This window comes from Neisseria flava (assembly GCF_982712965.1).
Genome location: NZ_CEXQBZ010000111.1, coordinates 1 through 57671 on the forward strand (window position 1 = coordinate 1; position 57671 = coordinate 57671).

Here is a 57671-nt window from a genome sequence, read left to right on the forward strand (position 1 = left end):
CGGCAACGCCCGCCGTGTACGGGTAGTACATAAGGGCGTTGGCAACGCCGTATCATTGCAATTTTAATCCACTATAAAGTCTGAAAAGCTCAAGACAAGAAAGCACATTCTACGGCTGTTGCGGCATTTCTTTTTCAAAACGGAAGAAATATTCAAAGGCTTCATCTTGCCCCGCTGCTTGCGCTCTAGTGGTATCGGGGTGGTGCGGATTGAAAAACTCCACGATTTTAAAGCCACATTTATTGACGTAGAAATGGATATTGCGCTTCTCAAAATAAGGCGTATGCGTTTCCCAGACGCGTACTTCGGGGTGCAGCCGCTCTATCGCCCGCAACGCTTTCCCGCCCAAGCCGCTCCCGTGTTTCTGCGGGAACATAAACAGTAAATCCAACGACCCGCGCTTCGTTTCAGCATTGACGACAATTAGCGCGCCGCCTGCTTTTTCGCCGTCGGCAACAATGTGATAGCTCTCTGCTTTGGGTGCATTCATGGATTCTTCGATTTCTTCTCGGCTGATAACTTCTTCTCCGTCGTCCAAATCGTCTGCCATCGCCAATCTGAACGACTGCTGCAAGGCGCGTATAAACTCGTCTTTTTCGTGTTCTTGAACGGGGATAAGGGTAATGTCGGATATATGTTCTCTTGTATCTAATGTGTGAAGTTAACCAATCCTAGCGTGTCAGCAGGAAGCTGTCGTCTATCAGCCGCCACACATTTTCTGCGGGCGTTTGCGCCAATACGATGCTCAACCAGTGTTCTTTGTTCATGTGGTAGGCGGGCAGGATGCCTGCCGTCGCGCGCCATGAGCCGATGTGTTCGGGGCGGCATTTGACGTTGACGATTTCCGTCAGACCGCCCTCGCCCATATCGAGTTTTTCAGACGACCTCTACGATCCCCGGCAAACCCACCCCGTAGCGGTTTCATCAAAAGCCCCACTTATTCAGCCCGCGCCGCATCCACTGCCGAGAGCGCATGGATGGCGGTGCTGTCAAACATGGGCGGGAGGCTGTCGGTTTCGTTCACAGGCAGACACCTTTTTTGCTTTGAAAGATGCATCCAAAGTATTTTACTTCCTATGCTTGGTATGAATAAGCGCAGATAAATCATAGCCTTGCTCTTTTGCACGCTGCAAATACGCTTGATATACCGCTTCATCCATATTCGGTGTGCGTGACAATATCCACAAATATTTCCTATCGGGCTGTCCTACCATCGCATATTGGTAATTGCTGTCCAAAGCCATCACCCAATAAGGTGCCTTGCCTACAGGTAGCCATCGAATCGCTTTGGGCAGAAAAGTCACGCTCAACTTGGTGTTTTCGGCGTTCTGCACACGTGCCAGCCCTTCCGCCGACGACCAAGTTCCATCCGCCTTCAAACAACGGTTGGTCACGCTGATAGTGTCCTTGCTCTTAATCTTATAAAACGCCGTCACATCCGATACACAATGACTTTGGTAAGGCATAGGCAATCGCGCGATTTCGTACCACTGTCCTGCATAACGCTGCACATCTAATTTCGGAACGGTTTGAAGCGGAGGCAAACTTTCCGACTGTGCGTAAGCAGCAAAACACATAGCTCCTAATAATAACAATCCTTTGATTTTCATCTTGCACGCTCCTTTAAAAAAAAATCAGCATATATCATTTCGACAAAGACAACACGCCAATTTGAGTAAAAATATTGGAACACTTACCGGATAAACCGGAGGCTTATTGACAACAATGTTTGGCAAGCCATGTTCTGCGGCTTGGTGGCTTTTTTGATTGTTGCCGGTCGGTGCGGCAACGCCGGTCATTGATACGCGTACTTCTGCGCAGATTTAGTCAGTATTTATATGTGGATGTTCATCATCAGCCTGGACGACTTGCCGCGATTGGTTGAACAATATTCCAAACTGAAAGACTTCGGGCAGCGGGTGGCATTGACTCAAGAAGGAATAGTATAGACAGGGGTCGTCTGAAAAATTTTCAGACGACCTCTCACTTCTCCTGTTTCTTCAACAACACACACGCCAAAATCAGGCTGGTGGCGGCAAAGGCGGCGATGGCGGCGTATTCATGCAACAGGTCGGCAGTGTGCAGCCCTTTGGTAAAGCTGCCGACGCTGACGGTGTAGTACCACGACGACGGGAAGGTTTTGCCGATAACCAGTGCGCCGCCTTCCATGGTGGACAGCGGGTAGAGAAAGCCGGAATAGGTTTGCGCGGGAATCATGGTGATGATGGCGGTGGCGAAGATGGCGGCGAGCTGGGAGCGCACGAAGCAGGAAATCAAAAGTCCCAGCGCGGTACTGGCGGACACCATCAAGAGCGTGCCGACGGCGAGTCCGGCAAACGAGCCTTTGAGCGGCACGCCGAACAGGTAAATAATCATCAGCATCATGGCGGCGAAATTGACCATACCGACGGCGATATAGGGAAGCTGTTTGCCGATCAGATATTGCGCCACGGCAGCGGGCGATGCGTAGAAATTGGCGATAGAGCCGATTTCGCGTTCGCGCACCACGCCGACCGCCGACATCATGGCGGGTATCATCATCAACACCAGCATCATCACGCCCGGGGCGATGGCGTTGATGCTGTCGAAATCCTGATTGTACATAAAGCGCGGTTCGATGCCGGCGGGGGCTTTGAGCGAAACGGGCAGCCCGCTTTCGGCGATGCGGTCTTTAGTGTAGGCGGTGATCAGGCTGCCGATGTAGCCGCGGATGTTGGTGGCGTTAAACGGCATGGAGCCGTCCACATAGAACCCGACTTCAGGTTTGAGCCCGCGCGCCAAATCACGCCCGAAACCGCTCGGAATATCGATGACCAATATGGCGCCGGAGCTTTTGAGCACGGTGTCGATTTCGGCTTCGGACTGTATCGGCGGCTGTTGGAGGAAATAGCGCGAACCGTCGAAATATTCGACCAGCTCGCGGCTGGCGGCGGTTTGGTCGCGGTCGTAAACGGCGAATTTCAGGTTCCGCACGTCAAACGAAATCCCCCACGATACCGACGCCATGATAATCAACGGGCCGAACACGGCAAAAAACAGGCGGATTTTATCGCGCAGGAGCTCTTTGGCTTCGCGACGGGCGAAGGTCCAAATCATGGAGAAGCGGTATTTGAAGCTTTGGGTGTTTGGGTTGTCTCGTAGGGCGTATGAACTTTGTTCACGCACGCCGTTTTGGGTTTCAGACGACCCTATATCTTTTCCTTGAAGGTCGTCTGAAAATTCAGTAGCCGTATGTTGGGTCGAGACCCAACTTGCCGAATCCGAAAGCATTGTTGGGTCTTGACCCAACCTGTCCTGTTCGAAATGCACGCCGTCTGTATTTTGACGAAACTCGCTTTGCTCACTTTCAGACGACGTTTCGTTTTGCTCATACAGGTCGTCTGAAAAATCAGCCGCCGCAGCCGTAGGTTGGGTCGAGACCCAACTTATCGAATCCGAAAGCATTGTTGGGTCTTGACCCAACCTACCCTGTTCGAAATACACGCCGTCTGTATTTTGACGAAACTCGCTTTGCTCACTTTCAGACGACCTTGCGTTCTGTTCATACTGGTCGTCTGAAAAATCAGCCGCCGTAGCCGTAGGCTGGGTCGAGACCCACCTTGTCGAATCCGAAAGCATTGTTGGGTCTTGACCCAACCTACCTTGTTGGGAATACCCATTATCCGATTCCGCCTCAATCAGATACTGCACAAACGCTTCTTCCAAATCCGGCGCATTCTGCCTTGCCGCCAGTTCGGCGGGCGTGCCCACTGCCAACACGCGGCCTTTGTGCATAAAGGAAATGCGGTCGCAGCGGGCGGCTTCGTTCATAAAGTGGGTGGAAACGAAAATGGTGATTTTGTCTTCGCGGGAGAGTTTCAGAAGATGCCGCCAGAACATATCGCGGGCGGCGGGGTCGACCCCCGAAGTCGGTTCGTCCAAAATTAATACTTCGGGGTGGTGCAGGCAGGCGGCGGCAAGTTGCAGGCGTTGTCGGATGCCCAACGGCAGCGATGCGGGCGCGGTGTCGGCAACGTCCGCCAAATCAAACTGTTGCAGGGCCTCTTCCACCGCCGCCGCGCCTTTAGCACCCATTTGGTAGAGTCTGGCATGCAAATCCAGATTGCGGCGCACGCTCAGTTCCTCATACAGCGAAAACGCCTGCGACATATAGCCGACGCGCATTTTCGTATCCAAGCCGCCCGCGTCTATCGGCTTGCCCAATAGCGTGGCGTCGCCTTCGGTCGCTTCCAACAGGCCGGTCAGCATTTTCATGGTGGTGGACTTGCCGCAGCCGTTGCTGCCGAGAAAGCCGAAAATCTCGCCTTTTTGAATGGTGAAGCTGACATGGTCCACGGCGGTGAAATCGCCGAAACGCTTGGTCAGCCCGTGCGCTTCCATCGCAGGCGGCGCATCGGGATCGGGAACGAACGGCGTAATGTCCAAACCGCCCGAACCCTGCTGTTTCTCCGGCGGCAGCATTTTGACGTAGGCCTCTTCCAACACGTCGGTGCCGTAATCCGCCAGCACATCGGCAGTGGGCTTGTTTTCCAGCAGCCTGCCCGCGTCCATCGCCAGCAGCCGCTCGAAACGCTGCGCCTCTTCAATATAGGCGGTCGCCACAATCACGGTCATACCCGCGTGTTCCCGCCGCAAATCGTCCACCAACGCCCAAAACTGACGACGCGACAAAGGGTCCACGCCCGTGGTCGGTTCGTCCAAAATCAGCAAATCCGGACTATGTACCAGCGCGCAGCACAAACTCAGTTTCTGCTTCATCCCGCCCGATAGCTTGCCCGCCGCCCTGCCGGAAAACGGCGCAAGGCGGGTCGCCTCCATCAGCCGCGCAATCTGCCGCGTGCGTTCCTGCCCGTCCAAACCGAACAGCCGCGCGTGGAAATCGATATTCTCATACACCGACAACGTAGGATACAGGTTGCGCCCCAAACCCTGCGGCATAAAGGCGATGCGGTGCGACAAATCCCGCCGCACGTCCTTGTCCGCCATATCGCCGCCCAACACTTCCACCCGTCCGTCCTGAATCACCTTCACCCCCGCCATCAGCGAGAGCAGCGTCGATTTGCCCACCCCGTCCGGCCCGATCAAACCGACCGTCGCGCCTTTCGGGATGTCCAGCGACACATCGTCAAGCGCAAGGGTCTTGCCGTAGCGGTGGGAAAGGTTTTGGATGGAAACGGTGTTCATGATGCAGCCTTTTTTGCAGAAAACGGGATTTCAGACGACCTTAATTATTATTTAGTAAAAATCATTGCAAAACTGTCAGTGGAAACTCATCTCAACGATTTTCCCCATGCTTTTTAGGTTTATATTGAGACATAATTTCTTCTGCTTGAGATTCCAATTCCGGAAACAAAGTTTTTTTACTGATACCAAAAAATTTCAATTCTTCCATAATGGACTCTTTATTTTTGACAATAAATTGCTGACCATTTTTCGCTTTACGCTGCCATTCGTCTGGTATAGATGCAGGCCTCAACTTATTACTGCTAATACCAAATAGTAGGAAACAACCTTGCTGACGAGAAATGCGGGCATTATTCAATTTGGCACGGACACAGAGAACACGTTCAAAGTCAGAAAATTCAATAACTGGACGAAAGCTAGGTTTGTCTGTCCGTACATCGTGAATCAACGAGGCAATTTCTTTTTGCTCATTAAATGCAGTTTTGAAAGAATCACCGTATACCACTGTATCCATCTTATCCAACACTAACTGAATATTATTTCTAAATTTTTTAACTGACTCATTTCCCTCTGTTTCAATTGCTTTTATATAAGACCTAATTTGTTTTGCTTTAAAACCATCTTCAAAAACTTTTATGAACATAAGCACTTCAGAATTACCAACAATCTCTTTTAAATCAAAATCTTCAGACTGTAATGAAAGTGCCGACAAAACTGCTACCGTATCACTATCCCCATATTTCACTACCTCATCAGGAATATCTAAAATAATCAACTCCCCATCTTTATCATGATGCTCTTTATTCCATGCTGCAAAGTACAAGGCAACCAACGCATTGGCAGTTAAATCCAGTAAACGTGTCGCATATCCGTAATGCTGCAACTTTACTAATTTTTCAAATAAAGTATCGTCAGGGGAAAAGTCATCGGGGCAATTAGTAAACGTATCTTTAATAATTTTATGTTCATTTTCAATTAAATACTCGCAACCTTCCCGATAAATGCCCGGCAACATACGCCACCGTACATCCGCCTGCCCTCGGAAAAAACGGGTATGCCCCTGCTCAGGCTCTCCAATCTCTTTTAAAATTTCAAGCAAATCACTGACGCTGCTAATTTCATGACTACACATTTTTTCTACCCTTATTTGATCATCCACCTATTTCAAAACTTTCACATTCACCAACACTTCACCCACAAGCGTGTATCCGCTTCATCAGTTATCTTCTCAAGGTCGTCTGAAAAAGCGGATAACAGCCTGATCAAGGAAATTGAATATGTCTGAAAATTTCCCTATACCGTGAAACATATAAAAGGATACAACGAACAAAGGTCGTCTGAAAACCTTGTCCATAGGCTTTCAGACGACCTTTTCTTTATGCCCTATCTTACAAATGCGGGTTCATCAGGTTTTCGGGCGACAGGATGCGGTCGAGTTCCGCCTCGCTCAACAGGCCGCGTTCGAGTACGACTTCGCGCACGCCTTTGCCGGTTTGGGCGCAGATTTTGCCGACCAAATCGCCGTTGCCATGTCCGATATACGGGTTCAGATAAGTAACCAAACCAATGGAGTTGAACACATAGCGTTCGCAGATTTCGCGGTTGACGGTGATGCCTTTGACGCATTTTTCGGCAAGGTTTACGGCGGCGTTGCCCAAGAGGGAGATGGTTTCAAACATACATTGCGCGATGACCGGTTCCATCACGTTTAATTGCAACTGCCCCGCTTCGGCGGCGAAGGTAATGGTGGTGTCGTTACCGATGACTTTGAAGCAGACTTGATTCACCACTTCGGGAATCACGGGATTGACTTTGGCGGGCATGATCGACGAACCTGCCTGCATTTCCGGCAGGTTAATCTCTTTCAAACCGGCGCGCGGACCGGATGACAAAAGGCGCAAGTCGTTACAGATTTTCGATAATTTCACCGCCGTGCGTTTCAATGCGCCGTGTACCATCACATACGCGCCGCAATCTGAAGTCGCTTCAATCAGGTTTTCGGTCAGTTTGCATTCCAAGCCGCTGACTTCGGACAATTTTTTCACCGCCAAAGCCGCGTAGCCTTTCGGCGTGTTCACACCCGTGCCGATGGCGGTTGCGCCCAAGTTGACTTCCAACAGCAGGGCACGCGTGCGGTCCAGATTCACAATCTCTTCTTCCAGCAACACTTGGAAAGACTGAAACTCCTGCCCCGCCGTCATCGGCACGGCATCTTGAAGCTGGGTACGCCCCATTTTCAACACATCTTTAAATTCATCGGCTTTGGCGGCAAACGCGTCTTTCAGCAACGCCAGTTTTTCCAGCAACCCGCCGACGCTGTAATACACCGCCAGTCTGAAGCCGGTCGGATACGCATCGTTGGTGGATTGGCTGGCGTTCACATGATCCATCGGGTTAACAATGTCGTAGCGGCCTTTTTCGTAACCCAACACTTCCAAAGCAAGGTTGGCGATGACTTCATTAGTATTCATGTTGACCGACGTCCCCGCGCCGCCCTGATACACGTCGGACGGGAATTGGTCGAGGCAGCGACCTTTGAGCAACACTTCGTCGCAAGCCTTTTCAATGGCGGCGGCGATTTCGGGTTTTACCGCGCCCAGTTCGCCGTTTGCCTGCGCAGTCGCTTTTTTCACCATCACCATGCTGCGGACAAACTGCGGCACGTCGGAAATTTTTTGATTTGAAATTTTAAAGTTTTCCACCGCACGCAAAGTATGGATGCCCCAATACGCCTCGGCGGGGATTTCGCGTTCGCCCAGCAAATCGTGTTCGATACGGACAGTCATTTCTCTTACCTTCTCATTCGTTGGTTTATAAAGTAATGTGCATATGCAGGCGGAACATTAGACCGTTTTGCATGGGTTGTCTAGCTGCAAACGCGCCGTTGTTATCAAAGTATAGTGGATTAACTTTAAACCAGTACGGCGTTGCCTCGCCTTAGCTCAAAGAGAACGATTCTCTAAGGTGCTGAAGCACCAAGTAAATCGGTTCCGTACTATCTGTACTGTCTGCGGCTTCGTTGCCTTGTCCTGATTTTTGTTAATCCACTATAAGAAAAAACATTCTGTAAGACAAAAGGTCGTCTGAAACCTTTTTCAGACGACCTTTTACATATTTACATCCCGATAAACCCGCGTATCTGCGGCCAGTAGAACAAACAGGCGATGGCGCAGACGGCGACGCTGATGCCTGCGGCGTTGATACTGCTGATTTTTTCTTTAAACGCCATTGCGCCGACCAGCGTTCCCAAGACGATGACGCCGATGTTCATACCCGCGAAAACCAGCGTCGGGTTGTCTTTCATCATTTGGTGGGCAGTGATGTAGGTAACGATGTTGGCGAAATTCAATCCGCCCAAGACGATGCCGCCGATAATGCCTTCTTTCGTCCATTTGGTCGATTGGGAGAAAAGGTAGCCGAACATCAAAATGCCGGCGAGGCTGAAGGCGACCAAAAGATTGCCGGAAAACGCCGTGCCGCTTTTGGCGAGCTGTTTGAAGAGGATGTCGATGATGCCGTAGCCCGCCCAAACTCCTGTGAGCAACATGATTTGCGTGCCCAATCCACCTGATTTCTTGCCGCCGTCGGCTTTCCACAACAGGCAGAACAAAGCCACAAACGCCAAAGCGATGCCTATCAGCCGCCCTTCGGTCAACGCCTCGCCAAAAATGACGAACGCGGAAATAATCGGCAATATCAAAGACAAACGTTGCGCCGCATCAGACTTGACGATGCCCGCCGCATCAACCGCCTTGCCCATAATCACAAACACCGAAGGCAACAACACGCCCAGCGCACCAAACAGCCACCATGTCGGCAAAAAGGCTTTCGGATTACTCAAATCGGGTTTCAACACCCAAGCCGTCAACGCCACCGCGACGATGTAGTTCACCGCCACCGCCTGTGCGACGTCGATTTTGTTCTTACGCGCCAATTTGAGCAATACCGATACAGACACGCTGCACAGTATGCTTGCCAATAAATAAATCATGTTTTTCCTTTGATTGAGTGTGTCGGATGCGAGGACAAATTTTCAGACGACTTTCTTTGTGTCCTGTTTTGATATTTAGTTTCCCGCAAACGAGCCATACAAAAATTTCAGACGACCCCTAAATGCCAAGGTCGTCTGAAAGCAAAGCGGCAATTGCGCTTAGAACCAAGTATCCAAAGGCATACGCTTGTTATTCGTCAGCTTGATAAAACCTGCCGCCAGTCGGTAAGCAAACCAAACCGATACCAAAAACAGCAGCACGTAGCCGATGCCGATAAACGCGGTGATTTTGCTCAATATAAATCCCACCAGACCGCCCCAGAAGGTTTTAATCAGATAGTCTGCGTGGTTATTATAAACCGAGTCGCCCATGTCGCCTCGTTTTACATACGCCAAAATGATGCCGGCAACCGGCATGACGAAGGTGGCAAAACCTAACGCAAACAGGGCATACATCGCCATTACGTAAGTACGGTCGCCGTCTTGGCGCGGTGCTTCTGATGCATTACCGCTACCGGTCTGTTGGCTTGCAGTCTGCCCGTTTCTGCCGCTGAATTCACGGAGCGACTCGTCGTACCATGCACGACGTTCGGGATCGACCAGCGTATCGTAAGCCTGACGGATTTCCTTGAAACGCTCTTCCGCATCAGGATTACCGGGATTACGATCGGGATGGTATTTCATTGCCGAATCGCGATAGGCTTTTCTGATTTCTGCAATGTCCGCATCCGCCGAAATGCCGAGAATTTCATAAAAATTACGGTTTTCCATATTAGGGTGTGCCTCTTTGGTTTGTGTTTGCCAAAGCCCGATCCGTTAAGTCACGATAACAGGCTGTTTGGTAGAATAAAAACAGATATAAAATCAGGCATTGCATTCTTTTTATAAAACCTTCAAATCTGCCCGAATCTGCGTTTCCCGACTTAAAAACCGTTTTGCATCCCTTTAGACGGCGACCTGTACATCCTGAGGATTCAAAGCCCGCAAAGCCTGCGGACTGACACCGATGATAAATCCGCGCTTGCCGCCGTTGATATAAACCTTGTCCAAATCCCAAATACTTTTTTCAACATAAACAGGCAACTGGGTTTTCATACCGAAGGGCGTCGTCCCGCCCACCAGATAGCCCGTCCATTTGTTTGCCTGTTTCGGATCGGCAGGCTCGATGTGTTTCATACCCAAATCGCGCGCCAGATTGCGGGTGGAAATCTGCTTGTCGCCGTGCATCACGACAACCAACCCTTTCTTCGCTTCATTTTGCAGCACGATGGTTTTGACCACCTGATGCTCGTCCACGCCGAACAAATCCGCAAACTGCGCTGTCCCGCCATGTTCCTCATAAACATAAATATAAGGCTCAAAATCAATTTTATGTGTACGCAGGAAACGGACGGCAGAAGTAACCGGATAATCGGTATTTTTGCTCATGATGCAGTTCCAATATTATTCAGACGACCTAAACTTAATATGACAATGACGCGTAAAAATAGTTTCCGCATCTTTTCAAAAACAGCCCGCCTGCTGTGGCAGACAATCAAGCTGAATGTTACCATAAGCCCCTGCACAATACCCGTCATCTTGTTCCGACCCAATCGGCAAACCGAAATCCGATGACAGGACAAAATGCCCCATGCGCCTCAACCTCAAGGAATATCAAATGAATATCCGATACCTCGGTACGACCGAACGCTACTCCGAAGCCGTCTGCGCGGGAGGATTCGTCTTCCTCTCCGGCATGGTTCCCGAAAATCCCGAAGCCGATGCCAAAGCCCAAACCGAAAACGTCTTGGCGCAAATCGACCATTGGCTCGAAGAATGCGGTTCCGACAAGGCACACATCCTCGAAGCCACCATCTTCCTGACCGACATGAACGACTACGCCGCCATGAACGAAGCCTGGGATGCCTGGACAGCCCCCGGCCGCGCCCCTGCCCGCGCCTGTATCGAAGCCAAACTCGCCAAACCGGAATGGGCGGTCGAAATCAAAGTATCCGCCGTGTGCAAGTGATTGGATTGAGCAAGGGGTCGTCTGAAAACTGCAGTCGATTTTTCAGACGATTCTTTTCATAAAAAATGCAACGAAAGCAGAGTGATTGGATTGACGGTAAATCGGTTATCAATACAAAAAGGTCGTCTGAAAACCCAAGTTTTCAGACGACCTTTTACAATCAAACCCTTATGCGAACGGATGATGCAAAACGATGGTTTCTTCGCGGTCTGGACCGGTGGAGACGATGGCTACCGGTGCGCCGCAGACTTCTTCGATGCGTTTCAAATATGCTTTGGCATTGGCAGGCAATGCGTCATAGCTTTTCACGCCGAAAGTGGATTCGCTCCAGCCGGGCATGGTTTCGTAAATCGGTTTGCAGGTTTCTACCGCATCGGAACCGCAAGGCAGGATGTCAGTTTTGCTGCCGTCGGGCAATTCGTAGCCGACGCAGATATTGATGGTTTCAATGCCGTCCATTACGTCCAGCTTGGTGATACACATACCGGAAATGCCGTTGACTTGGATGGAGCGTTTCAACGCGGCGGCATCAAACCAACCGCAGCGGCGGGCGCGGCCGGTTACGGAGCCGAATTCGTGTCCGCGTTCTGCCAAACCTGCGCCAACTTCATCAAACAATTCAGTCGGGAACGGACCTGAGCCGACGCGCGTGGTATAGGCTTTGACAATACCCAAAACATAATCCAGCATTTGCGGACCTACGCCCGCGCCTGCGGAAGCGGCTCCAGCGAGACAGTTAGACGAAGTAACGAAGGGGTAAGTACCGTAGTCGATGTCCAACAGCGTGCCTTGTGCGCCTTCAAACAGCAGTTTTTCGCCGTTTTTGTTTTTCTCGTTCAACACGCGGGATACGTCGGTAATCATCGGCGTAATGCGCGGCGCGACTTTTTCGATAACCGCCATCACGTCGTCTGCTTTCACCGGCTCGGCATTGTGCAGATGTTGCAGTTGGACATTGTAATAGGCAAGGATGGCATCCAGTTTTTCACGCAGTTTTTCAGGATGCAGCAAATCGACGACGCGGATGGCGCGGCGTGCCACTTTGTCTTCGTAGGCAGGGCCGATGCCGCGGCCGGTCGTACCGATTTTGCCTTTGCCGCGCGATGCTTCGCGGGCTTGGTCAAGCGCGATGTGGTAAGGCAGGATCAGCGGGCAGGTCGGCGCGATTTTCAGGCGACCTTCGACGTTTTTCACGCCTGCTGCGTTCAACTCGTCGATTTCGCCCAACAATGCTTCAGGGGAAACGACAACGCCGGAACCGATGAAGCAATCTAAGTTTTCATGCAGGATGCCGCTCGGAATCAGGCGCAAAATGGTTTTCTTGCCGCCGACGACCAAAGTATGACCCGCATTGTGGCCGCCTTGGAAACGCACGACACCGCTGGTCTCTTCCGCCAGCCAGTCAACGATTTTACCTTTGCCTTCATCGCCCCACTGGGCGCCGATCACTACAACATTTTTAGCCATAGCCATATAACCTATTAATATTAAAAAATTATCGTGAATCAACTTCAAACCAAGACGGCTTTGCGCCCTGCCCTGATTTGCCTTTAATCCGCTATGAATGGGTATTTAAAGTTTCTCAACCTGCCAAACGCCGTCCGCCTTTTTCAGACGACCTGTAACCTCTTCCGAAGCGTTGTGTCCGATACCGTAGTCGATAACGATACACTGCCCTTGTTCACGCAAGGCTTCGACTGCTTCGCGCGCCGCTTCGGCATCGTCCGCATCAACCAAGACGACGGGCTGCCGCTCAATGGCGGGCAAACGTCCGATAAAGCTGCGCAAGTCGAAACTGAATCCCGTTGCCGGACGCGCACGGCCGAAATATTCGCCCAATCCGTCATAACGCCCGCCCCGAGCGACCGCGTCATGGAAATTGGAGCCGTATGCCGCATACAGCAAGCCCGTGTGGTAATTGTCGACACGCAGTTCAGATAAGTCGATATGGACTTTCTGATTCGGGAATGCGTCGCACACTGCCTGCAATTCGTCCAACGCGCTGCCGACCGCCGACAGATCAGGCAATCGTTCGCGCGCGGCAGACAACACTTCACGTCCGCCATACAGACGCGGCAGCAGCGAGAATGCTTTCGCCCACATACCGTCCAGTTTCCAAGCCTTAACCTGCGTTTCGACCGCCTCGGTATCTTTATCCTGCATCAACGCAAGCAGCGTTGCGGACTGCTCCGCATCCAAATGCGCCGCATCTGACAAAGCGCGGAATACGCCAATGTGCCCCAGCGACAGCAAAACCTCGCCCATATCGGCAATCTTCATGCTTTTGAGCATCAAGTCAATCAGCTCGATATCCGCCCGGATGTCGGCGAAACCATACATCTCCGCTCCCGCCTGCAAAGGTTCGCGCATATTGAGCAAACCTTCCGGCCGCGCGTGCAACACAGGACCTGCGTAACACAATCGGTTAATCCCTTGATTGGCGGACAAAAGATGCGCATCGATACGCGCCACTTGCGGCGTAATATCGGCGCGGATGCCCAACTGCCGACCGCTCAGCTGATCGACCACCAAAATGGTTTTCAAAGACAAACCCGCGTCAATATGCGTCAGCAGGGAATGGCTGTATTCCATCAGCGGAGGCTGTACCAGCTCGTAACCGTGCACTCGGAACAAAGTCAACAACTGCTCTCGCGCGCTTTCCAACTGTCGGGCGTTGGTCGGCAACACATCGGCAACATGTTCGGGAAGCTGCCAAGATTGCATGGGAATCTACCTTCTATCTGTTTTTGTAAACGCAAAGGGCTGCTTGAATTTAAAACCAGACGGACACACAGCCCGCTTCTCGAAATACGCTGCGCAAACGATGCAGCGTTTCCAACAAATCTGATTTTAAATTCAAACAGCCCCTGAATGACGGCTTTAAACCGCCGAGTTATTAAAAGCAGACTTTACCATACAAAACAGTTTTGTGCAGCCTGTTTTCATACAAAAGTCGTCTGAAAAAAGATGGGTAATACTCTATTCGCAATGGAGATTGCTTGTTTTCTCTTTAAAAGAATCCATCGCAATTTGGCACATACGTTGCCGTTGTCCCAAATCTGCCGCAGGCAGCGATTGAAATAAAAATTTTGTATTGTTGCGTTGAAAATCGGCTTTCTTGCCTGCCTTTTTATAACACTCGTCTGCGCGTGCGAAATATTGACGGCAGATTTCCGGCAATTCTTCCAACGATAAAGGTTTGTGCTTATGCATCCCATGCGCTGACACAGCCAGCGGAGAGATTGCCAAAATCGCTGCCGCAACAAATTTCAAACTTTTTTGAAACCAATAATTTTTCATAATAAAACCTTAAAATCTATATCTACATGATGATATTGCTTTTCGCAAAATCCACTACGTTTGTTTTCAGACGACCTCAAAGCCGACTCAACCAAGTTGCGCCAGTTGTCCACGCATCTCGGTAATTACTGTCTTATAGTCCGGCTTGCCAAAGATGGCGGAACCTGCCACAAAAGTATCGGCACCCGCTGCCGCGACGGCGGCGATATTGTCGGTTTTGATGCCGCCGTCCACCTCGATGGCGATGTGCCGTCCGCTTTGCGCTTCGTACTGATCCAACATCGCCCGCACTTGACGGATTTTTTCAAGGGTATGGGGGATGAAGCTTTGTCCGCCGAAACCGGGGTTGACCGACATCAACAATACCATGTCCAACCTGTCCAATACGTTTTCCAAAACGTAGGCGGGAGTGGCCGGATTCAACACTAATCCTGCCTGACAGCCCGCATCTTTAATCAGGCTGAGGCTGCGGTCGATATGGCGGCTGGCTTCGGGATGAAACGTGATAATCGACGCCCCTGCTTTGGCAAATGCCTGAATCAGATCGTCAACGGGTTCGACCATCAGATGCACATCAATCGGCACGGTGGCATAAGGCTTCAACGCCGCGCAGACCATAGGGCCGAAAGTCAGATTCGGCACATAATGATTGTCCATCACGTCGAAATGAATCAAATCGGCTCCCGCTTCGATAACTTTCGTTACTTCTTCGCCCAAACGGGCAAAATCGGCGGATAAGATGCTGGGCGCAATACGGAAATTGTGGTTCATAGAAATCCAGTCGGATGGTGTGGTTTGATAAACGGATAATTTTTCGTATTCTACCACCAACGCCTCACGCAACACTAACTATGCATTATTAATATTTAACAAAAGTAAGCATATGCATAAATAATTATAGGTTAAGGATATGTTTTGTCAGAAATAAAATAAAGATATGAAGTTAACAAAAGTTAACTGGAGGGATACTGCCTTTCACACGCTAATCGGGTATATTTGCGCGGTTACGGAAACTAGGAAAACGCTGTGTCTGTCGGATTCAAATCTTATTTACCCCTCTGTGCATTATCGGTTGCGCTGCTGACGGCTGTCGGTCAAGCGCACGCCGGCCCCCAATATATCAAGCTGGACGATTTTCAAGCCAATTGCGACATCCGCTCCCTTAATCTGACGCAAGACCAACACAATGCCTTGCGCCGTATCCGTAATGATTACAAACAGGCATCGGACAAGGCATACCGTAAACTCGTCCGCACAGACCGCAACCGCCGCCAAGTCATTATGAAAATCCTTGCGGCAGATAATTTCGATCAAAACAACGCCCGCGATTACGTCGAAACCCGCTACTTGTCGAGCATGGATTTCGCTGTGGAAGAATTGGAAATCCAACACCGCTTCTACCACCTGCTCAATCCGCGCCAACGCCAGCTTTGGCTTTCTTCCTGCCTTCGCTGACATATCGCTTTCCTGATTTATCCGTACAAAAAGGTCGTCTGAAATCCTGTTTCAGACGACCTTTTGAACGATATGGCGACTCAAAGCGATGCTGTTGGAAGAAATTGAACCGGAAAAAGCTTTACCTACCCTTATCCTCCCGCAGATTTCAGTACGGCAGGCGTATTTCTCGAAACCTCAATCCAAAATCCGTTGTTCCGGCAAACGTCCTGCCCAATCGCACGCAAACTGCCAAGCTGAGCGCCCCGAACGATTACCGCGCATTTGCGTCCATTGCAACGCCGCCTTGCATGCCGTTTCATCAAAATCTACGCCAAAATCATCCAACCAATTTTCAACCGCTTGGAGGTAGTCGTTTTGATCGAACGGATAAAAACTCAACCACAAGCCGAAGCGATCGGACAGGGAAATTTTTTCCTCAACGGCTTCTTTTTGATGGATTTCACCGCGTATGCCCGTCGTACCGCCGTTTTCATCCATATATTCAGGCATCAGGTGGCGCCGGTTGGACGTCGCGTATACCAACACGTTGCTGCATCTTTGCGACAAACCGCCGTCCAATGCGGTCTTCAGGGCTTTGTAGGTTTCATCGCCAGTTTCAAACGATAGGTCATCGCAGAATACGATGAATTTTTCAGGACGGTCTTTCAACAAGGAAAGCAGCGCGGGCAGGCTGACTAAATCGCTCTTATCAACTTCAATTAAGCGCAGCCCTTGTTCGGCATATTCGTGCAACAGGGCTTTGACAAGTGAGGATTTACCTGTTCCGCGCGAGCCGCTCATCAAAACATTGTTCGCGGATCGGCCTGCCAAAAACTGCTCGGTATTACGCTTGAGCTTTTCGGTTTGCACCCCGACGGCGGCAAGACGGTCAAGCGGGAATGTATGCGGGTTTGGCAGGCTCTCCAAAATCCCTTTTTTACCAACGCTGTGCCAACGGTATGCCAAAGCGTTCCAGTCGGTTTTGCCGGGTTCTTCGGGCAACACCAAATCAAGACGGTTCAAAACGGAATAGGCTTTTTGCAAAAAGACGGCAAGTTTCATATATATCCCTATTGTCCTGTTGTAGCAAGATTTTGCTGCGCCATCACGCGCATTACAGTATCGACAACGGCTTGGGTTTGCGGGTCGATTTCAATATTGATGACATCGCCCTCTTTCCGGCTGCCGAACAAGGTACGCGTCAAAGTTTCCGGAATCAGGTGGACATTGAACCCTGTTTCGGTAACGTCGCCTATGGTCAGGCTGCAACCGTCCAAACCGACAAAGCCTTTGCTCAAAATATAGGGCTTGAGTTCGGGCGGCAGTGCAAACCATACCGTGCGGTTAAACTCGCTGCGCTCTATCCGCGTAATCTGCGTAGTCGTCATGATATGCCCGCTCATGACGTGTCCGCCGATTTCATCGCCAAAACGGGCGGCACGTTCGAGATTGACGGCATCTCCCGTTTTCAGACGACCTAAATTGGTCTTTTCCAAGGTTTCTTTCATCAAATCAAAGCTGACCGTATCGCCGTCGATTTGAGTGATGGTCAGGCAGCAGCCGTTGTTGGCGACGGAAGCACCGATTTGCAGATGCTCGGTCATCCCTTCGGGCAGCTTGACGACATGGGTACGGAAATCGGCGGACGGTTCGCGGATAGCGATGATTTCGCCGATACCTTGGACGATACCTGTAAACATGGGATATTCTCCAGTCGATTTATTTGATGCGTTTGAAAACCAAATCCCAAACGCCGTGCCCCAAACGTTTGCCGCGGGCTTCAAATTTCGTTTCGGGACGATAGTCGGGCGTGGGCGCGTAATCGGCGGCGGTATTTTGCAAATTGTCAAAACCGCTCAACACTTCCAGCATCTGTTGCGCGTATTCTTCCCAGTCGGTCGCCAGATGGATATAGCCGCCGACTTTCAACTTGGGCAGCAGTTTCTGCACAAAAGGCGTTTGCACCAAGCGGCGTTTGTTATGGCGTTTTTTGTGCCAAGGGTCGGGAAAGAAAATGTGGATGCCGTCGAGCACGTCGTCTGAAAGCATATTTTCCACCACTTCGACCGCATCGTGCCGCATCACGCGGATATTGCCGATGTGTTCTTCTTCAATCAATTTCAAAATGTTGCCGACGCCGGGACCATGTACATCAATCGCCAAAAAGTCGGTATCAGGCAGGCGCTTGGCGATTTCAACAGTCGCCACGCCCATGCCGAAACCAATTTCCAACACCTTAGGACGGTCGCTGCCGAAACGCTGATTCAAGTCCAACACGGAATCTTGGTAATCGATGCCGAACTGCGGCCACATCGTATCAATGGCACGCTGCTGCGCCGCAGTCATATGCCCTTGACGCAACACAAAGCTGCGGATGGAGCGTTTGTGTTCATCAGGAACGGTGGAATCCGGAGTTATTTCGTTCATAAATTATTTCTTGTATCTGATAAGACTGGAGGAAAGTCGTCTGAAAATCTGCAATATGGTTTCAGACGACCTCTGAATGTATGGGGTCAACCTTGGAACGGTTTGTTTTTATAGCTGATGAATAAAAATGTGACAAGCAGTTGACAGTATCAATCCTACCGAACTTGTTTGCTTGCTGTTTTAATGCATTACTAAGTGACTCACTTGGAGCTTAGACACGCATTCTTGCTCATCCATTATATCGTTAGCGAAATCACTATCACTGACAATATGCTGTTTGACGAAAAGGTCGTCTGAAAGATTCAGACGACCTTTGACTGATAAATGCAATGTCAGCAGTTTAATTCAACTGACTGAATACACTTATTTTTTCTTTTGAGCAGGCAGGTCGGTACAAGTACCCAGCGCCACTTCGGCAGCCATACCGATGGATTCGCCCAAGGTCGGGTGAGGATGGATGGTTTTGCCGATATCTGCCGCGTCGCAACCCATTTCGATTGCCAAGCAGATTTCGCCAATCATATCGCCGCCGTTCGGACCGACGATACCGCCGCCGATAATACGGCCGGTTTCCGCATCAAAAATCAGCTTGGTGAAACCGTTATCGCAACCGTTGGCAATCGCGCGACCGGAAGCTGCCCACGGGAAGTTGGCTTTGGTGATTTTGCGACCGGATGCTTTGGCAGACAATTCGGTTTCGCCAACCCATGCGACTTCGGGAGCGGTATAAGCCACGCCCGGAATCACGCGGGCATCGAAATAAGCTTTGTGTCCGGCGCAGTTTTCAGCGGCAACGTGACCTTCATGAACAGCTTTGTGTGCCAGCATAGGTTGACCGACGATGTCACCGATGGCGTAGATGTGCGGCACATTGGTACGCATTTGTTTGTCAACTTCGATGAAACCGCGGTCGGTTACGGCAACACCTGCTTTTTCGGCGCTGATGAGTTTGCCATTAGGCGCACGGCCGGCGGCAACCAATACAGCATCGTAGCGTTGCGGCTCTTTCGGCGCGTTCGCACCTTCAAAAGTAACGTAAACACCATCTTCTTTCGGCTCGACTGCGACGGTTTTGGTATTGATCATGATGTTATCAAAACGGTATTCGTTTTGTTTTTGCCATACTTTCACCAAATCGCGGTCGGCACCTTGCATCAGACCGTCCATCATCTCAACAACGTCAAGGCGCGAACCCAGCGTGCTGTAAACCGTACCCATTTCGAGGCCGATGATACCGCCACCGATAATCAGCAGCTTGCCCGGTACTTCTTTCAGAGCCAAAGCGCCGCTGGAATCGATGATGCGCGGATCTTCAGGGATAAACGGCAGCTTGGTTACGCGGCTGCCCGCTGCGATGATACAGTTTTTGAACGCAACGATTTTTTTCTCACCGGTAGGCGTAGCTTGCTCGTACACATCGCCGGTAGTCAGCGACACTTCCAAGTGGTGCGGATCCAAGAATTGACCGTCGCCTTGGATAACGTCCACTTTACGGCCTTTAGCCATGCCTGCCAAACCGGTAGTCAGGCGGGAAACTACGCCTTCTTTGTAGCCGCGCAGCATGTCGATGTCGAGTTCAGGCTCGGGGTATTTGATGCCGTTGGCAGCCAAGTGGCGCACTTCGTCGATAACGGCAGCGTTGTGCAACAAGGCTTTGGAAGGGATACAGCCGACGTTCAAGCAAACGCCGCCCAAAGTTTTGTAACGTTCAACGATGGCAACTTTCAAACCTTCGTCAGCAGCGGCAAATGCAGCGGAGTAACCGCCAGGACCACCACCCAATACGACTACATCGTACTCAGCATCGGCAGAACCACCGAATTGCGCGGCTTGCGGTGCAGGGGCGGCAGCTTTGGGGGCTTCTTGCGCAGGGGCAGCAGGTGCTTCGGCTTTAGGAGCGGCAGCCGCGCCTTCTGCTTCAACGACTACAATCAAGCCGCCTTCGGAAATTTTGTCGCCGACTTTGACTTTGACTTCTTTGACCACACCCGCAACTTCGGCAGGTACATCCATCGTCGCTTTGTCGGTTTCCAAGGTAATCAGGGTATCGTCAACGGCGATGGTGTCGCCTACGTTCACTTCAACCGCGATAATATCTACATTTTCGTGTCCGCCAATGTCGGGCACTTTCAATTCAACTAAGCTCATGTCTAATCTTTCTGAATGATATTCGGACTTCTGTTTTCAGACGACCTGTCGAGTTGTTTGTCGAAGGGCGTCTGAAATACGCTCGGATTACAGGGTAATGCGGCGGAAGTCTTTCAACAGGTTCGCCAGGAATACGGTGAAGCGCATACCGGCGGCACCGTCGATGACGCGGTGGTCGAAGGACAGGCTCAACGGACACATCAGGCGAGGAGCGAACTCTTTGCCGTCCCAAACCGGTTTGATTTGGGATTTGCACACGCCCAAAATAGCAACTTCAGGTGCGTTCACAATCGGAGTGAAGCCTGTACCGCCGATGCCGCCCAAGCTGGAAATGGTAAAGCAGGCGCCTTGCATTTCTTGCGGTTTGAGCTTGCCTTCGCGGGCTTTTTTAGACAATTCGGTCAGCTCTTGGCTGATTTCTTTCAGACCTTTTTGATCCACATCTTTGATGACAGGAACAACCAGTCCGTTCGGCGTATCGGCTGCAAAACCGATGTTGAAGTAGTTTTTCAGCACCAGATTATCGCCATCCAAAGAAGCGTTGAATTCTGGGAAGGCTTTCAGCGCAGAAACGGAAGCTTTGATGATGAACGCCAACGGAGACAGTTTCACGCCTTCGCGTTCCCATTCTTTGTTCAGCTGTTTACGGAATTCTTCCAATTCGGTCATGTCCGCTTCTTCGTGAACGGTAACGTGCGGGATAACTACCCAGTTGCGGGACAGGTTTTGACCGGAAATTTTCTTAATGCGGGACAATTCTTTAACTTCGACATTACCGAATTTGGAGAAGTCCACTTTAGGCCACGGCAGCAAGTCCAGACCGCCGCCCAAAGATGCGCCGGCAGCAGCAGGTTTCGCCGCACCGCCTTGCATTACTGACTTCACAAAGGCTTTAATGTCGTCGCCCATGATACGGCCTTTCAAGCCGGTACCTTTGACTTGACCCAAATCTACGCCCAATTCGCGCGCCAGTTTGCGTGCGGATGGACCGGCGTGTGCTTTGGCAAAAGCGGCTTCGTCGATTTTGGCAGCGGTAGGTGCAGGAGCGGCAACAGGAGCCGGAGCCGCTGCAGGCGCGGCAGCCGGAGCGGGTGCAACTGCCGGTGCAGCGGTTTGAGCAGGCGCTGGAGCGGCGGCAGAACCGGCGGTTTCCACTTCGATAATGGCAGTACCTTCGGACACTTTGTCGCCGACTTTCAGGAATACGGCTTTAACGACACCTGCGGCAGTACAAGGTACGTCCATGGTCGCTTTGTCGGTTTCCAGAGTAATCAGCGTGTCGTCTTCGGCAACGGTGTCACCCACTTTGACTTCAACGGCGATTACATCTACATCAGTATGACCGCCAATGTCGGGAACGGCTACTTGAACGGTTGCGCCGCCTGCGGGAGCGGCAGCGGGTGCAGCGGCAGGCGCAGGTTGTGCTTCAGCGGCAGGAGCCGGAGCAGCTTCAGCAGCGGCAGCACCGGTTTCAACGGTCAGAATCACGCCGCCTTCGGAGATTTTGTCGCCGACTTTGACTTTCACTTCTTTGACAACACCTGCTGCATCGGCAGGTACGTCCATAGTGGCTTTGTCGGTTTCCAGTGTAATCAGGGTGTCGTCAACGGCGATGGTGTCGCCTGCTTTGACTTCTACTGCGATGATATCGACGTTTTCATGACCGCCGATATCAGGTACTTTGATTTCTACGATACTCATTTGAGTTCCTTTGATGATTTCGGTTTGAGGTCGTCTGAAAAACAGTTTCAGACGACATCACTTATGTTTTCCGGCACGGATAACCATTTCCAGAGCAGCTTTTCTGCGCTTCGAAGTTTTTGTACAACTTGCGCCCGCTGCTTGGTAACTCAAGGTCTATCCGTTATGCAAACCGTCAACGTATTCTTGATTCAGACGACCCCGCAAGCAAATTTACTTTGAGGTCGTCTGAAAACAGAATTAACGTTTCCAGCTTGGAGCCACGTCGGCATTGATGCCGTATTTTTCGATGGCTTGCTGAACGGTTTCTTTGCTGACTTTGCCTTGTTCTGCCAATGCGCTCAATGCTGCCACGGCAACGTTGTAGCGATCCACTTCGAAGAAGCGGCGCAGGTTGGCACGGCTGTCGGAGCGGCCGAAACCATCGGTACCCAAGACATGGTAGTCGTTCGGAATGTACGCGCGGATACGGTCGGCATAGCTGCGGATATAGTCAGTAGCGGCGATAACCGGACCGTCATGACCTTGCAGTTGTGAAGTAACGAAAGGCACTTTTTCAGCTTCCAGCGGATGCAGGCGGTTGAAACGTTCTGCCTCGATGGCATCACGGTGCAGCAGGTTGAAGGACGGGCAAGACCAAATGTCTGCCTCTACGCCGAAGTCAGCTTTCAACAATTCGGCACCGGCAATCACTTCTTGCAGGATGGTACCGGAACCCATCAATTGAACTTTCTTGTCGCCTTTGCCACCGGCTTTCAGCAAGTACATACCTTTCAGGATGTCTTGTTCCGCACCTTCAGGCATATCCGGATGAGCATAGTTCTCGTTCATCAAGGTGATGTAGTAGAACACGTCTTCGTTATTGGCATACATACGACGCAGACCGTCTTGTACGATAACGGCTACTTCGTATTGGAAGGTCGGATCGTAAGAAACGCAGTTCGGGATCAAATCGGCTTGAATGTGGCTGTGGCCGTCTTCGTGTTGCAGGCCTTCACCGTTCAAGGTTGTACGACCGGCAGTACCACCCAACAGGAAGCCGCGTGCGTGCATATCGCCAGCAGCCCATGCCAAGTCGCCAATACGTTGGAAACCAAACATGGAGTAGTAAATGTAGAAAGGAATCATCGCGAAGTTGCTGTTGGCATAGCTGGTTGCAGCTGCGATCCAGTCAGCCATCGCGCCTGGTTCGTTAATACCTTCTTGCAAGATTTGACCGTCAACGGATTCTTTGTAGAACATCAGTTGGTCTTTGTCTTGCGGGGTGTATTGCTGGCCTTTCGGGTTCCAAATACCGTATTGACGGAACATGCCTTCCATACCGAAGGTACGGCTTTCGTCTGGAACGATAGGTACGACGCGTTTGCCGATTTTTTTGTCTTTCAACAGAGTAGACAGAATGCGGACAAATGCCATAGTGGTCGAGAATTCACGATCCCCGCTGGATTTCAGTTGAGCATCGAATGCGGACAACTCAGGCACTTCCAATACCTCTTTTGTCGGATGACGTTGAGGCAGGTAACCACCCAAGGCTTCGCGGCGGGCGTGCAGGTATTTGTATTCTTCGCTGTCAGGAGCAAAAGTCAGGTAAGGCAGATCGCCGCTGTCGATTTGCTCGTCGGTAACAGGAATGTCAAAGCGGTCGCGGAATTGTTTCAGAGACGCTTTGTCCATTTTTTTGGCTTGGTGGGCAACGTTTTGACCTTCGCCGGATGCGCCCATACCATAACCTTTAATGGTTTTCGCCAAAATTACGGTAGGTTTGCCGTCCGCATGGTTAGCTGCGAGATCATAAGCGTTGTACACTTTTTGCGGGTCGTGACCGCCGCGGTTCAATGCCCAGATTTGCTCATCGGTCATATCGGCAACCAATGCTTTCAATTCAGGGGTATTGAAGAAGTGTTCGCGAACGTACGCACCATCTTTGGATTTGTAAGTTTGGTAGTCGCCGTCCAAACATTCTTCCATGCGTTTGCGCAGGATACCGTCTTTGTCTTTTGCCAAGAGGCGGTCCCAACGACGACCCCAGATGACTTTAACAACATTCCAGCCGGCACCGGCAAAGTTACCTTCCAATTCTTGGATAATTTTGCCGTTACCACGGACAGGACCGTCCAAGCGTTGCAGGTTACAGTTGATGACGAAAATCAGGTTGTCCAAACCTTCGCGTGCAGCAAGGGCAATCGCGCCTTGGCTTTCCGGTTCATCCATTTCGCCGTCACCACAGAATACCCATACTTTGCGGCCTTTGGTTTTTGCGAGACCACGGGATTCCAAGTATTTCAGGAAACGGGCTTGGTAAATCGCCATAATCGGACCCAAACCCATAGATACGGTCGGGAACTGCCAGAAGTCAGGCAGCAAGTGCGGGTGCGGGTAAGAAGGCAGACCTTTTCCGTCCACTTCTTGGCGGAAATTGTCCAGTTGGTCTTCAGTCAGACGACCTTCAACGAAAGCGCGGGCATAGATGCCTGGAGAAACGTGGCCTTGGAAAAATACCAAATCACCTTCTTCACCTTCGCCTTTAGCTTTCCAGAAGTGGTTGAAACCCACTTCGTACATGGTTGCTGCAGATTGGAAAGATGCGATATGGCCACCCAGCTCCAAATCTTTTTTACCGGCGCGCAATACGATGGCGGCGGCGTTCCAGCGCACGAATGCGCGGATGCGGTGTTCGATGTTTTGATCGCCCGGAATACCTTTTTCGTCTTCAACCGAAACGGTATTCAAATACGGAGTAGTCGTGCCGTGAGGCATACGAACGCCTTTGTCGCGGCTGTATTTAACCAGATGTTCCAATAGGTATTGTGCACGTTCGCTGCCTTCGTATTCCAAAACTGAGCTTAACGCGTCCAACCACTCTTGGGTTTCAATCGGGTCAACATCGTGTAATTGGGTGGACATAGTATCTATCCTTATGTTGAGTGTTATTTAATGACGGAGGGTTATACCCCTAATGTTTTCGTTTGCGAAAATTTATATACAAAAACGAAAAATTTCTAAAATCAAATCAAATAAAATTAGATAATCTAAATCTTTTCAATCAGTTAAAAACTGGATTAAAAACAAAAGACGCACTGGCGAATTTATTTGAATCTGCTTCGCTTCGAATCGTATCAGCAAACGGTATAACTAGCAAATTTCAATTTAATATATTCAAAAACAATCAAACTCTTCCTATTTAATTTTCTTTTTAGTACAAAAACGAAAATAAAATGAAAAAATCCGAAATAGCCTTTTCACCGTTTTTGAAATAGCTTTGCCGCTATATTTCAGACGACCCTATTACCGTTCCTCCGAATGTCGGCGTTTGATAAGGATGCGGACAGCGCCGTCATTACCCTCGCGAGGTTCGATATAGGCAAGGACATCCGGATGCTGCATCAGCCAACGTCGGGTCATATTTTTTAAAACAGGTTTATAGCCTGCCGAACCCAGTCCGCTGCCGTGGACAATTTCGGCACAAACGCCGCGCTTTTGGACAAACACGATAAATTCATTTAATACCTGTTGTGCTTCTTCTTGCGTATAGCCGTGCAAATCAACATCGGCAACGACGGGATAATGGCCGTTACGCAAGCGTTGCAGGTCGTTTTTACCTTGCCCGTTCTTACTGAACGAAGCAGGCGGCTCATCCCAACCGCCGCTGCCGATATAAAAATAATCTTTCTCATTTAATGAAGATACTTCTTTCGGACGCGGCTTTATCGGCGATTTATCACGCGGAGCAGAATAATATTGCGAAGTTTGTTTCAACGGGGTTACCGTCCCGACCATACTTGCAAAATCGGCATTCTCGGCTTCCTGCTTTTTAGCTGCCGCTTCTGCTACAGCCTTTTCTTCTGCTTCTTTTTTCGCCTGCTTGCCTAAGGCCTGAAGGGTAGATTGGAAATCTGTTTTCATAAATGGATACCTGAAACGCTAAACGATTTTCAGACGACCTCTTTTACAAACAAGGTCGTCTGAAAATGGGAAAATAATTTACGGTTCTATCTAACTAAAGATATTTCCGCATTAATTCACATTCGACTTTGACTTCCCGATTCAACTGCAACACCGCTGAACCCAAAGACTCATAACGGTTGATGCGGTAAAACGGAACGGAATTGAGCGAGGCATAAAGTTTTAAAAAACTCAATCCGGCATGGTGCGCCAACTCTTCGGCACGCCTCAGCAATGCCGTACCCAAACCTTGATTGTGGAAAATCGGATGCACATAAAGCGCGTCTAATTGCGCTTCCTTAAAATCGACTTGGAAAAATCCACGGATGGCCCCTTTGTATTCCACCACCCACAAAGCCTTATCCGGATCGTCGATGGTATGGCGGTAGCTTTCAGTGTCCAACAGCGCTTCCCATGCCTGAAGCACGTTCTCGTCGTAGCTTCGAATGCAGGCGAATTGGGCGGCATGAAGATGGGCATTATGGATGGCTTGGCAATCTTGTACTGTGGCGGGACGGAGTATGGTCAACAGGCTCATGATTCGGAACGTTATGTCTGGTTTTCAGACGACCTTGATTGATTCTGAGGTCGTCTGAACATTCTAAAAATTAGCAAATTATAAACTTTGATGCAGTTTCGCCGCCACTTCAAAAGCAGTATCGGCATCGGCGGACAAAACAGTGAAATGTCCCATTTTGCGGCCTTTCCGCGCGGCTTTTTTGCCGTATAGGTGCAGGTGTGCATTCGGATGGCTTTGCAACGGCAGCCAATTCGGTTCGCCGCCGTCTTCTTGCCAGACGTCGCCCAAAATATTCGCCATGCAGCATGAAGAAAGCAGCTTGGTGTCGGCGGGCGGCAGGTTGCACATAATGCGTACCTGCTGCTGAAACTGGTCTGCGGCGCAGGCATCCAGCGTATGATGGCCGGAATTGTGCGGGCGCGGGGCGATTTCGTTGACGACCAATTCATGTGTGTCGCCGACGACGAATATTTCCACCGCCAACACGCCGACATAATCCAATTCGTCCGCCAAGCGTTGCGCCATCTGCCGCGCCTGTTGCTGGACGTCGGCACTCAACCGCGCGGGGACGATGGAATAAGCAAGGATACCGTTTTCGTGGATGTTTTCGGCGGGGTCAAAGGTTTGCACGTTTTCATTGTTCAGACGGCATACGATAACTGAAATTTCGCCGCGCAAATCCACCATTTTTTCCAAAACGCAATCCACGCCGCCGTGTTCGGCAAACGCGGCTTTGAGTTCATCCACCGTTTTGACGCGGATTTGACCTTTGCCGTCGTAGCCCAACGTAGCCGTTTTCAGGATGCCGGGCAAAAATTGCGCACTTGCTTCGCTGATGTCGTCTGAACGACAAACCACTTGATACGGCGCGATTTGCAATCCCGCTTTGCGTATCCACGCTTTTTCCTGAATACGGTTTTGCGCGATGGCCACGCAGTCGCCGCTGGGGGAAACGTTGGTATGTTTTGCCAGAAAGCGCATCGCGTCGGCATTGACGTTTTCAAATTCAGTGGTAACTGCCGCGCATTTTGCCAACTCGTCCAAAGCGGCTTGGTCGTCAAACGGCGCGCACAAATGGCGGTCGGCAAATTCCGCCGCCGGCGCGTTCGGATCGGGGTCGAGAACGGTGACTTTGTAGCCCATGGTTTTGGCGGCAACGGTAAACATTCTGCCTAATTGGCCGCCGCCGAGAATGCCGAGAGTAGCAGGAGGGAGGATGGGGGAAGTGTTCATAGCAAGAAATATTAAAAATCTTTTCTGATAGTATCTAAGGAAATAACTTTTGAAAGTAAAAGAAGCCTTTCATGTTCAGGATGATCCGTAAATATTGTATTAATTTTATTAATAATTGTTGGAATATTAGAATCTTTTGGTACAAAAATGTATTTTATATCTGAAGGTTCAAATTTTAGTGAGGCAACTTTTTTCGTAACAATATTTGAATCCTGTAATTCTTCATTATTGGCTAAAAAATTTAGTAAAAAATTTGGGAAAAGATTGTTTTCATCTGAAGCAGGTGCATACCTCCACTCACATTCTTCATCAAAATTTTTCGTTACCTCCTTCCCATTTACTTTCATCTTTCCTTTCAATGGTTTCAAAAATTTCATAAGTCGAAGTGCAATGTTTGGACTCAATTCCCTACTGATTAACAAATTTATCGCATCCACCGGAATATTTTTTAAGATAAAATTTCGAATTAGATTGGGAATAATACTGTTGTCTGACAGATAGAAAATAGGATTTAATCCCTTTTTTATTCCCCACTCCTTCGTCATTCCAAGACCAAAGCCACCATAAAAATCTGTATGTGCTGTAATTTTGGATAGTGGAATATCACAAAAACAAGACATAGGGTAAGCTATTGAACTGATATTATATTTTATCAATTCTTTAGTACGAGTTTCCCAAAAGTTGTCTTCTTCCTGTTTCTCTAATTCATTTTTAAAATATTTTGGAATTAGCCATTCAATATCTTCAGAACAATATCTAGGCCAAAATCCATTTTCCAAAATATCTAATAGATATTCCTCTTTGGGAGTAAAGTGAAATAAAGAGTTTGATTTTATAGTTGCCATTTTGCAAAGTATTTACTTGAAGTTAAACATATTTCAATTTTTTCAGAATAATTTAGTGAACCTATCTATCCAACCCTTCCTGCACCATCTGCGCCGCCCTGACCACTGCTCGGGCTTTATTCTGCGTTTCCTGCCATTCGGAGGTCGGGTCGGAGTCGGCGACGATACCTGCGCCGCTTTGGACGTATAGCGTGTTGTTTTTCACCACGGCGGTGCGGATGGCAATCGCCAAATCCATGTCGTTGTTGAAACCCCATACGCCGACGGCGCCGCCGTAGATGCCGCGTTTGCTCGGTTCGACTTCTTCGATAATTTCCATGGCACGGACTTTTGGCGCACCGGAGAGTGTGCCGGCGGGGAACGTGGCGGCGAGGATGTCCATATTGGTAACGTCCTCTTTCAGACGACCTTCGACATTGGACACGATGTGCATTACATGGGAGTATTTTTCAATCACCATTTTGTCGGTTACTTTGACTTCGCCCGTTTTGCTGATGCGTCCGACGTCGTTGCGCCCTAAATCGATAAGCATGACGTGTTCGGCGATTTCTTTGGCGTCGCTTAATAAGTCCTGCTCGTTGGCAAGGTCTTCTGCGGGGGTTTTGCCGCGCAGGCGCGTGCCGGCGATGGGGCGGACGATGACGTCGTCGCGTTCGCGGCGGACGAGGATTTCAGGCGAGGAACCGACGATGTGGAAATCGCCGAAATCGTAGTAAAAGAGGTAAGGCGAAGGGTTGAGCGTACGCAGGGCGCGGTAGAGGGCAAGCGGGCTGTCGGTGAATTCCATGCTCATGCGCTGGCTGGGTACGACCTGCATACAGTCGCCTGCGAAGATGTAGTCTTTGATTTTGTCGACACAGGCTTTGAACGGCTCTTCGCCGAACTCGCTGATGGCTTCGGTGTGTTTGCTGCCGAGCGAGAGCGGGATGGCGCAGCTTTGGCGCAATTGGGTGCGGATGTCTTCGAGACGTTCGCGGGCGCGTTCGTAGCCGTCGGGCTGCGAGGGATCAGCGTAAACGATGAGGTGGATTTTGCCGCTCAAATTGTCGATAACCGCCAACTCTTGCGACAGCATCAGCAAAATATCGGGCGTACCGAGCGGGTCGGCTTTGGCGGTGTTTTTTAGGCGGTGGGCGAAGTGTTCGAAATTGTAGATGGTTTCGTAACCGAAGTAGCCGACCAGTCCGCCGGTAAAGCGCGGCAGGCTTGGGATTTCGGGCGTTTTGAAGCGGTTGTGGAAGGCCTCGATAAAGGGCAGCGGATTGCCGTCGTGTTGCTCGACGATTTCGCCGTTTTGATAAACATCGACGTGTTTTCCACTGACTTTGAGATAGTGGCTGCAAGGCAGGCCGATAAAGGAATAGCGGCCGAAACGTTCGCCGCCGACAACGGATTCGAGCAGGTAGGTATAGGGGCGGTTGGCGAGTTTGAGATAGAGGGAAAGCGGCGTATCCAAGTCGGCAAGGAGTTCTTGCACGAGCGGGATGCGGTTGTAGCCTTGGGCGGCTTGGGCTTGGTATTCTTGTTTGCTGATCATTTCGGTTCCGTTGTGCGGGTGTTTTCAGGCGACCTTGCGAACGTGTAAAAGTCTTTGAAAAAGCTCGGGACGACGTGCTTGGCGGGCAGAAAAAACAAGCCCGCGCCATCGTCGCAAAATTGCGGAAAAGTATAACATTTTATGCGGATTGTTGACAGTTTTGGTTTTTCAGACGCCCCCTCCCTGCCGTATAATGCCGTTTTCTGTTTCCGCTTCCCAAACGACCATCATGACCGAATCCATCCGCCTCCCCGCTGCCTCGCTCAAGCCCGCCACCGTCGCCCTGCCCGGCTCCAAAAGTATCAGCAACCGCACCCTGCTGCTCGCCGCCTTGTCTGACAACACTTGCGAAATCCATTCCCTGCTCAAATCCGACGATACCGACCGTATGTTGGAAGCCCTTGATAAACTCGGCGTTGAAATCGAATATCTTGCCGAAGGTCGTCTGAAAGTATACGGCACAGGAGGACGTTTCCCCAATCGGACTGCCGATTTGTTTTTAGGCAACGCGGGAACGGCGTTTCGTCCGCTGACCGCCGCGCTGGCCGTTTTGGGCGGCGATTATCATCTGCATGGCGTGCCGCGTATGCACGAACGCCCCATCGGCGACTTGGTCGATGCGCTGCGGATTGCCGGCGCCGATGTCGAATATCTCGGCAACGAACACTATCCGCCGCTTCATATCGGCGAGTGCCAAGACCGCGGCGAGCGCGTGATTCCGATTAAAGGCAATGTGTCCAGCCAGTTTCTGACCGCCCTTTTGATGGCACTGCCGCTGACCGGGCAGGCATTTGAAATCCGTATGGTCGGCGAGTTGATTTCCAAGCCCTATATCGACATCACCTTGAAACTGATGGCTCAATTCGGCGTACAGGTTGCCAATGAAGACTACCGCATCTTCAAAATTCCCGCAGATGCGCACTACCACGCGCCCGAACATCTGCACGTCGAAGGCGATGCCTCCAGCGCGTCCTACTTCCTCGCAGCAGGTTTGATTGCCGCCACGCCCGTCCGCGTTACCGGGATCGGCGCAAACAGCATACAGGGCGATGTCGCCTTTGCTCGCGAGCTGGAAAAAATCGGTGCGGATGTGGTGTGGGGTGAAAACTTCGTCGAAGTCTCTCGCCCGAAGGAACGCGCCGTCCAAGCCTTTGATTTGGATGCAAACCATATCCCCGATGCCGCCATGACCCTCGCCATCGTCGCGCTTGCCACAGGACAAACCTGCACGCTGCGCAACATCGGTTCATGGCGCGTCAAGGAAACCGACCGCATCGACGCGATGGCAAACGAGTTGCGCAAACTCGGTGCAAAAGTCGTCGAAGAAGCCGAAGCGATTCACATCACCCCGCCTGAAACGCTGACACCCGACGCCGTCATCGACACTTACGACGACCACCGCATGGCGATGTGTTTCTCGCTGGTTTCCCTGTTGGGCGTACCCGTCGTCATCAACGACCCGAAATGCACCCATAAAACCTTTCCGACTTATTTTGAAGTGTTCTCATCGCTGACCGACGCGGTTTAAAGCGGGAGAACGTTTGCCCAAACAAAAAGGTCGTCTGAAAATATCGTTCCGCAATCCAACGCCGAACCGTTTTCAGACGACCTTTTGCTATAATCCGTCCGTTTCCCCACGCCCCTTTTGATATGAACACCCCAAAAGCCTTTGCCATCCCCGGCCCGACTGCCGGCGGGAAAACCGCCCTTGCCTTGAAAATCGCCGAAGCCCTGCCGGTCGAAATCATCAGCCTCGATTCCGCGCTGGTGTACCGCGATATGGACATCGGCACGGCAAAGCCGACCGCCGCCGAGCTTGATGCCGTGCCGCACCACCTTATCGACATCATCCCGCCGACCAAGTCTTACAGCGCGGCGGAGTTTGTCGGCGACTGCGTGCGGCTGGCGGAGGAAATCCGTGCGCGCGGCAGGCTGCCTTTGATTGTTGGCGGAACGATGATGTATTTCCACGCACTGACCGAAGGCTTGAACGACCTGCCCGAAGCCGATCCCGCCGTGCGCGCCCAGTTGCAGGAAGAAAAACAACGATACGGCTTGGCGAATCTGTATCAAAGCCTGCAAACCATAGACCCTGAAACCGCAGGTCGTCTGAAACCAAACGACAGCCAACGTATCGAACGCGCTTTGGAAGTGTACCGCCTGACCGGCAAGCCCTTGAGTGTGCATTTTGCCGAAAAAGCCGACTACACCCCGCCGCTCGACCTCTGCACCACCGCCCTGATTCCCGAAAACCGCGCCTTGCTGCACGAAAACATCGCCCGCCGTTTTACACAAATGTTGGAACAAGGCTTCATCGACGAAATGCGCGCCCTGCGCCAAAAATATCCCGAACTGACCGCCGATATGCCTTCTATGCGCTGCGTCGGCTACCGGCAGGCATGGGATTACCTCGAAGGCTTGACCGATTACGACACCTTTGTCGAAAAAGGCATTGCCGCCACCCGCCAGCTTGCCAAACGCCAACTCACTTGGCTGCGCAAAATCCCATTGGCGCACAGCATCGACCCCTATACCGACGGCGACCACGTTCAGACGACCTTGGCACTCGTCCGCCGCCATTTCCAAATCTAAAACGCCATGCTGACCCTGTTGACCACACCGCCCGTCGCCCCGCAAACCTTAGCCGCCCTGCAATCGCTTGGCATCCGCAGTATAGAAGAGCTGCGCGACACGGGTTCTGTCCAAGCCTTCCTGTTGCTCAAGGCCGCCGGACTGACCGTTACCCGCAGCACGCTTTGGCAACTCGAAGCCCTGTTGCTCGGTATCAAACCGCAAGACCTGCCGCAAACACACAAAAACGCTTTGGAACAAGCCGTTAAAAACCATCCGCCCGTCTCCGTCTTCCCCACGTCGTCTGAAATGGAAACCTTCATGCGCGCCGCTTTGGTGCAGGCAGAACAATCCGCCCTCATCGGCGAAATCCCCGTCGGCGCGGTCGTTGTCTCCAACAATCAAATCATCGCCGCCGCCCACAACACCTGCGTCAACGACCACGACATCAGCCGCCACGCCGAAATCCGCGCCCTTGCCGCCGCAGGTGCCGCCTTTCAAAACTACCGCCTCGACGAGTGCGACCTCTACATCACGCTCGAACCCTGCGCCATGTGCGCCTCCGCCATCATCCAAGCCCGCGTCCGCCGCGTCATCTATGGCGCGGCAGAACCCAAAACCGGCGCGGCAGGCAGCGTAGTCAATCTGTTTGCCAACCCGCTGCTGAACAAACACACGGCAATCAAAGGCGGCATCTTGGAAGACGAATGCAAAGCCGTTTTGCAGGAGTTTTTTCAGACGAGGCGCAAACAAGGTTGAAAAACTAAAAAGGTCGTCTGAAAATCACCCAAACCATCCTATCCCTTACACCCACTGTTAATCTGCTAAAATCCCGCTTTTACAACCCATCTCGGCAGCCCGAAAAATTTTCCGGCTGCCGCAAGCCATTGTTCCTACGCCATGAACTACCCTATCCCCAAACCCCGTGAAAAATCCCGTTGGCTCAATCTTTCGCAAGGCTCGCTGCCGCTGGCTTTGGCGCGTTATCTGCCGCATAAGCGGCTCAAAGTCGTACTGACCCAAGATGCGGAACAGGCGTTGCGCCTTCAGACGGCATGGCGGTTTTTCCGTCCGCACGATACGGCTGTGTTCCTGCCGGACTGGGAAACGCTGCCTTACGAGCGTTTTTCGCCGCATCAGGATTTGGTGTCGGAGCGGCTGTCGGCGTTGTGGCAGATTAAGAGCGGCGCGGCGGACGTGTTGTTCGTGCCGGTTGCCACAGCGATGCAGAAGCTGCCGCCCGTGCCGTTTCTGGCGGGGCGCACGTTTTGGCTGAAAACGGGGCAGACTTTGGATATAGGCCGTCTGAAAACCGATTTGGTGAATGCGGGCTACAACCATGTTTCCCATGTTGTCGCGGCGGGCGAGTTTGCCGTGCGCGGCGGCATTGTCGATTTGTTCCCGATGGGCAGCGAAATGCCCTACCGCATTGATTTGTTCGACGATGAAATCGACAGCATCAAAACCTTTGACACGGACACACAGCGCACCATCTCCCCCGTTTCCGAAATCCGCCTGCTGCCGGCGCACGAATTCCCCACCGACAGCGAGGCGCAAAAAATCTTCCGCAGCCGCTTCCGCGAAGAAGTCGATGGCAATCCGAACGATGCCGCCGTGTACAAAGCCGTCAGCAACGGCCACTTCGGCGCAGGCGTGGAATATTATCTGCCGCTGTTTTTTGAAAACGAGCTGGAAACGCTGTTTGACTATATCGGCGAAGATGCGTTGTTTGTTTCATTGGGCGACGTTCACGCCGAAGCCAACCGCTTTTGGAGCGATGTCAAATCGCGTTACGCCATGGCGCAGGGCGACGAAACTTATCCGCCTTTGCTTCCACAGCATTTGTATCTCTCTGCCGATGTGTTCGCAGGCCGTCTGAAAAACTACGGACAAGTGCTGCCCGATGTTTCCGGCAAGGAACACACCCTGCCCGACCTTGCCGTCAACCGCCAATCCGACGAGCCGTTGCAGGCATTGAAGGATTTTCAGACGACCTTTGAAGGACGGATTTTGCTGTGTGCCGAAAGTCTGGGACGGCGCGAAACCATGCTCGGCTTCTTGCAGCAAAACGGTTTGAAAGCCAAACCTGTGTCCGACTGGCAGGGCTTTTTATCGGCGCACGAGCCACTGATGATTACGGTTGCGCCGTTGGCATACGGGTTCAAACTGGGCGGGCTGCACTCTCCGAGCCAACAGCAACCCACTCCTGCCTCTGAGGGAGAAGGCAAAGCGGTTACCGACCAAACCAAATTTCCCGCAGCCGCAACAAACCCTCTCCCTAGCCCTCTCCCGCAGGAGAGGGAACAAAGTGCCGCCGCCGTTTCAGACAACCTGAAAACCAAAAGCAGCCTGCATCCCGTCGCAAGTGATCTGCACGAGCAAATCCGACAGCAGCCTGCCCCCTCTCTCGTGGGGGAGGGTTGGGGAGAGGGCAAAGCAGTTGCCGCTCAAGGTGCCATCGCCGTCATCACTGAATCCGAGCTCTACCAATACGTCGCCCGTTCGCGCGTCCACAACCGCCGCAAGAAACATGCCGCCGTTTCAGACGGCCTGTTGCGCGACCTTGCCGAAATCAACATCGGCGATCCTGTCGTACACGAAGAACACGGCATCGGGCGCTATATGGGCTTGGTAACGATGGATTTGGGCGGCGAAACCAACGAAATGATGTTGCTCGAATACGCGGGCGAAGCGCAGCTTTATGTGCCTGTTTCGCAACTGCATTTAATCAGCCGCTACTCCGGCCAAGCGCATGAAAACGTCACCCTGCACAAGCTCGGCAGCGGCGCGTGGAACAAGGCTAAACGCAAAGCCGCCGAAAAAGCGCGCGACACCGCCGCCGAGTTGCTCAACCTCTACGCCCAACGCGCCGCCCAATCGGGACACAAGTTTGAAATCAACGAGATGGACTATCAGGCGTTTGCCGACGGCTTCGGCTACGAAGAAACCGAAGACCAGGCCGCCGCCATTGCCGCCGTGATTAAAGACCTGACGCAGGCGAAGCCGATGGACCGCCTTGTGTGCGGCGATGTCGGTTTCGGCAAAACCGAAGTTGCCCTGCGCGCCGCGTTTGTGGCGGTGATGGGCGGCAAACAGGTCGCCGTACTCGCTCCGACTACGCTTCTGGTCGAGCAGCACGCGCAAAATTTCGCCGACCGCTTCGCCGATTTTCCCGTGAAAGTCGCCAGCCTTTCGCGTTTTAACAACAGCAAAGCCACCAAAGCCGCGCTCGAAGGCATGGCGGACGGCACGGTCGATATCGTTATCGGCACGCACAAATTGGTGCAGGACGACATAAAATTCAAAAACTTAGGTTTAGTGATTATCGACGAAGAACACCGCTTCGGCGTGCGCCAAAAAGAGCAGCTCAAACGCCTGCGCGCCAATGTCGATATCCTCACCATGACCGCCACGCCGATTCCGCGCACCCTCAGCATGGCGCTCGAAGGTCTGCGCGACTTCTCGCTGATTACCACCGCGCCCAGCCGCCGCCTCGCCGTCAAAACCTTTGTCAAACCGTTCAGCGAAGGCAGCGTGCGCGAAGCCGTGTTGCGCGAACTCAAACGTGGCGGACAAGTGTTTTTCCTGCACAATGAAGTGGATACGATTGAGAATATGCGCGAGCGGTTGGAAACCCTGCTGCCTGAAGCCCGCATTGGCGTGGCGCACGGACAACTGCGCGAGCGCGAGCTGGAACAAGTCATGCGCGACTTTTTGCAGCAAAGATTCAACGTGTTGCTCTGCTCCACCATCATCGAAACCGGCATCGACATCCCCAACGCCAACACCATCATCATCAACCGCGCCGACAAATTCGGACTGGCGCAACTGCACCAGCTTCGCGGGCGCGTCGGCCGCAGCCACCACCAAGCCTACGCCTACCTGCTCACACCCGAATACATCACCAAAGACGCAGAAAAACGCCTCGACGCCATCGCGGTGGCAGACGAACTCGGCGCAGGCTTCACCCTCGCCATGCAGGATTTAGAAATCCGCGGCGCAGGCGAAATCCTCGGCGAAGGGCAATCCGGCGAAATGATACAGGTCGGCTTCACGCTCTACACCGAAATGCTCAAACAAGCCGTGCGCGACCTCAAAAAAGGCCGCCAGCCCGACCTCGACGCACCGTTGGGTATCACCACCGAAATCAAACTGCACAGCCCCGCCCTGCTGCCCGAAAGCTACTGCCCCGACATCCACGAACGGCTCGTCCTCTACAAACGCCTCGCCGTCTGCGAAACCGTGCAGCAAATCAACGCGATACACGAAGAACTCGTTGACCGCTTCGGCCTGCCCGAACAACCCGTCAAAACCCTCATCGAAAGCCACCACCTGCGGCTCGCCGCAAAAGAATTGGGCATAGACGCCATCGACGCCACCGGCGAAGCCGTCACCATTACCTTCGGCAAAAATCACCAAATCGACCCGACAGAAATCATCCTGCTGATTCAGACGGATAAAAAATACCGGCTGGCAGGGGCGGATAAGTTAAGATTTACAGCCGAGATGGAAAATATCGAAGTCAGGATTAACACCGTGAAGAATGTGTTGAAGACTTTGAAAGAAAGAGTGGTAGCAAAGTAGAGTTTGATAAAGAAAAGGTCGTCTGAAAAATTTTCAGACGACCTTTCCTTATCCAAAATTTGTAGGTCGGATACTTGTATCCGACAAAACCTTCCGCATAAAGCTGTCGGACACTTGTATCCGATCAAATCTCTCCCATGAAGCTGTCGGATTCGAGAATCCGACCTACGCCTGCTGAAACGATTTTCCAACTTTCAGACGACCTATTATCAAATGATGCGAAATATCACTTGTTGAACCTCGTGCGTGCCTCAGCCCCCACCTTCAGTTTTGGGCAGACTACGACTTGTATCATTTATTTATTTTTATAATTGCCGAAATTTCCAATAATCCCGTCCTTCGATTTTCCAATAACAAAATTCGTCCGGTATCAAATACCCAAAGTCCATCGCCTTAGAAAACCAACCATCATAGACATAATCTTCATGGCATCTGTCCCAATCCATATGAAGGTAAACTTCCGTATCAAAATTAATATAAAACAACGGCAGTCTCGAAGAAATCTGATTGATTTTTAAGAAATCACTTTGTTTGCTGGAATCCGAGATAGGTTTATTGTACGACAACTTATTTTCGACAACGGAATATAACCTTACCGCTTCATCAGAAGTAAACCCCTGAAACATCAGTTCCTTCAATTCATCCTTTTTTAATTCAATGACTGACTCTGATTGAAGATAGCTTTCGAAATTGTCCTTAGTTAATTGCCAGATGCCATTTCGGTAATAACAACTATTCATTTCATCCTGATATTGTTCTAACGTAATATTCCCGTTTTTAAAATCCAAATCTAAGTCTAATTTCATGTTTAATATGAAATTTTCTTTATAATCAATCAAATAATATATATTTCTCTTATAGACAAAAATGGATATACACTGGATGTACTCAAAGATGTTATCTAATAATTCAGATTTAAATTTCTCAATCTTTTCCATATTTGCCAAATTCCTTAATAACTTTATCTTCAGCAAGCCGTAGCCCGCATTAAACCTGTGCAGGTAAGGTGTGTGCGGTATACACGCGGGCTTTGAGTGTGATAAAAAAGATCGTCTGAAAAAAGTTTCCGGCTTTCAGACGACCTTTTGCCAAATATTATCGGCAGCAGCTCAATGCCAACCTTAAGCCTACACCAATTTCTTCAGGGCTGTTATCCAATGATAAAATTACATCGTCTGCATCAATGGCATCCCACGCTTCCAGCTTGACATGGCGGCTCGGGCTGATTTTCAGGCAGCCGTTGTGCAGCCAAATATCCCCGCTCATCATGTTTTTAAATAGGGCGCGTCTGGTTTTATAGCCCAAGTTCCCGCATAGGTTGGCAACCCAATCCTCATAACGTGGTTTAAAACTTTCCTGTTTTAAAAAATCAATACGTTCAGCTTCGTTGTCTAACGTCCTGCTGTTCGCCAATGCTTGTAAGACTGTCGTGCCTAAAGTTCCATTGTCGGTATCCAATGGCAGGATATGAGGGGGATATAGGTGGTCTGGAGCATATCGCCCAAATCCTGACCATGTTTGAATAATCAAGGCTCTTTCATTTGCCTTATAGCCAGCCCAATAATCTTGTTCTTGATTGAAAGTCATTTATTCGATCTCCGTAATTTTGACTGTAATGTTTTGACTTTTGCCATACTCTACCACACGGTGCAACTGCAATCTTTGCTCCGTATTGGTTTGTGCAGCAAGCACGCCGTAATCCGCATAAAACCTTAAGGCAGGTTGAGGAAGGCTTCATGAGCGAATAAAGAAGCAATGAAAAAATCGTCTGAAACCTTTTCAGACGACCTTTCAAATTACGGTAGAAGCAAATCAAAGATAAACGATTTCGCCGCTTCGCCCCCTGCTCTCTTCACTTGCCCACCAAACAAACTGGGGCAATACGTCTTCGTAGTTTTTACGTTCGCTCTTCGATTCGCCGGGATGGGATTTGATGCGTTGCGGCGAATTAATCGGACCGGGGACCAGAACATTGGCACGCAGGTTTTCAAAGCGTTCCCATTCGTCGGCGGCCACTTTACACAAATAATTCAATGCGGCTTTGGATGCACCGAAACCGCCCCAGTAAGCTTTCGGGGTTTCGCCGTGGCTCTCGCCTACGAAGATGACGGACGCGTCGGGCGACTGCTTCAGCAGCGGGAGTAGTGCGCGGGTCAGCCCCATCGGTGCAACGGTGTTGATACGGTATTGGTTGACCCATTCGGCGACGGTTTGGAAATCTAAAGGCGAGAGCGCGTAAAAATAGCTGGCGCAATGGACGATACCGTCGAGTTTGCCCTGAATCGCTTCGCCGATGGTCGCGGCAAATTGTTCGAATTCTTTTTCTTCCGCGCCGATTAGATCGAAACAAATGGCAAACGGCTCGGGACAGCCTGCTTCGACAATCGCATCATAAACTTTTTCCAGCTTTTTTTGATGGCGCGCAACTAAAATCACGGTCGCCCCCGCTTCGGCATAGGCTTTGGCCACCTGTTCGCCCAGGCCTTGCGATGCTCCGGTTACCAGAATCGTTTTATTTTGCAATGTCGGCATAATTCTTCCTTGATTGTGAAATTTAAGGGATTTAAGATATTTTAACGGTTTGCCGTGTCTTGTAAAGGCACTCGGAATAGGTCGTCTGAAACTCGGATTTAAGTTTCAGACGACCTTTATATTAATCCGAAATCTGCCAAACACCTTTCCGCCGCCATTAAACCTGACTGTACCGCCGCTTCCAACGTGGCCGGATAGTGCGGGTGCAGGTAGTCGCCTGCCAGATAGATGCGCCGTTGGTGCAACCAAGCAAAATCGGGGGGGCTGGAATCAGGCGTGCAGGCTGTGGTCGCCCGTTTTTCGGTGATAACACGGACGGCTTCGGGTTCGTCCAAATAAGGGCAGATGCGTTTTACGTCGGCATGGACTTTCTCCGCCCATTCTTGACTTTTGAACGCGCCTACATAATCGGAAACGCTGATGACGGAGGCGACTTCGTTTATCGGCAAACCGAGTGCGCCGCGATACACCAGCCATTGAGCCGTGCCATCGGCAAATCCGGTCAGCGGCGCGGGCAGATGGACGGGAACAGCATAGCGAAGATAAACGGTAGTAATCGAGTGGTAGCGGAGGTTTTGATAGGTCGTCTGAATATAGTCGGGAGTATCTTCAGGGAAAAGATGGACGGCATGATACGGCGCAGTCGCAACAATAACGGCATCAAAAGCCTCATCATTCACAACAATGCGTCCGTCAGGAAAGTTTTTCAGACGACCTACACGGGTTTCAAGACGGATGTCCGCCCCGAATTGCTTGAGTTTTGCCAACGCAGGCTCGGCGATAATTGCACCTAAATCGCGCTTGGGTAAAAGGTAATCGCTGCCTGGTTTGTCTGCCCACACGCCGTCAGACAACACATTGCATAGTATGCGCAGACTCGCGTGTTCCAACGGCGTATTGAGCGCACCCCACACCAGCGGCTGCCAAAACTCTGCAACCAGCCTGCGCGGAACATTGCGCTGCCGCAGCCATTGGGCAACAGCCAAATCAGCACGCTTGCCGCGTGCGTAACGCTGCAACGCCCCCATATCGGATAACAACCTAATTTTCAGCGAAAACGAAATGTTTTTAGCACGCAATATGCCGGTCAAAATATGCAGCGGCGAAGGAAGATTCGTACTTTGAAACTGCAAACCTTCGTACATATGCCATTGCAGGGGCAAACGGCAGAACGTGGCTTCTGGGTCAACACCGATGTGTTCCATCAGCGTCAATACGCCGTGATACGCACCGAGCAAAATATGCTGCCCATTGTCCAAAAAGCTGAATCCGTCAGCGTTTCCAACCAAAGTACGCGCCCTACCCCCAGCCTGCCGACCTGCTTCAAACACGGTAACATCAGCACGGCGCGCCAACGATATTGCGGCGGACAAACCTGCCCAGCCTGCACCGACGACGGCAATTTTCGGGCGAAGATGCGGAGTGTTCATGGCTTAAATCCGAATAACCAGGTTTTCAGGGCAATACGCTTTTTGCGCGGCGAAGGAATGGCAATTTTATAAGTCAAGACGTTTTGCGCGCCGTCGAGATCGATTTCGTTCAGCAACGCGTAATAAATCGCCGCCATCACCAACCCGACTTTTTGGGATTTTCTATCGGCAGCGGGCAAGAGCGACATCGCCTCACGATAAGTCTCGCGGGCGCGTGAAACTTGAAAGCGCATCAGTTCGGCAAAATTATCCGTCGGCTTACACTGCATAATCACGCTTGCAGGTACGTCAAACCGCTGCATTTCCTCCATCGGCAGGTAAATCCGACCGTTGCGCGCATCCTCGCCGACATCGCGGATAATGTTTGTCAGTTGCAGCGCAAGCCCCATCTTATCGGCGTATTCCAGCGTTCGGTCGTCTGAAAAACCCAAAATCCGTGCAATCAGGCAGCCGACTACGCCTGCGACACGGTAGCAATACAGTTTCAACTCTTCAAAACTGCCGTAACGCGCCTGAAGCAAATCCATCTGCATCCCGTCGATTAAGGCTTCCAATTCATATTTCGGCAGCTTGAAGGTTTCCTTTATCTGCCGCAAAGCCTGATTAACCGGATGCTCCGGCATCATCCCGCCGAATACCTTGTCCAAATCGCCGCGCCACCAGTTCAGCGTTGCCTGAGCCACATTTGGATCGGAGCAGTCATCGACCACATCGTCCAATTCGCGGCAAAAAGCATACAAAACCGTTATCGCATCCCGCTTTTCCTGCGACAGGAAACGGAAGCCCGATAAAAAACTGGAGCGGCTTTCTTCTGCCTTTTGACGGCAATAATCAAGTCCTTGCACGGCGTGTCCTAAAAATTATCATAATAGTAAAATCGAATTTTATCGGATTTGGCGCAGTAGGGAAATTTCAGACGACCTTTATAAATAAACGCAATCCGATTATCGCAATTCCCTACCAAACCGCTCAACTATCCGCCCGAAATCTGTTAAAATACCGACCTATCCTAATAAATACAGCATCAAAAGGCACACAATCATGGCTCTTTTGCAGATTTCCGAACCCGGCATGTCCGCCGCTCCGCATCAACACCGCCTCGCCGTCGGCATCGACTTGGGTACGACCAACAGCCTGGTTGCCACCGTCCGCAGCGGCAGCCCGGTTTGTCTGACCGATATTGACGGGCGCACCACCCTGCCCTCCGTCGTCCGCTATGGCGAAGGCGACGCCGTCGAAGTCGGCAAAACCGCCCTTTCCGCCCAAAAAACCGACCCGCTGAACACAGTCAGTTCCGCCAAACGCCTTATCGGCCGCACGCTTGCCGACCTCGCGCAGGACGCGCAATACCTGCCCTACCGGTTCACGCCCAACGAGCGCGTGGTCGAGCTGAACACCCGCCAAGGTGCCAAAACGCCTATCGAAGTGTCGTCTGAAATCCTCAAAGCCCTCAAAGCGCGTGCCGAAGAAACATTGGGCGGCGATTTGGTCGGCGCCGTCATTACCGTTCCCGCCTATTTCGACGATGCACAACGCCAAGCCACCAAAGATGCCGCGCGTTTGGCGGGCTTAAACGTATTGCGCCTGCTCAACGAGCCGACCGCCGCTGCGATTGCCTACGGGCTGGACAACGCCTCGGAAGGCACGTTTGTCGTTTACGACTTGGGTGGCGGCACATTCGACGTATCCGTATTGCAACTGACCAAAGGGCTGTTTGAAGTCAAAGCCACCGGCGGCAACAGCGCATTGGGCGGCGACGATTTCGACCACCGCCTGTTCTGCCACCTGCTCGAACAAAACGACCTTTCCAAACTCAACGAGCGCGACAGCCAGCTTCTGCTTTCCCTTGTCCGCACCGCCAAAGAACAACTGACCGGCCAAACCGAAGCCGTCGTCGAAGCCACGCTTTCAGACGGCCGCAAAATCCATACCGTCATTACCCGCCAAGAGTTTCACCACCTGACGCAAAACTTGGTGCAAAAAACCATAGAGCCGGTCAAACAGGCCCTGAAAGACGCGGGCGTGACGAAAGCCGACATCAAAGGCGTGATTATGGTCGGCGGTTCCACCCGTATGCTGCACGTCCAACAAGCGGTCGCCACCTTCTTCGGACAAACCCCGCTGAACAACCTCAACCCCGACGAAGTTGTCGCGCTCGGCGCCGCCATACAGGCAAACGTCCTTGCCGGCAACAAAACCGACGGCGAATGGCTGCTGCTGGACGTTACCCCCTTGTCGCTCGGTTTGGAAACCTACGGCGGACTCGCCGAAAAAATCATCCCGCGCAATTCCACCATCCCCACCGCGCGCGCGCAGGATTTCACCACCTTCAAAGACGGCCAGACCGCCATGACGATACACGTCGTACAAGGCGAGCGCGAACTTGTCTCCGACTGCCGCAGCCTTGCCAAATTCACCCTGCGCGGCATTCCGCCCATGACCGCGGGCGCGGCGCGTATCCGCGTTACCTTCCAAGTGGACGCCGACGGCTTGCTGTCCGTTTCCGCCCAAGAACAAAGCACCGGCGTACAGGCGCAAATCGAAGTCAAACCTTCCTACGGCTTGGACGACGACACTATCACCCAAATGCTCAAAGATAGCATGAGCAACGCCGCCGAAGACATGGCGGCACGCGCCCGCGCCGAAGCCGTGGTAGAAGCCGAAAGCCTGACCGACGCCGTCAACGCCGCCCTTGAGTTGGATAGCGATTTGCTTGATGCCGAAGAGCTTGCACAAATCCAGCAAGACATCGCCGATTTGCAAGGTCGTCTGAAAGACGGCAACGCCGAAGACATCCGCGCCGCCGTCGCCAAACTCAGCCGCAGCACTGACAACTTCGCCGCCAAACGCATGAACCGCAACATCCAACGTGCGTTGACTGGGCAAAGTGTCGATAATATTTGATGGTTAACCGGTTTCAGACGACCCCGAAAGACACAAAGGTCGTCTGAAAATCTAATATCCAATCTGAAACGATTTCTTCTATGAGACTCTGGCACCAAACCCTCATTCCCCTGCTTCCCCGCGGCCAGCTTCTAGGGCAACACCGCGAATGCGCCGCACTTCGCGGAGCAGGCTGGGGCAGACCGCACGCGACGGTGAATTACGTTTTCACCCATTCGCCTGACAAACTCTATCAGTATCACGCGCTGATTATGGAAGAAATGGAAAAACGCGGCTACAAACCCGACCCGCTGTGGAAAGACCCGCTGTATCGCGGCAAAGCGGTTACCCCTTATCCCGCACACGATATCCAAGCTGCCGATTCGCCGATTTACCCCGAACACGATGATGCGTATCTGGACGAATGTCTGGAAAATTTAAAAAGCAAAGGTATCATGTTATAAATGGTTTCAGACGACCCCTTCATCGCAAAAGGTCGTCTTAAAACGACTGACAAACCCTACCCACTCATTACAAGAGACAATAAAAATGCCCAAAATCACCGTACTCCCACACGCCGTATTATGTCCCGAAGGCGCAGTCATCAAAGACGCCCCCGAAGGCAAAACCGTCCTTGACGTGCTGCTCGACCACGACATCGAAGTCGATCACGCCTGCGAAAAATCCTGCGCCTGTACCACCTGCCACGTCATCATCCGCAAAGGCTTCGACAGCTTGGAAGAGCCGACCGAATTGGAAGAAGACCTGCTCGACCAGGCATGGGGCTTGGAAGCCGACTCGCGCCTGAGCTGTCAGGCGGTTGTCGCCGACGAAGATTTGGTGGTCGAAATCCCCAAATACACCATCAACCACGCGCGCGAAGATCATTGATGCAAAGAGGTCGTCTGAAACGGATACAGCAATTTTCAGACGACCTCTGCCAAATTTTAACCAAACAAAAGGTCGTCTGAAAACTGCCTTACCGACCGTTTTCAGACGACCTTCCGTTAAAGCTTTATTAAACCGTTAAACCATTCAACCGTTATTTGGAGCGGGAAACAACAAATTTCAAGTGAGAAATCTTCATTGACGAAGCAGCTTGGGCAACCGGGTAACGTTCCACCTCGCCTTTAACATTGAGCATACTGAGGCTACTGCCGCGGCGGGTAATAATGCTCTTAGGTTCGGGCTTCGGCGCAGGCTCGTTTTGCGCAGCGGCTGCCACGGATTTCGGCGGCTCGGGTACATAGCCCGCCAAGCCGAAGCGTTTGATGATTTCGTTTGCGGCATCTGTATAACGCTGTTTCGCTTCTTCGTTTTCCACCACCATGTCGTCAAGCGCGACAGACAAGTCGTTGCCGCAGCCGACGATGCGTTCCGCAATGCGCGAATACACCATCCAGCGTTTCAAACGCAAAGCGCCCGCATCTTCGCCAGGCGCGGCGGCATCCAAAGCAATCATGCCATAACGCTTGCCATAACGCAGGCGCAGCGAAAGCCGATTCAGCCCTTCGCTCTCGTCCAGCATCTGATAAAGCTCGCGGATAAGCAGCAGCAAGCGGTCGAACACGCCCGCTTTGGCAAGATAATTGGGGTCATCGGAAGCGAGCGCGTAAATAAGTTTGGATAATTTGGCATTGAGTGTGTTATTCATCAATTTCCTCTTATTCATACTGTAATGGATTACTTTAAGAACCATTCCATATGATTTGGTTGCATGACAAAATGTAAATTTTTCTAAGTGAAAGTCAGCAAAATGTTTTAAGCGTCTGAAATGAAAATATTACATAGGAAAATACCATGTGCGATTTCGGAAGCATTTGGCATTGCAGACAAGCGCTTACCCAAGCCGCCTATTACCCTGTATGCCTCATCATTGCCTAAAACGGCTGAACAAAAGCCTGCCGCTCGGTTTATAGAAGCATTAAAATACTCCTACAACTGAAACCTGAATCGAAAATTCGGACAATCCAAAAGGAACGACATCATGAAATGGACAGACACCCAACGCATCGCCGAAGAACTCTACGACCTGCACGGCGACAGCATCGACCCTAAAACCGTTCGCTTCACCCAGTTGCGCGACCTGATTATGGCGTTGCCTGACTTCGACGACGATCCCGCACGCTGCGGCGAACGCATCCTCGAAGCCGTACAACAGGCATGGATTGAAGAGGCTGAGTGAAGCTGTATCGTTTGCAAGCTAAAGACAAAGACGTCGTCTGAAAAATTTTCAGACGACGTTTTAACGGGCTTCGTGCAAATTCAAATGCGAAATATTCCGTCGATGCCGCTGCTCAAGTGAAATACCGGACATTGAAAGTTATTTAATTTCAAAACATCCCCACATCTCTGAATAGGTATTTTCTTCTCAGCCTGTCCTCATATAAATAGGAACAGGTTCAACGGTACCTACATTAAAATAATTCATAAACTTTCTGAAAATTTTGAATTTGACTCATACACAAGGCAAATTTATCATACCAGCCTGAAAACGTTTAAAAAAGACAACCGAGGTACGCAGCAAATGAGTTACGCAAAAGAAATCAATGCGTTAAATAACAGCCTTTCCGATTTGAAAGGCGACATCAACGTTTCGTTCGAATTTTTCCCGCCGAAAAACGAGCAAATGGAAACCATGCTGTGGGACTCCATCCATCGCCTGCAAACCCTGCATCCAAAATTCGTCTCCGTAACCTACGGCGCAAACTCCGGCGAACGCGACCGTACGCACAGCATCGTCAAACGCATCCAACAGGAAACCGGCTTGGAAGCCGCGCCGCACCTGACCGGCATCGACGCCTCTCCCGACGAATTGCGCCAAATCGCCAGAGACTATTGGGACAGCGGCATCCGCCGTATCGTCGCCCTGCGCGGCGACGAGCCGCCCGGTTATGAGAAAAAACCGTTTTACGCCGAAGACTTGGTCAAACTCCTGCGCTCCGTCGCCGACTTCGACATCTCCGTAGCGGCATACCCCGAAGTGCATCCCGAAGCGAAATCCGCACAAGCCGACCTGATTAATCTGAAGCGCAAAATCGATGCAGGTGCAAACCATGTCATCACCCAATTCTTCTTCGACGTAGAACGCTACCTGCGCTTCCGCGACCGCTGTGTGATGTTGGGCATCGACGTCGAAATCGTTCCCGGCATCCTGCCTGTTACCAACTTCAAGCAACTCGGCAAAATGGCGCAAGTAACCAACGTCAAAATCCCGAAATGGCTGTCGCAAATGTATGAAGGCTTGGACGACGACCAAGGCACGCGCAATCTGGTGGCGGCAAGTATCGCCATCGACATGGTCAAAGTCCTGTCCCGCGAAGGCGTGAAAGATTTCCACTTCTACACGCTCAACCGCAGCGAGCTGACTTACGCCATCTGCCATATTTTAGGCGTGCGTCCTTAAAGCCGAAAACGGTTTCAGACGACCTCAGAGGTCGTCTGAAAAATAAAACGCCGCCCCATCCGCCCTATTCTGATTTACAATACCGACCGATTCGGATTGAACCGGTCCTTACAAAATCCAACTGGAGAGTTCAACATGACAACATTACATTTCTCAGGCTTCCCGCGTGTCGGCGCCTTCCGTGAATTGAAATTCGCCCAAGAAAAATACTGGCGCAAAGAAATCAGCGAACAAGAGCTGCTTGACGTTGCCAGAGACCTGCGCGAGAAAAACTGGAAACACCAAGCCGCCGCCAACGCCGATTACGTTGCCGTAGGCGATTTCACTTTCTACGACCACATCCTCGACCTGCAAGTCGCTACCGGCGCGATTCCTGCCCGTTTCGGCTTCGACAGCCAAAACCTGTCTTTGGAACAATTCTTCCAACTGGCTCGCGGCAACAAAGACCAATTCGCCATCGAAATGACTAAATGGTTCGACACCAACTATCACTATCTGGTGCCTGAATTCCACGCCGATACCGAATTTAAAGCGAACGCCAATCACTACGTTCAACAACTGAAAGAAGCCCAAGCCCTCGGCCTGAAAGCCAAACCAACCATCGTCGGCCCGCTGACCTTCCTGTGGGTAGGTAAAGAAAAAGGCGCAGTCGAATTCGACCGCCTGAGCCTGTTGCAAAAACTGCTGCCCGTTTACGTTGAAATCCTGAACGCTTTGGTTGAAGCCGGTGCTGAATGGATTCAAATCGACGAGCCTGCATTGGCTGTTGACCTGCCTAAAGAATGGGTAGAAGCCTACAAAGACGTTTACGCTACTTTGAGCAAAGTAAACGCCAAAATCCTGTTGAGCACTTACTTCGGTTCCGTTGCCGAACACGCCGCATTGCTGAAAGCACTGCCTGTTGACGGCCTGCATATCGACTTGGTACGCGCTCCCGAACAACTGGACGCGTTCGCCGACTACGACAAAGTTCTGTCTGCCGGCATTATCGATGGCCGCAACATCTGGCGCGCCAACCTGAATAAAGTTTTGGAAACTGTCGAGCCTCTGAAAGCCAAACTGGGCGACCGCTTGTGGATTTCCAGCTCTTGCTCGCTGTTGCACACCCCATTTGACTTGTCAGTTGAAGAAAAACTGAAAGCCAACAAACCCGACCTGTACTCTTGGTTGGCATTTACCCTGCAAAAAACCCAAGAATTGCGCGTTCTGAAAGCCGCATTGAACGAAGGTCGTGATTCCGTTGCCGAAGAACTCGCTGCCAGCCAAGCTGCCGCCGATTCACGCGCCAACAGCAGCGAAATCCACCGCGCAGACGTTGCCAAACGCCTGACCGACCTGCCTGCCAACGCAGACCAACGCAAATCACCGTTTGCCGACCGTATCAAAGCGCAACAAGCATGGTTGAACCTGCCTCTGCTGCCGACTACCAACATCGGTTCTTTCCCGCAAACTACCGAAATCCGTCAAGCACGCGCAGCCTTCAAAAAAGGCGAACTGTCTGCCGCCGATTACGAAGCCGCGATGAAAAAAGAAATCGCCTTGGTGGTTGAAGAGCAAGAAAAACTGGACTTGGACGTATTGGTACACGGCGAAGCCGAGCGTAACGACATGGTCGAATACTTCGGCGAATTGTTGAGCGGTTTCGCGTTCACCCAATACGGCTGGGTACAAAGCTACGGCTCACGCTGCGTTAAACCACCGATCATCTTCGGTGACGTAAGCCGTCCTGAAGCCATGACTGTCGCTTGGTCCACTTACGCACAAAGCCTGACCAAACGCCCGATGAAAGGCATGTTGACCGGCCCCGTAACCATCCTGCAATGGTCTTTCGTCCGCAATGACATCCCACGTTCTACCGTGTGCAAACAAATCGCACTGGCCCTGAACGACGAAGTATTGGATCTGGAAAAAGCAGGCATCAAAGTCATCCAAATCGACGAACCTGCCATCCGCGAAGGTCTGCCTTTGAAACGTGCCGATTGGGATGCCTACCTGAACTGGGCCGGCGAATCCTTCCGCCTGTCCTCTACCGGTTGCGAAGACAGCACACAAATCCACACCCATATGTGCTACTCTGAGTTCAACGACATCCTGCCCGCCATCGCAGCTATGGACGCCGATGTGATTACCATCGAGACTTCGCGTTCCGACATGGAACTCTTGACCGCGTTCGGCGAGTTCAAATACCCGAACGACATCGGTCCGGGCGTTTACGACATCCACAGCCCACGCGTACCGACGGAAGCCGAAGTAGAACACCTGTTGCGTAAAGCCATCGAAGTCGTACCGGTTGAACGCCTGTGGGTGAACCCTGACTGCGGTCTGAAAACACGTGGTTGGAAAGAAACTCTGGAACAACTCCAAGTGATGATGAACGTTACCCACAAACTGCGTGCCGAATTGGCAAAATAAGTTTGAACTAGCGTAGTCAAAAGGTCGTCTGAAAATTTTCAGACGACCTTTTTATATGGTTTAAAGAATCAAGAGAAAAACATAGTGGATTAACTTTGAAGCAATACGGCATTGCCTCACCTAAGCTTCAGAAAGATGATTCCCAATGATGAGACAACAGATGAATCAGCTTCGTACTGCTTACGCTACCCACAGTTTCATTGCCATGTCCTGTATTTAAAGTCATTCCATAAAAGATGTTATTTACAAACCCGCAAGTAAGCGGCGGATTTTTTCAACGGCAAGCTCGGTTTCCAAGCCGCATTCCGCCCCTTCCGTCCCTCCGCTGAGGCAGCGGATGTCGGTGATGCCGCAGAAGTGGGCGTATTGGATGCCCAGTTCGCGGGCGAGGACGGCTTCGGGCATTCCGGTCATGCCCAATACGTCCACACCGTCGCGGCGGTAACGTTGGATTTCGGCGCGGGTCGGCCAGCGCGGTCCTTGCAAGCAGCCGTAAACGGCTTGGGTGTATAAAGGCATTTGGTGCTGTTGCGCGTGTTCGACGATTTTTTCGCGCAGCCCGGCAGTGTAGGGTTCGAGAAAATCGGTGTGTACGACCGGTTCTTCCTGTCCTTCAAAAAAGGTGTCTTTACGACCGTAGGTGTAGTCGATCAAGTCGTCGGGCAGGACGAGTGCGCCGTTTTCAAAGCGGTCGTTGATGCTGATGACGGAGGAAACGGCGACGATGTATTCCGCGCCTATGGAATGCAACGCCCAGATGTTTGCGCGGTAGTTGATTTCGTGCGGCGCGACGGTATGGCCGAAGCCGTGCCGCGCGAGGAAGATGATGTCCTGACTGCCCAGTTTGCCGCTTAAGACAGGGCTGCTGGTTAGTCCGTAGGGGGTGCGGACGATTTTGCGGTCGGTGATGCTCAGTTCGGGCAGCTTAGTCAGGCTGCTGCCGCCGATGATGGCTAACATATGGTCCTTTGTGTAAGTGATTTTAGGGATTGAGTGTCGGAAAGAAAAAGGTTTGCAAAACAGCCATGAAAATGGAAAACAGGATTAATACCTTCATTTTTTCTGGAAAGCTGTATCCGTCATCTACGGGAAGCACTTCCCATATCAACATCGACAGGAAACCAGATATAAACCAAAGTGCAAAATTGTTCAACATGGCTGTCGAAGAAAGGCAGGGAGATCGTCTGAAAACCCATATCTGATTTCAGACGACCTTTTTGTCCTTTTACTTGTGTTTGTAAAAACGGCTGTGAAAATAAGCATTCACACCTTCGCGCAGCAAGACTAAGGTTACGGCGGCAAGCGGCAGACCGGCGAGCATGCCGACGAAGCCCATGAGTTGTCCGAAAGCCATCAATGAGAAAATCACCCAGAACGGCGACAGGCCGATGCGGTCGCCGACGATTTTTGGGGTAACGATAAAACTCTCGAGGAATTGTCCGATAGCGAACACTACCCACACCATAATCAGACCGTTCCATGTGCCAAATTGCAGCAAAGCGGCGACGGTTGCCAGCAAAAGTCCGGTAAACGCGCCCAAATACGGGATAAACACCAAAATACCGGCAATCATACCGATAGCGAAACCGGAATCCAGTCCGACCAGCATCAGCCCGACCCCGTACACCAGCCCCATAATCAGCATCACCATCAACTGCCCGCGCAGGAACTCGCCCAAAATTTCATCCATATTGCTGGTGATACGCGTATAAGTGTCGATAAAGCGGCGCGGAACCAACGCGCTGATGCCGTAAGACCAGCGTTTCCAGTCCAAAAGGAAATAATACAGCAAGAGCGGCAACAGTATCAGGTTGCTCATGCCGCTGATGACGTTGCCGCTTTGGCGCATCAGCGTCGGCATCCAAGCCTTGAGCGTGTTGCTCAATTCGCCCGTATGCGACTGCAACCATTTGACTACCGAATCCTGATCGATATGCACATAATTGCCCGCCACATGATTCAGCCAAGGCAGCAGCCTGTTTTGCGTAAAATCGACAATTTGGGGAATGCGGCTGACCATATTGTTAAACTGGTTGATCAGCATAGGCACAATAATCAGCATCAGCGACAGCAGCAACAGCAAAGCGAATACCATCACCATCATGGACGCGGGACCGCGTTTAATCTTTTTCTTCTGCAACCATTCCACCAGCGGATTCAACACATAAGCCAACACCGCCGCCACAATAAACGGCGTCAGGATGTCGCCCAGCGCGTACAGCAGCCAGACAAAAGCCGCAATCACGCAGCCCATAATGATCCACGGCTTCATGCCGCGCGTTTTTTTCTGATACATAAAACCTTTCCATGTGTGTTTCAGCGGGAGCCGCCGCAATCGTTTTCAGACGACCCCTGACCGTCCAGTATAACAGAATAAACGGGGTCGTCTGAAACCTCAGATTGTTTACAAAATCACCGAAAAATCCAAGCCCGCGCCTGCAAAATAAGGTAAAATACGCCCCATCGTTTTTCCGTCCCAATCACGATAAGGAACCCATTCATGAGCACTCCACTCAGCTACCGCGACGCAGGCGTCGATATTGACGCAGGCGACCAACTGGTCGAAAACATCAAACCTTTTGCCAAACGCACCATGCGTCCCGAAGTGTTGGGTGATTTGGGCGGCTTCGGCGCATTGGTCGAAATCAGCAAAAAATACAAAAATCCCGTCCTCGTCAGCGGCACCGACGGTGTGGGCACCAAGCTCAAACTCGCCTTCGATTGGGACAAACACGACACCGTCGGCATCGACCTCGTCGCCATGAGCGTCAACGATATTTTGGTTCAAGGCGCAGAACCTTTGTTCTTCCTCGACTATTTCGCCTGCGGCAAACTCGACGTCGCCCGCGCTACCGACGTGATTAAAGGCATCGCCCAAGGCTGCGAAGAATCCGGCTGCGCCCTTATCGGCGGCGAAACCGCCGAAATGCCCGGTATGTATCCCGAAGGCGAATACGACTTGGCAGGCTTCGCCGTCGGCGTGGTTGAAAAAGAGCGCGTTATCAACGGCCGAAGCATCAAAGCAGGCGACATCGTGTTGGGTCTGGCTTCCAACGGCGCACATTCCAACGGCTACTCCCTCGTCCGCAAAATCATCGCCCGCGACAATCCCGATTTGGATGCCGAGTTCGACAACGGCAAAACCCTGCGCGAAACCATCATCGCCCCGACCCGCCTGTATGTGAAACCCATCCTCGCCGCTTTGGAAAAATTCACTATTAAAGGCATGGCGCACATCACTGGCGGCGGCATCACTGAAAACGTGCCGCGCATCCTGCCTGAAAACACCGTCGCCCAAATCGATGCCAAAGCATGGGAATTGCCCAAGCTGTTCCAATGGCTGCAACAGGCAGGCAATGTGGAAACGCAAGAAATGTACCGCACCTTCAACTGCGGCATCGGCATGGTGGTCGTAATTGCCGAAGAAGATGCCGACGCGGTGCAGGCATTCTTAACCGAACAGGGCGAAACGGTTTACCGTTTGGGTAAAATCCGCGAACGCAATGGCGACGAGCATCAAACCCAAGTGGCTTAAATCGAAAGCCTGAATCTAAATAAAAGGTCGTCTGAAACAGCCAAACCATCTGTTTCAGACGACCTTTTAAATTTTGTAACCCATTAATTGCAATATTTGGCAACATCTCCTTGATACCGCTTGACCAAATCATCACGATTAGCGACGCGCGCGCTTTCGGCAGACTGTTGGTTCATTCGTGCGATACGGCAGTTGTCTTCTTTGTTCTTACGGTTTTCTTCCTCAATTTTTTTATTTTGCTCCTCGATCAGTTTATTCTTAGCCAACATCCGCTCATTTAATTTAGCCTGTTGCTCTGCCAGCGTACCTTCGTCCGCAGCTTCGGACTTGGGTTTGACTGCCGCCTTGACGCTGTGCGTACGGATATTCATTACATTGGAGCGGTCAAGCTTGAGCCGGTTCGGCGTATCGGAATAGCTGTTCCCCTTGCCATTTTTCCACGTATAGACACTGTCTGCCGCCAATGCGACGGAAGAACACAAAACTGCTGCCGCTAATACGGATAATGCAGAAAGTTTCATTTTCATTAAAATTCCCCTATTCAAATGATGAGCGATTAATTTGAAATGACAATATTGTACTTGATTTTAAATAATATGTCATAACAAGAATATGTCATAACAAGACGATTACTGTGTATCAAAAGCAAAAAAAATCGCCCCTTTAAACATTTAAGGGGCGCAAAAGGAACACAAACCACTACCAAAACTGTTACAAGGCAAATCCTCCTGATTTTAATTGATGGGTTGCCGGATAAAGTGCTTTCATCAAATCATGCGGTGAAAGCGATAAATCTCTGCTGCCTGTCGTCAGACGACCTTGCTTTGGGGTCAGCTCAAGCAGGCAAGTATCTTTAGCCTGGATAAACTTATTTTTCGTCTGCCGCAACCGGCGTTGTAAAGCGGAAACAACTTTTTCATATAAGCTGTCTTTTTTCTGTACTTCCCGGGTATTTGCCACCCAGCTCAGACGAATATCGCTGGATTCGTCTTCAATCAGCAAAATGCCCGCTTCTAATTGCTCTGCCTTATTCATACAAGGCAGCCAAACATAATAACGTCCGTCCAGCGTAATATAGAAAACATCATGAACTTCACAATCGTTGCAACATTGGGTTGCCAAAAGCGAGCGGATGGTTTGTTGATGCAGTCTCAGAATATCAAGGGAGACTTGCTTGAAAATACTTTCCGGCATTTCATTCTCCTTTCGTTCTGTTGCGCTGTTGTTTCGTTTCGATGAGTTGAATTATACGAGTATTTTTTAATTTTGCAAATGATAATTGTTACTATTTTATAAAATAGAAATAACACAATGATTTAAAAAGAAATTAATTTTTTAAAAGTTGAGTACTTTACTCAGGATTTAGTATCTATCAGCCTTTTGAAAGACAAACTGCTTTAGCTCGTCTGAAAATTGTCAGCAATTTCTACCTTTTCGTAACCATAAGACTGCTCATGCCCCACTTGTCTAAAATATTTGCCATCACCTAAACAACATCCCAATAAGGATACAAAGCAACTCCACTCTATACTTTCACCCCCTCCTTGAGTATGATACGAAACATTTTTTCATTCAGTCAGTCATTGGAGCATTTGATGAGACGCCAGATTATCCTTGATACCGAAACCACCGGCCTTTACGCCGAAAACGGCGACCGCTTGGTCGAGTTTGCAGGACTGGAAATGGTCAACCGCCAAATGACCGGAAGCTTCCTGCATCTTTATGTCCATCCCGAGCGCGATATGCCTGAAGAAGCCGCACGCGTACACGGGCTGACGATTGACGTTTTGGAAGAGAAAAACGCTCCGCCGTTTGCAAAGGTCGGACAGGAAATCAGCGAATTTATCCGTGGAGCGGAATTGATTATCCACAATGCAAAATTCGACGTAGGCTTCTTAAATATGGAATTCCGCCGTATGGGTCTGCCCTCCGTTGAAGAGCTTGGCTGCGAGATTACGGATACGCTGGCAATGGCGCGTGAAATGTTTCCTGGGCAAAAAGCCAGCCTGGATGCCTTGTGCAACCGCCTCTCCATCGATAAAAGCAAACGCGTACTGCATGGTGCTTTAATCGACTGCGAACTTTTAGGCGAAGTTTATTTGGCGATGACGCGCCAACAATTCGACTTAATGGGTGGAGAAGGTGAAGAAGAAACAAAAGAAGACAAACCTGTCATCATCGCCGAAACAAAACGTTCGTCGCGCTTAAAAATCATCAAAGCCAATTCTGAAGAGCTTGCAGAACACGAAAAATATCTCGACGCGCTAGGAGAAGCCTGCATATGGAGACGGACAGCCGCGGGAGAGAATGTATGAACAGACAGCACATCGCCCTGATTCCCGCCGCAGGGGTCGGCACTCGCTTCGGTGCAGGCAAACCCAAACAATATATCCGGATACACGGCAAAACCGTCTTAGAGCATACGGTTGCCATTTTTACACAGCATCCGCTTATCGACTTGGTCGCCATTGTTGTCTCACCTGATGATCCTTTTATTAATCATCTTCAGACGACCTCTGATAAGACAGTGATTTTCAACGTCGGAGGCAATACCCGGGCAGAAACCGTCCGTAATGGTGTGCAAACACTGATAGAAAAGAAGTTGGCGGATAACCACGATAATATTTTGGTTCACGATGCCGCCCGCTGCTGCCTGCCCCACGATGCCCTGTCACGCCTGATTCAGGAAGCCGGAACAAAAGCAGAAGGCGGCATTTTGGCCATTCCCGCAGCCGACACCATCAAACGTTCCGATACCGACGGACAAATCCTGGAAACCGTACCCCGTACAGACTTATGGCAGGCACAGACACCGCAACTTTTTCAAGCCGGATTATTGAATCGCGCCCTATCCGCCTCCGACTTAAACGGTATTACCGATGAAGCCTCTGCCGTAGAACAACTGGGCATAAGGCCTCTACTGGTACAGGGGGATATCCGCAATCTCAAATTAACCCTCCCTCAGGACGAATTTATTATACGGCTGCTTTTGAATACTTGAATAACCTCGACAAAAAGGTCGTCTGAAAACCAGAATTTGGATTTTCAGACGACCTTTTTTCGGTAAGCAGTAAAGCAACGCTAGCAGGACCTCGAATAGTTTTGCTTCATTTCAAACAATGGGCCAACCAAATGCCCGCTGCCGTCAATATAAACGAACCGCCGACATGGAGGCATACGGATAATGCAGCAGCTACCCACCGCCCCTCCTGCATCATAGCCACAGTCTCAAGGGAAAAAGAGGACAATGTGGTCAGACTGCCTAAGAAACCGGTAATCAACAGCAAACGCCATTGAGGATCTGCGACCCATTCGGCACAAAATCCGATAAGCAAAGCCCCTATCCAGTTTGCGGCCAGCGTCCCCCAGCCCAAAATCGGTGCAGCGGGAAGCAGCAAACCAAATATCCAACGCAATACTGCGCCGACAACCGCCCCTAGGGCAACCGGAAAAATATTTAAGAAGTTCATAATCAAATTAAAGACAAACTGAAATTACCGTACGCAAGGTCGTCTGAAAATAAAAATACTGATTTCTCCAAGCTTTAACAGACATACTTGCTTAGATTGCAACCAAAGTTCAAATCGCTCTTACCAAAGGTAACGATAAAACTGAAATAAACGATGAGTGTTATAATAAGCAAATCGACACACCCGACAGGTCGTCTGAAAAGGAGTAATCGACATGCCCCGACGCGTCTTTATCGTACACGGTTTTGAAGGCAATCCGCACGGCAACTGGTTTGACTGGCTCTCGGCACAAGTCCGCGCCGCAGGCTTCCAAGCTGACTCGCTGGCGATGCCCAATCCCGAACGGCCGACCGTTTCTTCTTGGCAGTTCGCCCTCGACCAACACATCGGCAAACCCGACGAAAGCACCTTCTTAGTCGGACACAGCCTAGGCTGCATCACCCTTCTGCACTTCCTCAGCCGTCAGCAGCCCGAAAAAATCGGCGGCTTAGTACTGGCGGCAGGATTCGCTGACCCACTGCCCCCTCTGCCCGTCCTTGATGCCTACATAAAAGGGGCCGCGCCCGAATTCGACA

51 protein-coding genes and 1 pseudogene (1 of these 52 running past the window's edge) are annotated in these 57671 nt (G+C 51.1%); 17 read left to right on the forward strand and 35 right to left on the reverse strand.

Translation table 11 applies throughout. The annotated features are described in order from the left end of the window. Window positions 1-109 precede the first annotated feature (109 nt). From AC5M9B_RS05765 to AC5M9B_RS05775, 3 genes are all read right to left on the reverse strand, one after another. Window positions 110-574: a GNAT family N-acetyltransferase gene (locus tag AC5M9B_RS05765; RefSeq protein WP_487648375.1), complete on the reverse strand. Its 465-nt coding sequence runs from the start codon at window positions 572-574 to the stop codon at window positions 110-112. Between the two features lie 97 nt (window positions 575-671). After that, a complete protein-coding gene (locus tag AC5M9B_RS05770; protein ID WP_244969523.1) occupies window positions 672-866 on the reverse strand; it encodes an MmcQ/YjbR family DNA-binding protein in 195 nt (64 codons plus the stop codon). A 201-nt stretch (window positions 867-1067) separates the two neighbouring features. Continuing rightward, window positions 1068-1610: a lipocalin family protein gene (locus tag AC5M9B_RS05775; RefSeq protein WP_070654529.1), complete on the reverse strand. Its 543-nt coding sequence runs from the start codon at window positions 1608-1610 to the stop codon at window positions 1068-1070. Between the two features lie 216 nt (window positions 1611-1826). Between AC5M9B_RS05775 and AC5M9B_RS05780 the strand changes: the two are divergent. Beyond that, window positions 1827-1949: pseudogene (locus AC5M9B_RS05780) on the forward strand (ABC transporter six-transmembrane domain-containing protein); the annotation flags it as partial. Between the two features lie 34 nt (window positions 1950-1983). Here the strand turns inward: AC5M9B_RS05780 and AC5M9B_RS05785 are convergent. The 6 genes from AC5M9B_RS05785 to ybaK form a co-directional block, all read right to left on the reverse strand. Continuing rightward, complete coding sequence (locus tag AC5M9B_RS05785) at window positions 1984-5184, reverse strand: ABC transporter ATP-binding protein/permease (protein WP_487648376.1); 3201 nt, start codon at window positions 5182-5184, stop codon at window positions 1984-1986. Window positions 5185-5275: 91 nt separating this feature from the next. Next, window positions 5276-6316 (reverse strand): FRG domain-containing protein, encoded by a 1041-nt coding sequence (locus AC5M9B_RS05790; protein ID WP_146736363.1) that lies wholly within the window; start codon window positions 6314-6316, stop codon window positions 5276-5278. Window positions 6317-6572: 256 nt separating this feature from the next. Further along, complete coding sequence (gene aspA, locus AC5M9B_RS05795; RefSeq protein ID WP_146736364.1) at window positions 6573-7970, reverse strand: aspartate ammonia-lyase; 1398 nt, start codon at window positions 7968-7970, stop codon at window positions 6573-6575. Between the two features lie 329 nt (window positions 7971-8299). Then, window positions 8300-9175 carry a DMT family transporter gene (locus tag AC5M9B_RS05800; RefSeq protein ID WP_146736365.1) on the reverse strand — a complete coding sequence of 292 codons (876 nt, stop codon included), beginning with the start codon at window positions 9173-9175 and terminating at the stop codon, window positions 8300-8302. A gap of 159 nt (window positions 9176-9334) precedes the next feature. Further along, complete coding sequence (locus tag AC5M9B_RS05805) at window positions 9335-9946, reverse strand: DnaJ domain-containing protein (RefSeq protein ID WP_019271344.1); 612 nt, start codon at window positions 9944-9946, stop codon at window positions 9335-9337. A gap of 174 nt (window positions 9947-10120) precedes the next feature. Next, entirely contained in the window at window positions 10121-10603 is a 483-nt protein-coding gene (ybaK, locus tag AC5M9B_RS05810) for a Cys-tRNA(Pro) deacylase (RefSeq protein ID WP_019271343.1), read from the reverse strand. Window positions 10604-10832: 229 nt separating this feature from the next. On the opposite strand from ybaK, the gene AC5M9B_RS05815 reads away from it, so the two are divergent. Beyond that, on the forward strand, window positions 10833-11183 hold the full coding sequence (locus tag AC5M9B_RS05815; protein ID WP_016687444.1) for a RidA family protein: 351 nt from the start codon (window positions 10833-10835) through the stop codon (window positions 11181-11183). Window positions 11184-11351: 168 nt separating this feature from the next. Here AC5M9B_RS05815 and AC5M9B_RS05820 read toward each other — a convergent pair whose 3' ends face one another. The 4 genes from AC5M9B_RS05820 to rpe form a co-directional block, all read right to left on the reverse strand. Further along, a complete protein-coding gene (locus AC5M9B_RS05820) occupies window positions 11352-12650 on the reverse strand; it encodes an adenylosuccinate synthase (RefSeq protein WP_186805580.1) in 1299 nt (432 codons plus the stop codon). 105 nt (window positions 12651-12755) lie between these two features. Further along, a complete protein-coding gene (locus AC5M9B_RS05825) occupies window positions 12756-13907 on the reverse strand; it encodes an ATP phosphoribosyltransferase regulatory subunit (RefSeq protein WP_019271340.1) in 1152 nt (383 codons plus the stop codon). Window positions 13908-14162: 255 nt separating this feature from the next. Next, entirely contained in the window at window positions 14163-14483 is a 321-nt protein-coding gene (locus AC5M9B_RS05830) for a hypothetical protein (protein WP_039407404.1), read from the reverse strand. Between the two features lie 87 nt (window positions 14484-14570). Continuing rightward, window positions 14571-15254: a ribulose-phosphate 3-epimerase gene (gene rpe, locus AC5M9B_RS05835; protein WP_193617713.1), complete on the reverse strand. Its 684-nt coding sequence runs from the start codon at window positions 15252-15254 to the stop codon at window positions 14571-14573. Between the two features lie 255 nt (window positions 15255-15509). On the opposite strand from rpe, the gene AC5M9B_RS05840 reads away from it, so the two are divergent. Next, entirely contained in the window at window positions 15510-15938 is a 429-nt protein-coding gene (locus AC5M9B_RS05840) for a Spy/CpxP family protein refolding chaperone (protein ID WP_487648377.1), read from the forward strand. A gap of 177 nt (window positions 15939-16115) precedes the next feature. On the opposite strand, the gene AC5M9B_RS05845 is transcribed toward AC5M9B_RS05840, so the two are convergent. The 11 genes from AC5M9B_RS05845 to trpE all read right to left on the reverse strand — a co-directional run bounded on the left by AC5M9B_RS05845 (window position 16116) and on the right by trpE (window position 30273). Next, window positions 16116-16982: an ATP-binding protein gene (locus AC5M9B_RS05845; RefSeq protein ID WP_049227679.1), complete on the reverse strand. Its 867-nt coding sequence runs from the start codon at window positions 16980-16982 to the stop codon at window positions 16116-16118. A gap of 8 nt (window positions 16983-16990) precedes the next feature. Beyond that, window positions 16991-17620 carry a riboflavin synthase subunit alpha gene (locus tag AC5M9B_RS05850; protein WP_049227680.1) on the reverse strand — a complete coding sequence of 210 codons (630 nt, stop codon included), beginning with the start codon at window positions 17618-17620 and terminating at the stop codon, window positions 16991-16993. A 19-nt stretch (window positions 17621-17639) separates the two neighbouring features. Continuing rightward, entirely contained in the window at window positions 17640-18347 is a 708-nt protein-coding gene (gene trmB, locus AC5M9B_RS05855; protein ID WP_049227681.1) for a tRNA (guanosine(46)-N7)-methyltransferase TrmB, read from the reverse strand. 363 nt (window positions 18348-18710) lie between these two features. Then, on the reverse strand, window positions 18711-20495 hold the full coding sequence (gene lpdA / locus AC5M9B_RS05860; protein WP_049227682.1) for a dihydrolipoyl dehydrogenase: 1785 nt from the start codon (window positions 20493-20495) through the stop codon (window positions 18711-18713). Window positions 20496-20582: 87 nt separating this feature from the next. After that, window positions 20583-22196: a dihydrolipoyllysine-residue acetyltransferase gene (gene aceF, locus AC5M9B_RS05865; protein ID WP_101810031.1), complete on the reverse strand. Its 1614-nt coding sequence runs from the start codon at window positions 22194-22196 to the stop codon at window positions 20583-20585. A 240-nt stretch (window positions 22197-22436) separates the two neighbouring features. Beyond that, the gene (aceE, locus tag AC5M9B_RS05870) at window positions 22437-25100 is read right to left on the reverse strand and encodes a pyruvate dehydrogenase (acetyl-transferring), homodimeric type (protein WP_424045952.1); all 2664 of its coding nucleotides are present in this window, start codon (window positions 25098-25100) and stop codon (window positions 22437-22439) included. A 381-nt stretch (window positions 25101-25481) separates the two neighbouring features. After that, the gene (locus tag AC5M9B_RS05875) at window positions 25482-26099 is read right to left on the reverse strand and encodes a Smr/MutS family protein (RefSeq protein ID WP_424045953.1); all 618 of its coding nucleotides are present in this window, start codon (window positions 26097-26099) and stop codon (window positions 25482-25484) included. 94 nt (window positions 26100-26193) lie between these two features. Beyond that, window positions 26194-26676: a GNAT family N-acetyltransferase gene (locus AC5M9B_RS05880; RefSeq protein WP_016687430.1), complete on the reverse strand. Its 483-nt coding sequence runs from the start codon at window positions 26674-26676 to the stop codon at window positions 26194-26196. A gap of 78 nt (window positions 26677-26754) precedes the next feature. Continuing rightward, window positions 26755-27891: a 5-(carboxyamino)imidazole ribonucleotide synthase gene (locus AC5M9B_RS05885; RefSeq protein ID WP_487648378.1), complete on the reverse strand. Its 1137-nt coding sequence runs from the start codon at window positions 27889-27891 to the stop codon at window positions 26755-26757. A gap of 11 nt (window positions 27892-27902) precedes the next feature. Beyond that, window positions 27903-28736 carry an abortive infection system antitoxin AbiGi family protein gene (locus AC5M9B_RS05890; protein ID WP_487648379.1) on the reverse strand — a complete coding sequence of 278 codons (834 nt, stop codon included), beginning with the start codon at window positions 28734-28736 and terminating at the stop codon, window positions 27903-27905. A gap of 61 nt (window positions 28737-28797) precedes the next feature. Beyond that, window positions 28798-30273, reverse strand: a complete 1476-nt coding sequence (trpE, locus tag AC5M9B_RS05895) for an anthranilate synthase component I (RefSeq protein WP_146736378.1) — start codon at window positions 30271-30273, stop codon at window positions 28798-28800. A gap of 229 nt (window positions 30274-30502) precedes the next feature. Between trpE and aroA the strand changes: the two genes are divergently transcribed. The 4 genes from aroA (at window position 30503) to mfd (ending at window position 37428) form a co-directional block, all read left to right on the forward strand. After that, the gene (gene aroA, locus AC5M9B_RS05900; RefSeq protein WP_146736407.1) at window positions 30503-31801 is read left to right on the forward strand and encodes a 3-phosphoshikimate 1-carboxyvinyltransferase; all 1299 of its coding nucleotides are present in this window, start codon (window positions 30503-30505) and stop codon (window positions 31799-31801) included. A 122-nt stretch (window positions 31802-31923) separates the two neighbouring features. Further along, window positions 31924-32865 carry a tRNA (adenosine(37)-N6)-dimethylallyltransferase MiaA gene (miaA, locus tag AC5M9B_RS05905; RefSeq protein WP_146736379.1) on the forward strand — a complete coding sequence of 314 codons (942 nt, stop codon included), beginning with the start codon at window positions 31924-31926 and terminating at the stop codon, window positions 32863-32865. Window positions 32866-32880: 15 nt separating this feature from the next. Then, entirely contained in the window at window positions 32881-33603 is a 723-nt protein-coding gene (gene tadA, locus AC5M9B_RS05910) for a tRNA adenosine(34) deaminase TadA (RefSeq protein ID WP_186805585.1), read from the forward strand. Between the two features lie 141 nt (window positions 33604-33744). Next, window positions 33745-37428: a transcription-repair coupling factor gene (gene mfd / locus AC5M9B_RS05915; protein WP_146736381.1), complete on the forward strand. Its 3684-nt coding sequence runs from the start codon at window positions 33745-33747 to the stop codon at window positions 37426-37428. 305 nt (window positions 37429-37733) lie between these two features. Here mfd and AC5M9B_RS05920 read toward each other — a convergent pair whose 3' ends face one another. The 5 genes from AC5M9B_RS05920 to hpnD form a co-directional block, all read right to left on the reverse strand. Continuing rightward, window positions 37734-38366, reverse strand: a complete 633-nt coding sequence (locus AC5M9B_RS05920; protein ID WP_146736382.1) for a hypothetical protein — start codon at window positions 38364-38366, stop codon at window positions 37734-37736. Window positions 38367-38523: 157 nt separating this feature from the next. Further along, a complete protein-coding gene (locus AC5M9B_RS05925; RefSeq protein ID WP_146736383.1) occupies window positions 38524-39015 on the reverse strand; it encodes a contact-dependent growth inhibition system immunity protein in 492 nt (163 codons plus the stop codon). Window positions 39016-39240: 225 nt separating this feature from the next. Beyond that, window positions 39241-39960, reverse strand: coding sequence for an SDR family oxidoreductase (locus AC5M9B_RS05930; RefSeq protein ID WP_003742488.1), 720 nt, complete (start codon window positions 39958-39960; stop codon window positions 39241-39243). A 116-nt stretch (window positions 39961-40076) separates the two neighbouring features. Further along, the gene (gene hpnE, locus AC5M9B_RS05935; protein ID WP_146736384.1) at window positions 40077-41390 is read right to left on the reverse strand and encodes a hydroxysqualene dehydroxylase HpnE; all 1314 of its coding nucleotides are present in this window, start codon (window positions 41388-41390) and stop codon (window positions 40077-40079) included. Further along, complete coding sequence (hpnD, locus tag AC5M9B_RS05940; RefSeq protein ID WP_487648380.1) at window positions 41387-42235, reverse strand: presqualene diphosphate synthase HpnD; 849 nt, start codon at window positions 42233-42235, stop codon at window positions 41387-41389. The genes hpnE and hpnD overlap by 4 nt, the downstream gene beginning before the upstream one ends. Window positions 42236-42431: 196 nt before the next feature. Between hpnD and hscA the strand changes: the two genes are divergently transcribed. From hscA to fdx, 3 genes are all read left to right on the forward strand, one after another. Then, window positions 42432-44294 carry a Fe-S protein assembly chaperone HscA gene (hscA, locus tag AC5M9B_RS05945; RefSeq protein WP_146736386.1) on the forward strand — a complete coding sequence of 621 codons (1863 nt, stop codon included), beginning with the start codon at window positions 42432-42434 and terminating at the stop codon, window positions 44292-44294. 80 nt (window positions 44295-44374) lie between these two features. Beyond that, on the forward strand, window positions 44375-44737 hold the full coding sequence (locus AC5M9B_RS05950) for a TIGR02328 family protein (RefSeq protein ID WP_101810046.1): 363 nt from the start codon (window positions 44375-44377) through the stop codon (window positions 44735-44737). An 85-nt stretch (window positions 44738-44822) separates the two neighbouring features. Further along, window positions 44823-45164 carry an ISC system 2Fe-2S type ferredoxin gene (gene fdx, locus AC5M9B_RS05955; RefSeq protein ID WP_146736387.1) on the forward strand — a complete coding sequence of 114 codons (342 nt, stop codon included), beginning with the start codon at window positions 44823-44825 and terminating at the stop codon, window positions 45162-45164. 151 nt (window positions 45165-45315) lie between these two features. Here the strand turns inward: fdx and AC5M9B_RS05960 are convergent, their stop codons facing one another. Continuing rightward, on the reverse strand, window positions 45316-45927 hold the full coding sequence (locus AC5M9B_RS05960; RefSeq protein WP_146736389.1) for a hypothetical protein: 612 nt from the start codon (window positions 45925-45927) through the stop codon (window positions 45316-45318). 333 nt (window positions 45928-46260) lie between these two features. Here AC5M9B_RS05960 and iscX point away from each other — a divergent pair, with 333 nt between their 5' ends. From iscX to metE, 3 genes are all read left to right on the forward strand, one after another. Further along, window positions 46261-46458 (forward strand): Fe-S cluster assembly protein IscX, encoded by a 198-nt coding sequence (iscX, locus tag AC5M9B_RS05965; RefSeq protein ID WP_003742471.1) that lies wholly within the window; start codon window positions 46261-46263, stop codon window positions 46456-46458. A gap of 342 nt (window positions 46459-46800) precedes the next feature. Further along, window positions 46801-47679 carry a methylenetetrahydrofolate reductase gene (gene metF / locus AC5M9B_RS05970; protein WP_146736390.1) on the forward strand — a complete coding sequence of 293 codons (879 nt, stop codon included), beginning with the start codon at window positions 46801-46803 and terminating at the stop codon, window positions 47677-47679. Between the two features lie 135 nt (window positions 47680-47814). After that, the gene (gene metE, locus AC5M9B_RS05975; RefSeq protein WP_019271315.1) at window positions 47815-50091 is read left to right on the forward strand and encodes a 5-methyltetrahydropteroyltriglutamate--homocysteine S-methyltransferase; all 2277 of its coding nucleotides are present in this window, start codon (window positions 47815-47817) and stop codon (window positions 50089-50091) included. A 243-nt stretch (window positions 50092-50334) separates the two neighbouring features. Here the strand turns inward: metE and AC5M9B_RS05980 are convergent, their stop codons facing one another. Both AC5M9B_RS05980 and AC5M9B_RS05985 read right to left on the reverse strand, forming a co-directional pair. Then, the gene (locus tag AC5M9B_RS05980; protein ID WP_487648381.1) at window positions 50335-51051 is read right to left on the reverse strand and encodes an S-methyl-5'-thioinosine phosphorylase; all 717 of its coding nucleotides are present in this window, start codon (window positions 51049-51051) and stop codon (window positions 50335-50337) included. A gap of 265 nt (window positions 51052-51316) precedes the next feature. Continuing rightward, window positions 51317-52387: an AI-2E family transporter gene (locus AC5M9B_RS05985; RefSeq protein WP_146736392.1), complete on the reverse strand. Its 1071-nt coding sequence runs from the start codon at window positions 52385-52387 to the stop codon at window positions 51317-51319. A gap of 204 nt (window positions 52388-52591) precedes the next feature. Here AC5M9B_RS05985 and purM point away from each other — a divergent pair, with 204 nt between their 5' ends. Further along, the gene (gene purM, locus AC5M9B_RS05990; protein WP_003778032.1) at window positions 52592-53626 is read left to right on the forward strand and encodes a phosphoribosylformylglycinamidine cyclo-ligase; all 1035 of its coding nucleotides are present in this window, start codon (window positions 52592-52594) and stop codon (window positions 53624-53626) included. Between the two features lie 83 nt (window positions 53627-53709). On the opposite strand, the gene AC5M9B_RS05995 is transcribed toward purM, so the two are convergent. After that, window positions 53710-54153, reverse strand: a complete 444-nt coding sequence (locus tag AC5M9B_RS05995) for a DUF4124 domain-containing protein (RefSeq protein WP_146736393.1) — start codon at window positions 54151-54153, stop codon at window positions 53710-53712. A gap of 184 nt (window positions 54154-54337) precedes the next feature. Further along, entirely contained in the window at window positions 54338-54820 is a 483-nt protein-coding gene (locus tag AC5M9B_RS06000) for an NGO0322 family iron-responsive protein (protein WP_019271310.1), read from the reverse strand. A 398-nt stretch (window positions 54821-55218) separates the two neighbouring features. On the opposite strand from AC5M9B_RS06000, the gene dnaQ reads away from it, so the two are divergent. Together dnaQ and ispD are read left to right on the forward strand one after the other, a co-directional pair. Further along, the gene (gene dnaQ, locus AC5M9B_RS06005; protein ID WP_101810061.1) at window positions 55219-55941 is read left to right on the forward strand and encodes a DNA polymerase III subunit epsilon; all 723 of its coding nucleotides are present in this window, start codon (window positions 55219-55221) and stop codon (window positions 55939-55941) included. After that, entirely contained in the window at window positions 55938-56627 is a 690-nt protein-coding gene (gene ispD / locus AC5M9B_RS06010; RefSeq protein WP_101810050.1) for a 2-C-methyl-D-erythritol 4-phosphate cytidylyltransferase, read from the forward strand. Before dnaQ ends, ispD begins: the two co-directional genes overlap by 4 nt. A gap of 106 nt (window positions 56628-56733) precedes the next feature. On the opposite strand, the gene crcB is transcribed toward ispD, so the two are convergent. Next, entirely contained in the window at window positions 56734-57096 is a 363-nt protein-coding gene (gene crcB / locus AC5M9B_RS06015) for a fluoride efflux transporter CrcB (RefSeq protein WP_070655541.1), read from the reverse strand. 214 nt (window positions 57097-57310) lie between these two features. Here crcB and AC5M9B_RS06020 point away from each other — a divergent pair, with 214 nt between their 5' ends. After that, window positions 57311-57671 carry the 5' portion of an RBBP9/YdeN family alpha/beta hydrolase gene (locus AC5M9B_RS06020; protein WP_045072243.1) on the forward strand. It continues 203 nt past the right edge of the window, so the window shows 361 of its 564 coding nt (coding positions 1-361); its start codon is at window positions 57311-57313; its stop codon lies beyond the right edge, outside the window.

Excerpts from the sequence above, each read along its gene's own strand:
- AC5M9B_RS05890 (WP_487648379.1), bottom strand. The coding sequence starts at position 28,736 with ATGGCAACTATAAAATCAAACTCTTTATTTCACTTTACTCCCAAAGAG.
- aroA (WP_146736407.1), top strand. The coding sequence starts at position 30,503 with ATGACCGAATCCATCCGCCTCCCCGCTGCCTCGCTCAAGCCCGCCACC.
- AC5M9B_RS05950 (WP_101810046.1), top strand. The coding sequence starts at position 44,375 with ATGAGACTCTGGCACCAAACCCTCATTCCCCTGCTTCCCCGCGGCCAG.
- AC5M9B_RS05800 (WP_146736365.1), bottom strand. The coding sequence starts at position 9,175 with ATGATTTATTTATTGGCAAGCATACTGTGCAGCGTGTCTGTATCGGTA.
- AC5M9B_RS05930 (WP_003742488.1), bottom strand. The coding sequence starts at position 39,960 with ATGCCGACATTGCAAAATAAAACGATTCTGGTAACCGGAGCATCGCAA.
- trpE (WP_146736378.1), bottom strand. The coding sequence starts at position 30,273 with ATGATCAGCAAACAAGAATACCAAGCCCAAGCCGCCCAAGGCTACAAC.
- AC5M9B_RS05880 (WP_016687430.1), bottom strand. The coding sequence starts at position 26,676 with ATGAGCCTGTTGACCATACTCCGTCCCGCCACAGTACAAGATTGCCAA.
- AC5M9B_RS05785 (WP_487648376.1), bottom strand. The coding sequence starts at position 5,184 with ATGAACACCGTTTCCATCCAAAACCTTTCCCACCGCTACGGCAAGACC.
- hpnE (WP_146736384.1), bottom strand. The coding sequence starts at position 41,390 with ATGAACACTCCGCATCTTCGCCCGAAAATTGCCGTCGTCGGTGCAGGC.
- hscA (WP_146736386.1), top strand. The coding sequence starts at position 42,432 with ATGGCTCTTTTGCAGATTTCCGAACCCGGCATGTCCGCCGCTCCGCAT.
- AC5M9B_RS05845 (WP_049227679.1), bottom strand. The coding sequence starts at position 16,982 with ATGAAACTTGCCGTCTTTTTGCAAAAAGCCTATTCCGTTTTGAACCGT.
- ispD (WP_101810050.1), top strand. The coding sequence starts at position 55,938 with ATGAACAGACAGCACATCGCCCTGATTCCCGCCGCAGGGGTCGGCACT.
- AC5M9B_RS05770 (WP_244969523.1), bottom strand. The coding sequence starts at position 866 with ATGGGCGAGGGCGGTCTGACGGAAATCGTCAACGTCAAATGCCGCCCC.
- aceE (WP_424045952.1), bottom strand. The coding sequence starts at position 25,100 with ATGTCCACCCAATTACACGATGTTGACCCGATTGAAACCCAAGAGTGG.
- aceF (WP_101810031.1), bottom strand. The coding sequence starts at position 22,196 with ATGAGTATCGTAGAAATCAAAGTACCTGATATCGGCGGTCATGAAAAC.
- crcB (WP_070655541.1), bottom strand. The coding sequence starts at position 57,096 with ATGAACTTCTTAAATATTTTTCCGGTTGCCCTAGGGGCGGTTGTCGGC.
- fdx (WP_146736387.1), top strand. The coding sequence starts at position 44,823 with ATGCCCAAAATCACCGTACTCCCACACGCCGTATTATGTCCCGAAGGC.
- AC5M9B_RS05805 (WP_019271344.1), bottom strand. The coding sequence starts at position 9,946 with ATGGAAAACCGTAATTTTTATGAAATTCTCGGCATTTCGGCGGATGCG.
- purM (WP_003778032.1), top strand. The coding sequence starts at position 52,592 with ATGAGCACTCCACTCAGCTACCGCGACGCAGGCGTCGATATTGACGCA.
- AC5M9B_RS05980 (WP_487648381.1), bottom strand. The coding sequence starts at position 51,051 with ATGTTAGCCATCATCGGCGGCAGCAGCCTGACTAAGCTGCCCGAACTG.
- AC5M9B_RS05925 (WP_146736383.1), bottom strand. The coding sequence starts at position 39,015 with ATGACTTTCAATCAAGAACAAGATTATTGGGCTGGCTATAAGGCAAAT.
- AC5M9B_RS05815 (WP_016687444.1), top strand. The coding sequence starts at position 10,833 with ATGAATATCCGATACCTCGGTACGACCGAACGCTACTCCGAAGCCGTC.
- lpdA (WP_049227682.1), bottom strand. The coding sequence starts at position 20,495 with ATGAGCTTAGTTGAATTGAAAGTGCCCGACATTGGCGGACACGAAAAT.
- AC5M9B_RS05820 (WP_186805580.1), bottom strand. The coding sequence starts at position 12,650 with ATGGCTAAAAATGTTGTAGTGATCGGCGCCCAGTGGGGCGATGAAGGC.
- miaA (WP_146736379.1), top strand. The coding sequence starts at position 31,924 with ATGAACACCCCAAAAGCCTTTGCCATCCCCGGCCCGACTGCCGGCGGG.
- aspA (WP_146736364.1), bottom strand. The coding sequence starts at position 7,970 with ATGACTGTCCGTATCGAACACGATTTGCTGGGCGAACGCGAAATCCCC.
- AC5M9B_RS05985 (WP_146736392.1), bottom strand. The coding sequence starts at position 52,387 with ATGTATCAGAAAAAAACGCGCGGCATGAAGCCGTGGATCATTATGGGC.
- AC5M9B_RS05885 (WP_487648378.1), bottom strand. The coding sequence starts at position 27,891 with ATGAACACTTCCCCCATCCTCCCTCCTGCTACTCTCGGCATTCTCGGC.
- metF (WP_146736390.1), top strand. The coding sequence starts at position 46,801 with ATGAGTTACGCAAAAGAAATCAATGCGTTAAATAACAGCCTTTCCGAT.
- AC5M9B_RS05875 (WP_424045953.1), bottom strand. The coding sequence starts at position 26,099 with ATGAAAACAGATTTCCAATCTACCCTTCAGGCCTTAGGCAAGCAGGCG.
- trmB (WP_049227681.1), bottom strand. The coding sequence starts at position 18,347 with ATGAACGAAATAACTCCGGATTCCACCGTTCCTGATGAACACAAACGC.
- AC5M9B_RS06000 (WP_019271310.1), bottom strand. The coding sequence starts at position 54,820 with ATGCCGGAAAGTATTTTCAAGCAAGTCTCCCTTGATATTCTGAGACTG.
- iscX (WP_003742471.1), top strand. The coding sequence starts at position 46,261 with ATGAAATGGACAGACACCCAACGCATCGCCGAAGAACTCTACGACCTG.
- AC5M9B_RS05995 (WP_146736393.1), bottom strand. The coding sequence starts at position 54,153 with ATGAAAATGAAACTTTCTGCATTATCCGTATTAGCGGCAGCAGTTTTG.
- AC5M9B_RS05790 (WP_146736363.1), bottom strand. The coding sequence starts at position 6,316 with ATGTGTAGTCATGAAATTAGCAGCGTCAGTGATTTGCTTGAAATTTTA.
- AC5M9B_RS05830 (WP_039407404.1), bottom strand. The coding sequence starts at position 14,483 with ATGAAAAATTATTGGTTTCAAAAAAGTTTGAAATTTGTTGCGGCAGCG.
- metE (WP_019271315.1), top strand. The coding sequence starts at position 47,815 with ATGACAACATTACATTTCTCAGGCTTCCCGCGTGTCGGCGCCTTCCGT.
- AC5M9B_RS05850 (WP_049227680.1), bottom strand. The coding sequence starts at position 17,620 with ATGTTTACAGGTATCGTCCAAGGTATCGGCGAAATCATCGCTATCCGC.
- AC5M9B_RS05920 (WP_146736382.1), bottom strand. The coding sequence starts at position 38,366 with ATGGAAAAGATTGAGAAATTTAAATCTGAATTATTAGATAACATCTTT.
- AC5M9B_RS05960 (WP_146736389.1), bottom strand. The coding sequence starts at position 45,927 with ATGAATAACACACTCAATGCCAAATTATCCAAACTTATTTACGCGCTC.
- AC5M9B_RS05825 (WP_019271340.1), bottom strand. The coding sequence starts at position 13,907 with ATGCAATCTTGGCAGCTTCCCGAACATGTTGCCGATGTGTTGCCGACC.
- AC5M9B_RS05775 (WP_070654529.1), bottom strand. The coding sequence starts at position 1,610 with ATGAAAATCAAAGGATTGTTATTATTAGGAGCTATGTGTTTTGCTGCT.
- rpe (WP_193617713.1), bottom strand. The coding sequence starts at position 15,254 with ATGAACCACAATTTCCGTATTGCGCCCAGCATCTTATCCGCCGATTTT.
- ybaK (WP_019271343.1), bottom strand. The coding sequence starts at position 10,603 with ATGAGCAAAAATACCGATTATCCGGTTACTTCTGCCGTCCGTTTCCTG.
- mfd (WP_146736381.1), top strand. The coding sequence starts at position 33,745 with ATGAACTACCCTATCCCCAAACCCCGTGAAAAATCCCGTTGGCTCAAT.